Annotated in this window: 49 protein-coding genes and 1 tRNA gene (2 of these 50 only partly in view); 37 read left to right on the top strand and 13 right to left on the bottom strand. The window is 72.4% G+C overall.

What is annotated here, in order from left to right; translation table 11 throughout:
• Positions 1–2084, bottom strand: partial view of a glycosyltransferase family 39 protein gene (locus tag ACLZOT_RS24110; RefSeq protein WP_416971119.1) — the 5' portion only. 1216 nt of this gene lie to the left of the window's left edge; only the first 2084 of its 3300 coding nucleotides appear in the window; its start codon is at positions 2082–2084; the stop codon falls past the left edge of the window.
• A 303-nt stretch (positions 2085–2387) separates the two neighbouring features.
• On the opposite strand from ACLZOT_RS24110, the gene ACLZOT_RS24105 reads away from it, so the two are divergent.
• The 12 genes from ACLZOT_RS24105 to ACLZOT_RS24050 all read left to right on the top strand — a co-directional run bounded on the left by ACLZOT_RS24105 (position 2388) and on the right by ACLZOT_RS24050 (position 13922).
• Positions 2388–3632, top strand: a complete 1245-nt coding sequence (locus ACLZOT_RS24105; RefSeq protein WP_416971118.1) for a sensor histidine kinase — start codon at positions 2388–2390, stop codon at positions 3630–3632.
• A 130-nt stretch (positions 3633–3762) separates the two neighbouring features.
• Complete coding sequence (locus ACLZOT_RS24100) at positions 3763–5028, top strand: beta-ketoacyl-[acyl-carrier-protein] synthase family protein (protein WP_416971117.1); 1266 nt, start codon at positions 3763–3765, stop codon at positions 5026–5028.
• Positions 5025–6230 carry a ketosynthase chain-length factor gene (locus ACLZOT_RS24095; protein ID WP_416971116.1) on the top strand — a complete coding sequence of 402 codons (1206 nt, stop codon included), beginning with the start codon at positions 5025–5027 and terminating at the stop codon, positions 6228–6230. Before ACLZOT_RS24100 ends, ACLZOT_RS24095 begins: the two co-directional genes overlap by 4 nt.
• Positions 6231–6279: 49 nt before the next feature.
• Positions 6280–7335 (top strand): methyltransferase, encoded by a 1056-nt coding sequence (locus tag ACLZOT_RS24090; protein ID WP_416971115.1) that lies wholly within the window; start codon positions 6280–6282, stop codon positions 7333–7335.
• A gap of 29 nt (positions 7336–7364) precedes the next feature.
• Positions 7365–8411, top strand: a complete 1047-nt coding sequence (locus ACLZOT_RS24085) for a methyltransferase (protein WP_416971114.1) — start codon at positions 7365–7367, stop codon at positions 8409–8411.
• Entirely contained in the window at positions 8408–8671 is a 264-nt protein-coding gene (locus tag ACLZOT_RS24080) for an acyl carrier protein (protein WP_416971113.1), read from the top strand. Before ACLZOT_RS24085 ends, ACLZOT_RS24080 begins: the two co-directional genes overlap by 4 nt.
• Positions 8672–8708: 37 nt before the next feature.
• A complete protein-coding gene (locus tag ACLZOT_RS24075) occupies positions 8709–9659 on the top strand; it encodes an aromatase/cyclase (protein WP_416971112.1) in 951 nt (316 codons plus the stop codon).
• Positions 9656–10585: an MBL fold metallo-hydrolase gene (locus ACLZOT_RS24070; RefSeq protein ID WP_416971111.1), complete on the top strand. Its 930-nt coding sequence runs from the start codon at positions 9656–9658 to the stop codon at positions 10583–10585. Before ACLZOT_RS24075 ends, ACLZOT_RS24070 begins: the two co-directional genes overlap by 4 nt.
• A gap of 8 nt (positions 10586–10593) precedes the next feature.
• Positions 10594–11079, top strand: a complete 486-nt coding sequence (locus ACLZOT_RS24065; RefSeq protein WP_416971110.1) for a nuclear transport factor 2 family protein — start codon at positions 10594–10596, stop codon at positions 11077–11079.
• A gap of 11 nt (positions 11080–11090) precedes the next feature.
• Positions 11091–11561: a nuclear transport factor 2 family protein gene (locus ACLZOT_RS24060; RefSeq protein WP_416971109.1), complete on the top strand. Its 471-nt coding sequence runs from the start codon at positions 11091–11093 to the stop codon at positions 11559–11561.
• Positions 11558–12934: an FAD-binding oxidoreductase gene (locus ACLZOT_RS24055; RefSeq protein WP_416971108.1), complete on the top strand. Its 1377-nt coding sequence runs from the start codon at positions 11558–11560 to the stop codon at positions 12932–12934. The genes ACLZOT_RS24060 and ACLZOT_RS24055 overlap by 4 nt, the downstream gene beginning before the upstream one ends.
• A gap of 166 nt (positions 12935–13100) precedes the next feature.
• A complete protein-coding gene (locus tag ACLZOT_RS24050; RefSeq protein WP_416971107.1) occupies positions 13101–13922 on the top strand; it encodes an AfsR/SARP family transcriptional regulator in 822 nt (273 codons plus the stop codon).
• A 73-nt stretch (positions 13923–13995) separates the two neighbouring features.
• On the opposite strand, the gene fabG is transcribed toward ACLZOT_RS24050, so the two are convergent.
• A complete protein-coding gene (fabG, locus tag ACLZOT_RS24045; RefSeq protein ID WP_416971106.1) occupies positions 13996–14781 on the bottom strand; it encodes a 3-oxoacyl-ACP reductase FabG in 786 nt (261 codons plus the stop codon).
• 211 nt (positions 14782–14992) lie between these two features.
• On the opposite strand from fabG, the gene ACLZOT_RS24040 reads away from it, so the two are divergent.
• From ACLZOT_RS24040 to ACLZOT_RS24025, 4 genes are read left to right on the top strand one after another with little or no spacing between them, the layout of a single operon-like run.
• The gene (locus ACLZOT_RS24040; protein WP_416971105.1) at positions 14993–16027 is read left to right on the top strand and encodes a methyltransferase; all 1035 of its coding nucleotides are present in this window, start codon (positions 14993–14995) and stop codon (positions 16025–16027) included.
• Entirely contained in the window at positions 16024–17790 is a 1767-nt protein-coding gene (gene accA, locus ACLZOT_RS24035) for an acetyl-CoA carboxylase carboxyl transferase subunit alpha (protein WP_416971104.1), read from the top strand. Before ACLZOT_RS24040 ends, accA begins: the two co-directional genes overlap by 4 nt.
• Positions 17787–18278, top strand: a complete 492-nt coding sequence (locus tag ACLZOT_RS24030; RefSeq protein WP_416971103.1) for an acetyl-CoA carboxylase biotin carboxyl carrier protein — start codon at positions 17787–17789, stop codon at positions 18276–18278. Before accA ends, ACLZOT_RS24030 begins: the two co-directional genes overlap by 4 nt.
• Positions 18279–18280: 2 nt before the next feature.
• Positions 18281–19645, top strand: coding sequence for an acetyl-CoA carboxylase biotin carboxylase subunit (locus ACLZOT_RS24025; protein ID WP_416971102.1), 1365 nt, complete (start codon positions 18281–18283; stop codon positions 19643–19645).
• Here the strand turns inward: ACLZOT_RS24025 and ACLZOT_RS24020 are convergent.
• The gene (locus ACLZOT_RS24020) at positions 19623–20504 is read right to left on the bottom strand and encodes a hypothetical protein (protein WP_416971101.1); all 882 of its coding nucleotides are present in this window, start codon (positions 20502–20504) and stop codon (positions 19623–19625) included. The two genes, ACLZOT_RS24025 and ACLZOT_RS24020, sit on opposite strands and share 23 nt — an antisense overlap.
• Before the next feature lie 5 nt (positions 20505–20509).
• Entirely contained in the window at positions 20510–22744 is a 2235-nt protein-coding gene (locus ACLZOT_RS24015; protein ID WP_416971100.1) for an MMPL family transporter, read from the bottom strand.
• A 333-nt stretch (positions 22745–23077) separates the two neighbouring features.
• On the opposite strand from ACLZOT_RS24015, the gene ACLZOT_RS24010 reads away from it, so the two are divergent.
• The 6 genes from ACLZOT_RS24010 (at position 23078) to ACLZOT_RS23985 (ending at position 30762) form a co-directional block, all read left to right on the top strand.
• Positions 23078–23782 carry a response regulator gene (locus tag ACLZOT_RS24010; RefSeq protein WP_416971099.1) on the top strand — a complete coding sequence of 235 codons (705 nt, stop codon included), beginning with the start codon at positions 23078–23080 and terminating at the stop codon, positions 23780–23782.
• Between the two features lie 92 nt (positions 23783–23874).
• Positions 23875–24573, top strand: coding sequence for an endonuclease/exonuclease/phosphatase family protein (locus ACLZOT_RS24005; RefSeq protein ID WP_416971098.1), 699 nt, complete (start codon positions 23875–23877; stop codon positions 24571–24573).
• Complete coding sequence (locus ACLZOT_RS24000; protein ID WP_416971097.1) at positions 24570–25034, top strand: phosphotransferase family protein; 465 nt, start codon at positions 24570–24572, stop codon at positions 25032–25034. Before ACLZOT_RS24005 ends, ACLZOT_RS24000 begins: the two co-directional genes overlap by 4 nt.
• Positions 24988–25899 carry an FkbM family methyltransferase gene (locus ACLZOT_RS23995; protein ID WP_416971096.1) on the top strand — a complete coding sequence of 304 codons (912 nt, stop codon included), beginning with the start codon at positions 24988–24990 and terminating at the stop codon, positions 25897–25899. The genes ACLZOT_RS24000 and ACLZOT_RS23995 overlap by 47 nt, the downstream gene beginning before the upstream one ends.
• Before the next feature lie 77 nt (positions 25900–25976).
• Complete coding sequence (locus ACLZOT_RS23990; protein ID WP_416971095.1) at positions 25977–29516, top strand: BTAD domain-containing putative transcriptional regulator; 3540 nt, start codon at positions 25977–25979, stop codon at positions 29514–29516.
• Positions 29517–29988: 472 nt separating this feature from the next.
• Positions 29989–30762, top strand: a complete 774-nt coding sequence (locus ACLZOT_RS23985) for an AfsR/SARP family transcriptional regulator (protein WP_416971094.1) — start codon at positions 29989–29991, stop codon at positions 30760–30762.
• Positions 30763–30866: 104 nt separating this feature from the next.
• Here the strand turns inward: ACLZOT_RS23985 and ACLZOT_RS23980 are convergent, their stop codons facing one another.
• Positions 30867–31865 carry a bifunctional lysylphosphatidylglycerol flippase/synthetase MprF gene (locus tag ACLZOT_RS23980; RefSeq protein WP_416971093.1) on the bottom strand — a complete coding sequence of 333 codons (999 nt, stop codon included), beginning with the start codon at positions 31863–31865 and terminating at the stop codon, positions 30867–30869.
• Positions 31866–32068: 203 nt separating this feature from the next.
• Here ACLZOT_RS23980 and ACLZOT_RS23975 point away from each other — a divergent pair, with 203 nt between their 5' ends.
• Genes ACLZOT_RS23975 through ACLZOT_RS23920 form a run of 12 tightly spaced genes read left to right on the top strand, consistent with a single transcriptional unit; the run spans position 32069 to position 42728 of the window.
• Complete coding sequence (locus tag ACLZOT_RS23975; protein WP_416971092.1) at positions 32069–33736, top strand: aldehyde dehydrogenase family protein; 1668 nt, start codon at positions 32069–32071, stop codon at positions 33734–33736.
• Between the two features lie 8 nt (positions 33737–33744).
• Entirely contained in the window at positions 33745–34881 is a 1137-nt protein-coding gene (locus tag ACLZOT_RS23970; protein WP_416971091.1) for an acyl-CoA dehydrogenase family protein, read from the top strand.
• A 12-nt stretch (positions 34882–34893) separates the two neighbouring features.
• Positions 34894–36180 carry an aspartate aminotransferase family protein gene (locus ACLZOT_RS23965; RefSeq protein ID WP_416971090.1) on the top strand — a complete coding sequence of 429 codons (1287 nt, stop codon included), beginning with the start codon at positions 34894–34896 and terminating at the stop codon, positions 36178–36180.
• A 2-nt stretch (positions 36181–36182) separates the two neighbouring features.
• Entirely contained in the window at positions 36183–36683 is a 501-nt protein-coding gene (locus ACLZOT_RS23960; protein ID WP_416971089.1) for a type II toxin-antitoxin system RatA family toxin, read from the top strand.
• Positions 36683–37177 (top strand): hypothetical protein, encoded by a 495-nt coding sequence (locus tag ACLZOT_RS23955; RefSeq protein ID WP_416971088.1) that lies wholly within the window; start codon positions 36683–36685, stop codon positions 37175–37177. Before ACLZOT_RS23960 ends, ACLZOT_RS23955 begins: the two co-directional genes overlap by 1 nt.
• Positions 37174–37737 (top strand): flavin reductase family protein, encoded by a 564-nt coding sequence (locus tag ACLZOT_RS23950; protein ID WP_416971087.1) that lies wholly within the window; start codon positions 37174–37176, stop codon positions 37735–37737. The genes ACLZOT_RS23955 and ACLZOT_RS23950 overlap by 4 nt, the downstream gene beginning before the upstream one ends.
• Before the next feature lie 2 nt (positions 37738–37739).
• A complete protein-coding gene (locus ACLZOT_RS23945) occupies positions 37740–38699 on the top strand; it encodes a VlmB-like protein (protein ID WP_416971086.1) in 960 nt (319 codons plus the stop codon).
• Positions 38696–39742, top strand: a complete 1047-nt coding sequence (locus ACLZOT_RS23940; RefSeq protein WP_416971085.1) for a fatty acid desaturase family protein — start codon at positions 38696–38698, stop codon at positions 39740–39742. The genes ACLZOT_RS23945 and ACLZOT_RS23940 overlap by 4 nt, the downstream gene beginning before the upstream one ends.
• Complete coding sequence (locus tag ACLZOT_RS23935) at positions 39739–40731, top strand: beta-ketoacyl-ACP synthase III (protein ID WP_416971084.1); 993 nt, start codon at positions 39739–39741, stop codon at positions 40729–40731. Before ACLZOT_RS23940 ends, ACLZOT_RS23935 begins: the two co-directional genes overlap by 4 nt.
• A 30-nt stretch (positions 40732–40761) precedes the next feature.
• A complete protein-coding gene (locus ACLZOT_RS23930; RefSeq protein WP_416971083.1) occupies positions 40762–41001 on the top strand; it encodes an acyl carrier protein in 240 nt (79 codons plus the stop codon).
• Positions 41001–42227, top strand: a complete 1227-nt coding sequence (locus ACLZOT_RS23925; RefSeq protein WP_416971082.1) for a beta-ketoacyl-[acyl-carrier-protein] synthase family protein — start codon at positions 41001–41003, stop codon at positions 42225–42227. Before ACLZOT_RS23930 ends, ACLZOT_RS23925 begins: the two co-directional genes overlap by 1 nt.
• A gap of 9 nt (positions 42228–42236) precedes the next feature.
• Positions 42237–42728, top strand: a complete 492-nt coding sequence (locus ACLZOT_RS23920; protein ID WP_416971081.1) for an SRPBCC family protein — start codon at positions 42237–42239, stop codon at positions 42726–42728.
• On the opposite strand, the gene ACLZOT_RS23915 is transcribed toward ACLZOT_RS23920, so the two are convergent.
• The 3 genes from ACLZOT_RS23915 to ACLZOT_RS23905 all read right to left on the bottom strand — a co-directional run bounded on the left by ACLZOT_RS23915 (position 42714) and on the right by ACLZOT_RS23905 (position 47422).
• Positions 42714–43304 carry a GDSL-type esterase/lipase family protein gene (locus ACLZOT_RS23915; protein ID WP_416971080.1) on the bottom strand — a complete coding sequence of 197 codons (591 nt, stop codon included), beginning with the start codon at positions 43302–43304 and terminating at the stop codon, positions 42714–42716. The genes ACLZOT_RS23920 and ACLZOT_RS23915 overlap by 15 nt on opposite strands.
• Before the next feature lie 447 nt (positions 43305–43751).
• A complete protein-coding gene (locus ACLZOT_RS23910) occupies positions 43752–45851 on the bottom strand; it encodes an MmgE/PrpD family protein (protein ID WP_416971079.1) in 2100 nt (699 codons plus the stop codon).
• On the bottom strand, positions 45851–47422 hold the full coding sequence (locus ACLZOT_RS23905; protein ID WP_416971078.1) for an MFS transporter: 1572 nt from the start codon (positions 47420–47422) through the stop codon (positions 45851–45853). The genes ACLZOT_RS23910 and ACLZOT_RS23905 overlap by 1 nt, the downstream gene beginning before the upstream one ends.
• Before the next feature lie 181 nt (positions 47423–47603).
• Here ACLZOT_RS23905 and ACLZOT_RS23900 point away from each other — a divergent pair, with 181 nt between their 5' ends.
• The 3 genes from ACLZOT_RS23900 (at position 47604) to ACLZOT_RS23890 (ending at position 49419) form a co-directional block, all read left to right on the top strand.
• Entirely contained in the window at positions 47604–48260 is a 657-nt protein-coding gene (locus ACLZOT_RS23900; RefSeq protein ID WP_416971077.1) for a TetR/AcrR family transcriptional regulator, read from the top strand.
• Between the two features lie 109 nt (positions 48261–48369).
• Positions 48370–48456, top strand: a tRNA-OTHER gene (locus ACLZOT_RS23895).
• 39 nt (positions 48457–48495) lie between these two features.
• A complete protein-coding gene (locus tag ACLZOT_RS23890) occupies positions 48496–49419 on the top strand; it encodes a diacylglycerol/lipid kinase family protein (RefSeq protein ID WP_416971076.1) in 924 nt (307 codons plus the stop codon).
• Between the two features lie 36 nt (positions 49420–49455).
• On the opposite strand, the gene ACLZOT_RS23885 is transcribed toward ACLZOT_RS23890, so the two are convergent.
• From ACLZOT_RS23885 to ACLZOT_RS23865, 5 genes are all read right to left on the bottom strand, one after another.
• Positions 49456–50325, bottom strand: a complete 870-nt coding sequence (locus ACLZOT_RS23885) for a hypothetical protein (RefSeq protein ID WP_416971075.1) — start codon at positions 50323–50325, stop codon at positions 49456–49458.
• Positions 50326–50403: 78 nt separating this feature from the next.
• Positions 50404–51480: a threonine synthase gene (locus ACLZOT_RS23880; protein ID WP_416971074.1), complete on the bottom strand. Its 1077-nt coding sequence runs from the start codon at positions 51478–51480 to the stop codon at positions 50404–50406.
• Positions 51480–53780, bottom strand: a complete 2301-nt coding sequence (locus ACLZOT_RS23875; protein ID WP_416971073.1) for a penicillin acylase family protein — start codon at positions 53778–53780, stop codon at positions 51480–51482. The genes ACLZOT_RS23880 and ACLZOT_RS23875 overlap by 1 nt, the downstream gene beginning before the upstream one ends.
• Complete coding sequence (locus tag ACLZOT_RS23870; protein WP_416971072.1) at positions 53767–55011, bottom strand: MFS transporter; 1245 nt, start codon at positions 55009–55011, stop codon at positions 53767–53769. The genes ACLZOT_RS23875 and ACLZOT_RS23870 overlap by 14 nt, the downstream gene beginning before the upstream one ends.
• Positions 55008–57347: the 3' portion of an amino acid adenylation domain-containing protein gene (locus tag ACLZOT_RS23865; protein ID WP_416971071.1), read on the bottom strand. Its footprint extends 1779 nt past the window's final position; 2340 of the gene's 4119 nt are visible here — the last part of the coding sequence; its start codon lies off the right edge, out of view — the gene reads right to left on this strand; it ends in the stop codon at positions 55008–55010. Before ACLZOT_RS23865 ends, ACLZOT_RS23870 begins: the two co-directional genes overlap by 4 nt.

The raw sequence follows: 57347 nt of genomic DNA, 5'->3' as shown, positions 1-57347 counted from the left end.
CCCGGATCGCTCCCGAAGAGCCCGCCGAGGTTGTTCCCGCCACCGCCTCCCGCGCTGCCTCCGAGGAGCCGGCCGAGCCCGTTGTGCCCGATGACGAGGTCCCAGGCGCCGCCGTCCGCGCTGCCCCCGATGGCCGGCCGTTCGCCGGGCCACCGGGCGACCAGCGCGACCCACCACAGCGAGGAGACGGCGCACACCGCGCCGGCGGCGAGGAGTGGCCGCAGCCGGGAGAGCCAGGGGCCGCCCGCGCCGGTCAGCCAGGCGGCGGCGAACGCCGGCAGCACCATCCAGGCCGCCGTCATCTTGGTGAGGAACCCGCAGCCGACCAGGAATCCGCTCGCGCACAGCCACCCTGTAGCGCGCCGGCCCGGCTCGGCCTGGAGGGCGCGGGTCAGCGCGTACGCGGCGGTGACCAGGAGGAGGACGAGCAGGGTGTCGGGGTTGTTGTTGCGGTTGATCGCCACGGTGACGGGCGTCAGGGTCAGCACGAGGGCGGCGAGCAGGGCCGTGCCCTCGCCCGCCCAGCGCCGTACGGTGCGGTGCAGGACGAACACGGCGGCGACGCCTTCGAGCACCTGGGGCAGGATCAGCGCCCAGCCGTGCAGGCCGAAGACCTTGCTGCTGAGGACCTGCGGCCACAGGGCGGCCGGGGGTTTGTCGACGGTGACGACGCCGGCCGGGTCGAAGGAGCCGAAGAGGAAGTTCGTCCAGTCGAGGCCCATCGACTTCACGGCGGCCGAGTAGTAGCTGTTGCCCCAGCCGAGGGAGCCGAGCGCCCAGCCGTACAGGAGGGCGGCGGTCAGCAGGATCGCGGCGAGCGCGGCCCGGTACGGCAGGGGAGCCGCTTCCGGGCGCGGCGGGCGCGGGCGGAACACGGCCAGCCGCAGCACCAGGAAGCGGATGCCGGTCACCAGGACGGAGGCGACGGCGAGGACGAGGGCCTCCTCGCCCCTCGACGCGTCCGGTACGGCGTCGCGGTAGAGCAGGACGGCCGCCGAGGTGATGAGGTAGCCGACGATCAGGAGGCCGCCGGCGCCGAGGTGGGCGCGTCCGGGCCCGGCCGGGGAGCGGCGGAAGGTGAGGCGGCGGTTGGCCTCGGTGTTGAGGAGCGTGAGCACCAGCAGGGAGGCGAGGTTGGCGGCGGCCGGGGACCACCAGGTGCGCAGCGTCCAGTAGAGGAGGGCCTGTCCGGCGGTCGAGGCGATGCCGATGGCGGCGAAGCAGGCGATCTGCCAGGTGAGTTCGGAGCGGCCGGGGGCGAGGACGGCGTCCGGGTGTTCGGCGGCCGGTTCCGGGCGGGTCGGTACGGGCACGTCGGCCTCGCCGGACGCCTTGAGCCGGGCCATGCGCCACAGCCCCTTGAGGTCGTCGGCGGCGGTGGAGACGACGTCCACCCGGGTGTCGACGTCCTCCACCCAGTCGACGGGCACCTCGTGGATGCGCAGCCCGTTGTGCTCGGCCAGCAGCAGGAGTTCGGTGTCGAAGAACCAGGCGTCGTCGTGGGTCTTCGCCAGCAGCGGGCGCACGGCCTCGGTGCGGGCGGCCTTGAATCCGCACTGTGCGTCGGTGAAGCGGGCGCCGTGGGTGAGCCGGATCAGGGCGTTGTAGCAGCGGGAGATCAGCTCCCGGCGCGGGCCGCGCACGGTCCGGGCGCCGGGGGCGAGCCGGCTGCCGATCGCGAGGTCGGAATGGCCGCTGAGGAGGGGTGCGACGAGGGGGAGGAGTCCGTCGAGGCCGGTGGACAGGTCGACGTCCATGTAGACGACGATCTCGGCGTCGCTCGCTCCCCACACGGTCCGCAGCGCGAGGCCGCGTCCCTTGCGGTCGAGGTGGACGACCCCGACGCCGGGGAGTTCCCCGGCGAGCGCGCGGGCCACGGAGAGGGTCGCGTCGGTGCTGGCGTTGTCCGCGACGGTGATCCGCCAGGTGCAGGGCAGTTCGTCGCGCAGCCGGGCGTGCAGGGTGCGGATGCAGCCGGGAAGGGCCCGTTCCTCGTTGTATACGGGAATGACGACCTCGACGGTCGTCGCGTCGGCGGGGGGTACGGCCCGTAATTCCTGGGCCGCACTGGATGTCTGCGTCATGGATTCCTCGGGTGTGGGGGAAAACGCAGGGAAGAAACAGGGAAGTGGGCCTTTTTCGGCGGCACCCCTTGTGAAGGAAATGTGAACGCGTGATGACCGAAGTCGTTTGCGTAGACGCTTCCCTGCTTAGCAATTGCTAAAGGAATCATCAAGTTGTTGCGCACGATTCGCGCCATGTAATTCGAGTACACCCCGCGTGTACGACCAGGGATGTACGACCCGCCCGCGTACAGCCGACGATGCACGCCCCGGGCGCGACCGTGACCTGACGACCGGCGGCCTTCCCCTGAGTAGCCTGACCGTGTGTCCGGCATCGTTCCCGTACGTCAGGTCAAGCGTTTCCTCACCAGACGACCCCACCCCCTGATCCCCCTCGACGTCGCGCTCGCCGTCCTGCTGTGCGTCTTCCTGCTCTGGTCCGACGCCCGCAGCGGCAGCCACCACGCCGTCGACGGTGAGCACGTGCTGCGGACCGCGGGCATCTCCTTCGCCTCCCTCTGCGTCGCCACCCGCCGGCGCCTGCCCCGCCTGTCGTTCGCCGTGGCGTCGGCCTGCGCCTTCGTGGTCGCCGCCCTCGGCGGCGCACCCCAGGTCTCGATCTGCGTCGCCCTCGCCGCCTACACCGCCGCGGGGACGGCGGAGTACGCCCTCTGGTGGCTGCGCCCCGGCGCCTCCGTCCTCCTGATGGGTGCCGGGATCGCCATCGGGCGCGTCGTCGACGGCTGGGTGGCCGTGCTGGTCGCCAACGTCGCGATCATCTGCGTCGGCTGGTTCGCCGGCCTCGCCGCCCGCGAACACCGCAACCGGCTCGTCGCCACCGCCGAACAGGAGGCCGAGCGAGAACGGCAGCACGCCGCCCGGATCCGCCAGGCCGCCATCGACGAACGCCTGGTCATCGCCCGTGAACTGCACGACATCGTCGCCCACTCGATGAGCCTCATCGCCGTGCGCGCCGGGGTCGCCCGCGTCGTCATGGACAGCGACCCGGCCCAGGTCGCCGAGACCCTCGGCATCGTCGAGACCACCACCCGCCAGGCCCTCCACGAGATGCGGCTGCTCGTCGAGGTCCTGCGCCACGAGCACGCCGTCGACCCCGCCCTCACCCCCACCCCCGGCCTTGCCGACACGGCCGCGCTCGCCGACCAGATCCGCAGCGCCGGCATCGACCTGCGCCTCGACGTCCGCGGCACGGCCCGCCCGCTGCCCGCCGCCGTCGACCTGTCCGCGTACCGCATCGCCCAGGAGGCCCTCACCAACATCGTGCGCCACGCCGGACCCACCCAGGCCGACCTGCGGATCGAGTACCGCGCCGAGGACGTCGTCATCGAGGTCACCGACCACGGCCCGGCCGGACCGCACCGCCGCAAGCCCGCCGCCCCGCGCACGTCCGGCCACGGACTGGTCGGCATGCGCGAACGGGCCGCCCTCTTCGACGGCTACCTGCGCGCCGGCCCCCACGGCAACGGTTTCCGCGTCCAGGCACTGCTGCGCACCGGCGAATCAACCCCCGTGACAGCCGCCGGCACACCTCCGGACGCGCCCCCGTGACCTGCGCCGACCATCCGGCCACCGGCGTTGGACCAGACCGGTCGAGGTTTGTTTGAGGTCTGCTCAAGCCCGCTGTTGAAGGATCTCCAGCAGAAAGGGTGGCTGGCTGGCGGACTCCGAAGGAGTGCTTGTGGACCGGGCCGTAGTAATCACCGGTATCGACGTGATAGCGCCAGGAGGGCTCGGCAGGAAAGAGTTCTGGAATCTCCTCACCGCGGGACGCACCGCGACCAGAGAAATATCCTTCTTCGACGCCGGACCATTTCGCTCACGGATAGCCGGAGAATGTGATTTCAACCCCGCCGCGATGGGTTTGCTGCCGCGCGAGATCCGCCGTATGGACCGCGCGACACAGCTCGCCGTGACCTGCGCCAGGGAGGCCCTCGCCGACAGCGGCCTCGACGTCGACACCGTCGACCCGGCCCGCGTCGGCGTGAGCCTCGGCAGCGCGGTCGGGGCGACCACGAGCATCGAGCGCGAGTACCTCGTGCTCTCGGACAGCGGCCGTGAGTGGTTCATGGACGAGGGACACCTCTCCCCGCACATGTACGACTACATGGTGCCCAGCGCGGCCGCCGCCGAGGTGGCCTGGCGCACCGGCGCCGAAGGGCCCGTCGCGATGGTGGCGACCGGCTGCACCGCCGGTCTGGACGCGGTGGGCCGGGCCCACGAGGCGATCATGGACGGCACCGCCGACGTGATGTTCGCCGGCGCCACCGACGCCCCGGTCTCCCCGATCGTCGTCGCCTGCTTCGACGCGATCAAGGCGACCACCCCCCGCAACGACGACCCCGCCCACGCCTCGCGCCCCTTCGACGCGACCCGCAACGGGTTCGTCCTCGCCGAGGGCGCCGCGGTGATGGTCCTGGAGGAACGCGGACACGCCCTGGCCCGCGGCGCGCACATCTACGCCGAGGTCGCCAGCCACGCCACCCGCTGCAACGCGTACCACATGACGGGCCTCAGGCCCGACGGACGCGAGATGGCGGAGGCGATCCGGCACGCCCTCGCGGACGCCCGGTGCGCGCCCGAGACCATCGACTACGTCAACGCCCACGGCTCCGGGACCCGGCAGAACGACCGCCACGAGACCGCCGCCTTCAAGGACGCGCTCGGAGCGCACGCCTACCGGGTGCCGGTCAGCTCCATCAAGTCCATGATCGGCCACTCGCTCGGCGCGATCGGCTCGATCGAACTGGCCGCCTGCGCGCTGGCCATCGAGAACAACGTGGTCCCGCCGACGGCCAACCTGCACGAGCGCGACCCCGAGTGCGACCTCGACTACGTACCGAACGAGGCGCGCGAACTCCCGGTCGACACCGTCCTGTCGGTCGGCAGCGGCTTCGGCGGCTTCCAGAGCGCCGTGCTGCTGCGCGCTCCGGAGCGTGCGGCATGACCATGCCCCCGGTCGTGACCGGAATCGGCACCATGGTCGGCGACGGGGCGGGTGTCGAAGGGCACTGGAGGGACGTCCTCGACGGCCGCTCCTGGATCCGGCCGATCCAGCGCTACGACGCCTCGCGCTACAGCTCCCGGCTGGCCGGCCAGATCACCGGCTTCGACGTCGAACGGCATCTGCCCAGCCGGCTGATCCCGCAGACCGACCGGGTGACCCAACTGGCCCTCGTGGCCGGCGACGAGGCCCTCGCCGACGCCGGGATCGCCGACCGCGGCTACGACGCCTTCGACATGGGCGTCGTCACCTCCAACGCCTCGGCCGGCTGGGAGTTCACCCACCGCGAGTTCCGGAAACTGTGGACCCAGGGGCCCGAGAAGGTCAGCGTCTACGAGTCGTTCGCCTGGTTCTACGCGGCCAACACCGGCCAGCTGTCCATCCGCAACGGCATGCGCGCCGCCAGCGGAGTGCTGGTCGCCGACCAGGCGGGCGGACTCGACGCGATCGGACAGGCCCGGCGCAACCTGCGCCGCGGCGCCAAGCTCATGGTGACGGGCGGCCTCGACTCCGCCTTCGACCCCTGGGGCTGGCTCTCCCACCTCGCGAGCGGCGAGGTCAGCACCGCCGAGGACGCCGCCCGCGCCTACCTGCCCTTCGACGCCGCCGCCGGCGGCTACGTGCCCGGCGAGGGCGGCGCGATGCTGGTCCTCGAACACGGCGACGCCGCCCGGCCGCCCGCCCGCCGCTACGGGGTGGTCGCCGGATACGCCGCGACGTTCGACCCGCCCCCGGGCAGCGGACGCCCCTCCAACCTGGCCCGCGCAGTGCGGCTCGCCCTCGACGACGCCGGGCTCGTACCCGCCGAGGTCGACGTCGTCTTCGCCGACGGCGCCGGGGTCCCCGAACGCGACCGGAGCGAGGCGGCGGGCATCGCGGAGGTCTTCGGGCCGAAGGGCGTCCCGGTCACCGTGCCCAAGGCCGGGGTCGGCCGGCTCCTCGCGGGCGCGGGCCCGCTGGACGTGGTCACCGCGCTGCTCAGCCTCCGGGACGGGGTGATCCCGCCGACCCCGCACTCCCGGGAGATCCCCGACGAGTACGCCATCGACATGGTGACGCAGCCACGGCAGACGGACGTCGACGTCGCCCTGGTGATCGCCCGCGGGCGCGGCGGCTTCAACTCGGTGGTGGTGATCAGGCGGTGAGCGGTTCACAACATCCGCAGACATGCGACTGCCCGGAAAGGGGCCCGGCATGAGCCGAGGAACAGACGTCAGCTACATGAAGGAACTGCACAGCGAGTCACCGCTGAGCACCATGATCGAACTGCACAGCGGCGTCCGCGTCACCTACATGCTCCAGGCGGTGGCCGAACTCGGCATCGCCGACCAGCTCGCCGACGGCCCCCTCGGCGTCGACGAACTCGCCGAACGCACCGACAGCCACGCGGACTCCCTGTACCGGGTCCTGCGGGCCCTGGCCGGCAAGGGCGTCTTCACCGAGGTGTCCCGCCGCGTCTTCGCCCTGACCTCGCTGGCGGAGGTGCTGCGCTCCGACCACCCGAACTCCCTGCGCGACGCCTTCCACATGCACGGCCAGAGCTTCATGCACGACGCCTACGTCGGGATCGGGCACACCATCCGCACCGGCGAACCCGCCTTCGAGCACGTCAACGGCATGGGCCTGTTCGAGTACGTGGGACGCAGGCCCGAACTCCAGGAACTGTTCGGGAAGTCCATGGGCAAGGCCAACCGGCAGATCCAGCTGGCGGCCGTCGAGACCTACGACCTGACCGGCGTCAAGACGCTGGTGGCCGTGGGCGGCGCCCAGGGACACGTCCTCGCGGAGATCCTCACCCGGTACCCCGGCATGCGCGGCGTGTACGTCGACGGCCCCCGGATGGCGCCGGCCGCGGAAGGCGTGCTGCGCGCGGCCGGAGTCCTCGACGCCGTCGAGATGGTCGTCGGCGACCCCCGGGAGTCGGTGCCCGCGGGCGGCGACGTCTACCTGGTCTCCCACGTGTTCCAGCAGCTCGACGACACCGACGCAGTCAAGGTGCTCACGAACATCCGCCAGGTGATGGCGGACGACAGCCGGGTCCTGGTCGTCAACGCCGTGATCCCGGAGGGCGACGTACCGCACCCGACGAAGATCCTGGACAGCACCATGCTCGTGCTGGGCCGCAACAGGGACCGTACGGAGGCGGAGTTCGACGGGGTGCTGCGGAGCGCGGGGCTGCGGCTCGTCGAGACGGTCGGGCGGGCCCTGCCGTCCAGCGTGGTCGTCGCGGAGCGCGAGGCACGGCAATGACTTCATCAGCGGGAGTGGAGGGATCGACCATGCCTGAGCAGGCAGCGGGTGCCCTGGCCGACAGCGGTCGCAAGGAAGCTCTGTTGAGCAGGATGTGGGACTTCCACAGCGGTCTGCGCATGGGCTTCATGCTCTCCGCCATCGCGGAGATCGGCATCGCCGACCAGCTCGTGGAAGGGCCCCTGTCCGTCGACGAACTGGCGAAACGCACCGGGAACAACGCGGACGGCCTGTACCGGGTGCTGCGGGCCATGGCCAGCAAGGGGGTCTTCACCGAGACCTCGCACCGGGTCTTCGGCCTCACCCCGCTGGCGGAGATCCTGCGCTCCGACACCGCGCACTCCCTGCGCGACGTGTTCCGCCTCCAGGGCAAGCACTTCATGCGCAACGCCTACGCCGAGATCGGCTACTCCATCCGCACCGGCCGGCCCGCGTTCGACTACGTCAACGGCGAGGAGCTGTTCACGTACCTCGCCCAGCACCCGGACATGAACGAACTGTTCAGCGGCGCCATGGGCAACGCGGCCGGGCAGACCCAGCAGGCCGCCGTCGAGGCGTACGACTTCACCGGCGTCCGCAGGCTGGTGGACGTCGGCGGGGCGCACGGCCACCTTCTCGCGTCGATCCTGGCCCGTTACCCCGACCTCGGCGGAGTCGTGTTCGATCAGCCGCACGTCGTGCCCGGTGCCGAACGGGTGCTGGACGAGGCCGGAGTCCTCGACCGCGCCGAACTCGTCGGCGGCAGCTACCTCGAAGCGGTCCCGCAGGACGGTGACGTCTACGTCATCTCCCACGTCCTGCACCAGCTGTCCGACAGCGACACGATCACCGTCCTGACGAACGTCCGCCGCGCCATGGACCCGGCCGGCCGGGTCCTCGTGATCGACCCCGTCATCCCCGAGGGCGACGTCACGCACCCCGGGAAGTTCATGGACATCACCATGATGGCGCTGAGCGAGGGCCGCGACCGCACCGAGGCGGAGTTCGCCGAGGTCTTCGCGAAGGCCGGCCTGCGCCTGGCCGACACGATCGGCCTGGACTCCGCGTCGAGCGTCGTCGTGGCGGTGCCCGCATGAGCGCCCGCATGAGCTACGACGACCTGCGGACGATCCTCGTCGAGGCCGCCGGCACCGCGGAGGGGGTGGACCTGGCCAGCCTGGAGGTCATCGACACCGACCTCTACGGACTCGGCTACGACTCGCTCGCCCTGATGGAGCTGGGCGCGCGCATCCAGCAGCGCTTCGGGGTCGACATCCCCGACGAGGAGGTGACCGAGTTGCGCACCTTCCGCACCATCCTCGACCGGGTGAATTCCTCGATCTCTGCGACGCCCTGACCCAGGGCGCCCCGCACGACGCGGACTGGAGGCAGACATGACCACGCCGGAGATTCACGCGCGCCACGAGATCGAGACCGAGACCTCGCCGTCGGCCGTGTACGAGCTGATCACGGACGTCTCGCTGTGGCCGGTGATCTTCCGACCCACCGTCCACACTCAGGTGCTGGAACGCACCGAGCACGGCGACCGGTTCGAGATCTGGGCGACCGTGTCCAGCGGCGAGGTGAACGGCTGGCGCTCGCGCCGCACGTTCGACGCCGCCGGCCGGCGGGTCACGTTCCGGCAGGACCACGACAACCCGCTGTTCGGCCTCATGGGAGGCGGCTGGAGCTGCCTCCCGCTGCCCGGCGGCCGGGCCAAGGTGGTCCTCGAACACCGCTTCGTCCCGCCACCGGACCAGGCCGACGCCCGCGAACGGATCGCCCGCACACTCGACGCCAACGGCGCCGCCGAACTGGAAGCCCTGCGGACGGTCTCGGCCCTGCCCGGCGGCATCGACCGGTGGCGGGTGACCTTCACCGAGTCCATCGGGCTGAGCGGCCCGGCCCAGGCGGCCCGGGAGTTCATCTGGGACGCCGGCCGCTGGCCCGAGCGGCTGCCCCACGTCGACGGCCTCGACCTGGTCGAACAGGCGGGCGGCGCCCAGGACATGACGATGCACACCCGCGCCCCCGACGGCACCGTCCACACCACCCGCTCGATCCGGCTGCCGCTGTCCGACGGCTCGATCGTCTACAAGCAGACCCGGCCGCCCCGCGCCCTCCTCGGGCACAGCGGACGCTGGGACTTCCACACCGGCCCGTCGGGCGGCACGATCACCTCCACGCACACCTTCCTCCTCGACCCCGCCGGGGTCGCCGAGGTGTACGGCCCCGACGTCCCGGCCGAGGAGGCGGCGCACCGCGTCCGCGTCGCCCTGATGGCCAACAGCCGCGTCACCATGGAACACGCGGACCGCTACAGCGCCTCGGTCGGTGCCCCGTGAGCACCGAGGTCCGCGCCCCGCTCGGCCGCCTGCGCGAACTGGCGGACGGCGTCCACGCGTTCCTCCAGCCCCCCGGCGGCTGGTGCCTCAGCAACGCCGGGGTGATCGCCGGACCCGACGGGCTGGTCCTGATCGACACGGCCGCCACCAGGTCGCGCGCCGAAGCGCTGCGGGCGGCGGCCGAGGGGCTGGGCCGGGGCCCCGTACGCACCGTGGTCAACACCCACAGTCACGGCGACCACGTCTTCGGGAACTGTGTCTTCGCGCCACCCGCCGCCGTCATCGCCCACGAGCTCACCGGGCCGGAGATGGAAGCGACGGGAATGGCCCTCACGGGGCTGTGGCCGGACGTCGACTGGGGCGAACTCACCCTCACTCCGCCCACCATCACGTTCGGCCGCAGCCTCACCCTCATGACCGGCGACCGGCCGGTCGAGCTGCACCACGTCGGCCCCGCGCACAGCACCAACGACGTCGTCGTCTGGATCCCGGACGCGGGCGTGCTCTTCACCGGTGACGTGGCGCTGCCCGGCTGCACCCCGTTCTGCCTGATGGGCTCGGTCCGCGGCTGTCTCGCGGCCCTCGACCGGCTGCGCGCCTTCGGGGCGCGGACCGTGGTCGGCGGGCACGGGCAGATCAGCGGCCCCGAGGTCTTCGACGAGACGGAGCGCTACCTGCGCCGGATCCTCGACCTGGCCGGCGAGGGGGTCGCCGCCGGCATCACCCCGCTGGAGACCGCCCGCCAGTACGGCACCGGCGACTTCGCCGGGCTGATCGACCCCGAGCGGCTGGTCGGCAACCTGCACCGGGCCTTCCTGGAGATCCGGCGACCGGACCTGGCGCTCGGCACCGAGATCGACGTACCGGGGGTCTTCGGCGAAATGGTCCAGTTCAACGACGGGCGCCTGCCGACGTGCCTCGCCTAGGAGAGCGGATGACGAAGCCCAGCGAATCCCCCCGGGGGAACACGGTCTCCCCGGAGATCTACTACGAGCTGAGAAGGTTCTACCTGGACCAACTGGACGCCCGCGACCGGGGTCTGACCGAGGAATGGCTGGCGGTCTTCGACGACGACGCGACGATCACGACCAAGGTGGTCGGCGACGGCTCGCCGGTCCCGAAGTCCGTGTTCGAGCCCGCCGTGTGGAAGCTGGACGCCTCCTTCCACGAGAAGGGCATCCAGCGCCGCCACTGCGTGCAGGGCTTCACCTTCACCCCCCACGGCGACCTGGTCGTCTCCCGCTTCTACGGACTGTTCCTGGTCGTCGACGCCGAGCGCGGCGCCTGCCTCCAGTCGGCCGCCTTCATCTCCGACGTCCTGCGCAGGCACGGCGACACCTGGCGGGTCATCTCCCGCGAGATAGAACGCGACGACCTCGGCCGCCTCGACAGCGCATCGCACAGCGTGCCCATCGGATGAGAGAAGGAGCCATGGATCAGACAGTGACCTCCGGCAAGGGGACCGTGTCGGCCGAGGTCTGTTCTCGCATCGACCAGTTCTACGCGATGCAGATGCAGGCCCTCGACGACGGCGACATCGCCGCCTGGGTGGACACCTTCACCGACGACGGCGTCTTCGTCTCCAACGGCCTGCCCGACCCGGTCGAGGGCCGCGGCGCCCTGACCGAACTGGGCGGCGCGGCCGTGGCCCGGCTCGACGAGAAGGGCGCCATCCGCCGGCACTTCGTCTTCAACGTCATCGTCGAACCGGCCGCCGGGGGAGTGCTGCGCACGACCTGCTACGTCCCCGTCTTCGACACCGTCGACGGCGTCACCACCCTCACCACGAGCACCGTCATGCGCGACGAACTCGTCGGCTCCGAGGCCGGACTCCTCGTACGCCACCGCACCGTCACCCGCGACGACCTCCTCGCGAAGACGGGCCCGGGGAGCGCCGCATGACCTCCCCGGGCACGGCCGCGCTGGGCCCCGGGGACCCCGGTTACGACGAGGCCCGCAGCGGCGTCCAGCGCAGCTACCTGCACCGGCCGTCGGCACTCGTCCGCGCCGAGGGCGTCGCCGATGTGCGGCGCGCGGTCCGGTACGCCGCACGGCACGGCCTGGAGGTCGCGGTGCAGGCCACCGGACACGGCCTGAACGTCCCCACCGAGGGCGGCGTGCTGATCGAGACCTCGCGGATGGCCCACGTCCGCGTCGACCCGGTGACACGGACCGCCTGGGCGGCGGCGGGCACCCGCTGGGAACAGGTCATCGAGGCCGCCTGGGAACACGGGCTGGCGCCGCTGAGCGGCTCCTCGCCGGACGTCGGCGTCGTCGGCTACACCCTCAGCGGCGGCGTCGGGCTGCTGAGCCGCGCCTTCGGCTGCGCGGCCGACCACGTGCTGCGGGTGGACCTGGTCACCGCCGACGGCGAACCCCGGTCCCTGACCCCCGGCGACGACCTGTTCTGGGCGGTGCGGGGCGGTGGCGGGAACTTCGGCGTGGTGACCGGCCTGGAGTTCGCCCTGTTCCCCGTCGACCGGCTGTACGCCGGGGGCCTGTACTTCGACACCCCGCACCTGCCGGCGGTCCTGCGGGCCTACCGGGAGTGGACCGCGACGGTGCCGGACACGATGTCCTCCAGCATCGGGCTGATCCCCATGCCGGACGTCCCCGGCGTGCCCCCGCCCCTGCGCGGCCGGCACCTCGCCCACGTCCGGATCGCCTACCTCGGCACCGCCGAGAGCGGCGAGCGGCTGGTCGCACCGCTGCGGGCGCTCGGCCCGCGGCTGGTGGACACGCTCGGCGAGATGCCGTTCACCGCCTCCGGCACCATCCACAACGAGCCGAAGCAGCCGCGGAACTTCTACTGCGCCAACGCGATGCTGGGCGAGTTCGGCGAGGCGCTCCCGGACGCCGTCCTCGACCTCGTCGGACCCGGGCGGGGGGTCTTCGCGGTGGTGCAGTTCAACCACCTGGGCGCGGCGCTGGCGAAGCGGCCCGAGGTGGAGAACGCGGTGAGCCATCGCGGGGCCTCGCACGCCCTGCGCGTGGTGACCCTCCCGCAGGGGCCCGGCCGGGACCCGGCCCACGAGGTGGCCCAGGGGGTGACCCGGGCCGCGGCGCCCTGGACGCTCGGGCGCTCGCCCAACTTCGTGCAGGGCGACGAGCGGGCGTACGAACAGGCCCGGGAATGCTACGAGCCGGCCGTTTTCGAGCGGCTGGCGGCGCTCAAAGCCGTTCACGATCCTGGGAACATGTTCCGCTGCAACGTGAATATCCCGCCCGCCGGCCGGCAGGCGTATAAGTTATCCATGAGTACGAAGTGTGAGTGATGTCCAGTGCGGGGATGAAGGCTTGACCGTCCCCTAAGAGTGGCGCCAGGAGCAAAATGATCTTCCTGCAAAGTTGACTGAAAACAGGGGGCGGTCGCGGTGGAATCCGGCCACGTCCGCCCCTTGCCGGAATGGTTCACTTTCCGCACAAGATCAGGAGCTACGGATGGATGTCCGACTGCTGGGGCCGTTGTCGTTATCGGCACACAACCGTGACGCGACGCCTTCGGCACGTAAACCGAAACAGCTCATCTCGCTTTTACTGCTGAACGAGGGCGGGGTCGTCTCGACCGGATCACTCATCAGCGAGATATGGGACACCCAGCCACCCAGGAGTGTACAGACAACATTACAGACCTACGTGGTACAGGTGCGCAAGCTTCTGTCGGAGGCTCTTCAGATTCCTGTCGGCAAAGTCGCCGGAAATGTCCTCCTCACGCGAAACGGCGGATACACGCTGGTCCTGCCGGACGCGAATTTCGATCTCTACCGGTTCAGGTCCCTCGAACAGGCCGGGATGGGCGCCTTCGAGGACGGGGACGACGAGAGCGCCTCGCGGATCTTCGCCCAGGCCCTCGCCCTGTGGCGGGGCAACGCGCTCGCCGACGTCGAGGTCGGCCGGATGCTGGAACCCGAGGTCGCCCGGCTCGAACAGTCCCGCCTGACGGTCGTGGAATGCCGGCTGGAGATCGAACTGCGGCGCGGACGCCACCGCCAGTCGCTCAGCGAACTCGCCTCCCTCACCGCGCGGTACGACGACAACGAGAACCTGCACGTCCTGTACATGCTGGCGCTGTACCGCTCCGGCTACCGGGGCAAGGCGCTGGAGAAATACCGGAGTTTCCACAAGTGGATGAGAGACGAACTGGGCCTGGACCCCTCCCCCCGCCTCCAGCGGCTCCACCACGCGGTGCTGGACGCGGACCCCGCCCTCGACGAGGCCGCGGACCGCGACGACCTCACCGCCGTCCTCTCGGGCCGCGGTTGAAACGCTTCACCGCCCCGGGCGGGCGGAGTCGCGCCGCCCTGGTCCCCCTCAGGACCAGGGCGGCCGTCGGCGGTCAGTAGTTGCCGAGCCCTCCGCACACGTTCATCGCCTGGGCCGTCACCACGGACGCCTCGTCGCTGACCAGGTAGCCGACCATCGCGGCGACCTCCTCCGGGTCGACGTAACGCCCCATGGGGATCTTCGTGTTGAACCTGGTGAGCACCTCGTCCTCGGAGATGTCCCAGATCCCCGCGTAGATCTCCCGCACCCGCTGCGCCATCGCGGTCTCCACATAGCCGGGGCACACGGCGTTGACGGTGATGCCCGTCTTCGCGAGCTCCAGGCCGAGCGCCTTGGTGAAGCCGACGACGCCGTGCTTCGACGCGGAATAGGGGGCGCCCAGCACGACCCCCTGCTTTCCGCCGGTCGACGCGATGTTCACGATGCGCCCGCTGGCCAGACCGAGCATTCCACCGTCCGTCAGGACGCGTTTCGTCACCAGGAACACACTGTTCAGGTTGACGTTGACGACATCGAGCCACAGCTCGTCCGGAATATGGGCCGTCGGGCCGCCGCCGCTGCGGCCGGCATTGTTCACCAGAACCGATATCGGACCGAAGCGTTCCGCCGCCGCCACCACCAACTGTTCGACCTGTGCGACGTCGGACACATCGCACACCGTGCCGTCGGCCTCGTAGCCGTTCAGCCGCATTCCTTCCACTGTTTCCTTGACCGCCGCTTCGTTCCGGCTGCAGATGAACACTCTGTGTCCGCTGCGGGCCAGACGATTCGCGGTGGCCAGTCCGATCCCACTGGTAGCACCCGTGACAAGAGCCGCACGGGCGAGTTCTTCTGCCATCTGCTCTCCAAGGCGATCGTGAGGCGTTGTGACGAGCTTGTTAAAACCATCCTCGGGCGCGTTCCTTGAATTGATGTCGAGGAGACCTTGAGTCGGTCTCCCGTCCACTCCCGTCCGCCATTCAAAGATTTCTCGACCGGTTCTTGAGCCGCGGCCCCCAATCATGGTCCTTGCGCAGGCCGACAATCGAAGGTTGCGAACGGAGCAGGCGATGACGATCCAGGAAAAGGACATCACCGACCACGGTGCGATCATCGGGGTGCGGGAACTCGCGCTCAGCGCCGCCGGAGCCGCGGCGCTGCGAGCCGCCGTACGCATCGGAGTCGCCGAGAAACTCGGGGACCAGCCCAGGACGCCGGCCGAGCTGGCCGCGGCGCTCGGGGTCGACACCGAGATGCTGGGGCGGCTGCTGCGGGCGCTCGCCCAGCACGGCGTCTTCACCCAGACCGGCGACGGATACGCGCACACCGCGACGTCCAGGCTGCTCAGGGAGAACGACCCCAACAGTCTCAAGTACTACGTCCTGTGGGTCACCGAACCCTGGACCTGGGAACTGTGGCCGCACCTTGAGGAGGCCGTGCGCAACGGCCGAGGCGGATTCGAGGAGAAGTACGGCACCGACTTCTTCTCCTACCTGCACAAGAACTGGCCGGCCTCCGCGGAGGTCTTCAACAAGGCGCAGACCGAACTGAGCAGGCTCGCCACCCACGCCGTCGCCGCCGCCCTCGACCTGAGCGGGGTCGGCACCCTCGTCGACGTCGCCGGCGGACACGGCTACACCCTCGCCACCCTGCTGGAGAAGAACCCGCACCTCGACGGGGTGCTGTTCGACCTGCCGCCCGTCGTCGCCGAGGCCGACAGCCGCCTGCGTGACGGCGGGGACCTGGCCGCCCGCGCCCGGATCGTCGGCGGGAGCTGCCTGGACGCGATACCGGTGGAAGCCGACGCCTACCTGTTCAAGAACATCCTCGAATGGGCCGACGAGAACTCGGTGACCGCGCTGCGCAACGCCGCCCGCGCGGGCCGCCCCGACAGCAGGTTCTTCATCATCACGAACATGATCGACGGCAGCCCCGAGATCAAGTTCACCACCGGCACGGACCTCCTCTTCCTGCTCAACTCCGACGGCAGGAAACACACCACCGAGACCATCACGGCGGTGGTCCGCAAGGCCGACATGCGCGTGGTGAGCATGCGGCCCGTCAACTCGTACCTGCACCTGCTGGAGGCGGCACCCTCGACATGAGCGGCATCCTCGAAACGAGCCCGGCCGTGGCCCACCCCGCCACCCCGCCGGAGGAAACGGTCCCGGACTGGGTGAAGTGCGACGGCTGCGGGACACCGGTCTACGGCAAGCGCTGGCTGCGCCACCTGCGCTGCTGCCCCGAGTGCGGTCACCACGGCCCGCTCACCGCGTGGGAACGCCTGCGCCTCCTGCTGGACGAGGGCACCCTCGAACTCCTGCCCTTCTCCGTCACGCAGGCCGACCCGCTGGAGTTCACCGACAGCAAGCCCTACCCGCGCCGCCTCACCGAGGCCCGCGCCAGGACCGGGCTGCCCGAGGCCGTGCTCGGCGCCGTCGGCGAGATCGACGGCAGCCCCGTGGTGGTCGCCTGCATGGACTTCCGGTTCCTCGGCGGCAGCCTCGGCTCGGTCGTCGGCGAGATCATCACCAGGACCGGGGACGTCGCCCTCGCCCGCCGCACCCCGCTCCTGCTGGTCACCGCCTCCGGCGGGGCCCGCATGCAGGAGGGCGCCCTGTCGCTGATGCAGATGGCGAAGACCAGCGCGATGCTCGCCCGGCTCGACGAGGCCGGGCTCCTCACCGTCTCGCTCGTCACCGATCCGACGTTCGGCGGGGTGGCCGCCTCCTTCGCCACCCTGTGCGACGTCACCGTCGCCGAACCGCGCGCCCGCCTCGGGTTCGCCGGACGCCGGGTCATCGAACAGACCATCGGGGAAACCCTGCCGCCGAACTTCCAGACGGCGGAATTCCTCCTGGAACGCGGGTTCATCGACTTCATCGCCCCGCGCGAGAGCCACCGCGCCGAACTGGGCAAGCTGCTGCGCGCGGCGCTGCCCCGGCACCCCGAACCCCCGCCCACCCCCGCGGCCGACCGCGACCGGGCCGACGAGATCGTCGTCCGCGACCCGGCACGGCTGCCCCACGACGACCCGCACGGCGTCGTCCGGCGGGCCCGGCGGATCAGCAGGCCCACCACCCTCGACTACGCCGCCCTGCTCCTGGAGGAGTTCCGCGAGCTGGCCGGGGACCGGGTGTCCGGGGAGTGCCCCGCGATCGTCGGCGGCCTGGGGCGCCTGCACGGCCGCCCGGTCGTGCTGATCGGCCACCAGAAAGGACACGACCCCGCCGAACTGGCCCGCCGCAACTTCGGCATGCCCACTCCGGCCGGCTACCGCAAGGCGGCCCGCCTGATGCGGCTGGCCGCGAAACTGGGCCTCCCGGTGATCACGCTCATCGACACGCCCGGCGCGTTCCCCGGCCGGCTGGCCGAGGAACAGGGACAGGCCGTCGCCATCGCCGAGAACCTCAAACTCATGGCGGAACTGCCGGTCCCGGTGGTCGCCGTCGTCACCGGGGAGGGCGGCAGCGGAGGCGCGCTCGCCCTGGGCGTCGCCAACCGGGTCCTCATGTGGCAGGACGCCATCTACTCGGTGATCAGCCCCGAAGGCTGCTCGGCGATCCTGTGGCAGGACCCCGCCCAGGCCGGCCGCGCCGCCGCGGCCCTGCGGCTGCGCTCGCCGGACCTGCTGGAACTCGGCGTCGTGGACGGCGTCCTGCTGGAACCGGACGGCGGCGTCGACGCCGACCCGGCGACGGCCGCACACCGCCTCGGCCTCGCGATCAGGTCCAGCCTGGACGACCTCGCGGGACTGCGGGGCGACAAACTGCGCACCGACCGCCACGCCCGCTTCGCCCGCTACGGCGCCGAGTACGTGATCTCGGCACCGGCCGCGGACCTCGCGGCGGAACGGACGGTCTCATGACCACCCTCAGGTCCGCCTCCGACGGTGAGACCGCCGTCGGAGGCGAGGAGACCGAACTCCTGGAACGGGTACGGGACGCCGTCGTCGGACTGCTCGCCGAACTCCCCGGCGCCCCGGCCCGGCTGCGGGTCCGGGTCCACGGCGTCGAGATGGAGCTCGACTGGGCCGCGCCCGCATCGCCGGCATCGGCACCGGCTCCCCTCCCGGTGCCGGTCCCGGACGACCTCACCACCGCGACCGGCGGCGGGCCGTCCGTCACGGCTTCCAGCGTCGGCACGTTCTACCGCCGCCCCGAACCGGGCGCCGAACCGTTCGTGCAGGTGGGCGACCAGGTGAAGGCCGGACAACAGGTCGCGATCATCGAGGTGATGAAGCTGATGCTCCCGGTCGAGGCCGACCACGAGGCGGTCATCACCGACGTGCTCGCCGAGGACGGACAGTCCGTCGAGTACGGCCAGCCCCTGTTCGCCCTCGGCGCGGTGAGCTGAGCATGTTCGACACGATCCTCATCGCCAACCGGGGCGAGATCGCGCTGCGGGAGATCCGCGCCTGCAAGGAACTCGGCATCCGCAGCGTCCTCGCCCACTCCTCCCGCGACACGGACAGCCTGCCCGCGCGGCTCGCCGACGAGACGGTCTGCATCGGACCGCCCCCGGCGAAACAGAGCTACCTCAACGCCGCGATGATCCTCCAGGCCGCCCTGAACACCGGCGCGCAGGCCGTCCACCCCGGCTACGGCTTCCTCTCCGAGGACGCCGACTTCGCCGACGCCTGCCGGGCGGCCGGCCTCACCCTCATCGGCCCGCCCCCCGAGGTCATGGCCGAACTGGGCAGCAAGGTCAGCGCCCGCCGGCTCATGTCCCGCAGCGGGCTGCCGCTGCTGCCGGGCGCCACCGAACCCCTCGACCTGCCCGCCGCCCGCGACCTCGCCGACCGCATCGGCTACCCCCTGCTGATCAAGGCGGCGGCCGGAGGCGGCGGGCGCGGCATGGGAGTGGCCCGGGACGCCGGCACGCTGGCGGACGTCTTCCGCACCACCCAGGCCACCGCCGCGACCCTGTTCGGCGACGCCCGGGTCTACGCGGAGCGCTACCTGAGCCGCGCCCGCCACGTCGAGGTCCAGATCCTCGCTGACCGGCACGGCAACGTCGTCCACCTCGGGGAACGCGACTGCTCCTTGCAGCGCCGCCACCAGAAACTCGTCGAGGAGTCCCCGGCGCCGGCGCTGCCCGAGGACCTCGTCGCCCGGATCCGCGCGGCGGCGGTCACGGGCGCGCGGGCCGCCGGCTACCAGGGGGCGGGCACCTTCGAGTTCCTCGTCGAGTGCGGTGACCGCCCGGCCGCCTTCTACTTCATGGAGGTCAACTGCCGTATCCAGGTGGAACATCCGGTGACGGAGATGGTCACCGGCATCGACCTCGTCGCCGAACAGATCCGGGTCGCGGCGGGCGAACCCCTGCGCGTGCGCCAGCGGGACATCGTCCTGAGCGGCACGGCGATCGAGTGCCGGATCAACGCCGAGAACCCCGCCCGCGGCTTCGCCCCCGCGCCCGGCACCATCACCGAACTGAGCCTGCCCGCGGGCCCGTTCGTCCGCGTCGACACCCACGTCCACCCCGGCTGCCGGATCGCGCCGGAGTACGACTCGATGATCGCGAAGATCATCGCCTGGGCCCCCGACCGGGACACCGCGATCGCCCGGATGCGCCGCGCGCTGAGCGAGACGTCCGTCCACGGCGCCGGCCTGCACACCACCGCCGGCTTCCTCGACGGGCTGATCGACTCGGCCGAGTTCCGTACGGCGACGCACACCACGAGCCACGTCGACACGCTCACCGGGCGCCGAGCCGCCTGACAGCGCCCCCACCGTGACGGGACCAGGCGACGCCGGCCGCGACGACCACGCCGGACGCGACCGCGCTGACAGCCAGGACCGTCACGAGGCCGCCCGCCAGCGGCCGCGTCAGCCCGTCCACCGCCACGTCCGCGACAGCCGGACGTGGCGGTGCCGTTGACAGGGCCAGCGCGATGACCAGCCGCACCGCACCGACGGCGACGGCGACCGCCCCGAGCTCCACGGCCAGCGCCCGCACCCGCCGCCGGGCCAGGAGCAGACCCGCGACCCCGAGCCCCGCAGCGGCGGGGAACAGCACGCCCGACAGGGTGTCGGTCACGCCCACCACCTGCTCGGCACGGTGCAGTGCCGGCTTGCGGAGCAGCGTGAACGACAGGTCCAGCTCGGCGGGCAGCGCCGACACCAGCGCGCCCGGCAGCCCCGCTTCCTCCCCCAGCCGCTCGACGGCGACATGGACGGTGATGTCCAGCCCGCCGGGCTTCAGGTCCACGAAGGAGGCGTCGTCGCGCAGGATCCCCACCAGTTCGGCGTGAGTCGTACGCAGTGCCGCCTTCCACGCCCACCGGAAGGCGGCACTGTCCACGACGGCCGGGGCGGCCTCGGCCACCCTGCGCCGCACGGCCCCGGGCAGCCGGTCGGCCGCGTCCGCCAACTGGCGCTCCACCTGGTCCTCGATCTGCTCCTTCGCCGCCGGGTCGGCGGGCAGCGGCTCCAGCGCCGCCACGAAACCCGGCGTGGACAGCAGCGTGTCGTGCGCCCACACCGTCGTCTCACCGGCCACGACGAGCGCCGCCGCGCCCACGACGCAGAGCCCGGCGGCGCAGGCTCGCAGTCGTGGACGCGGCGGACGGAGGGGCATCGCGGTCAGTCACCGTGTTTCTTGTCGGTGACCACCGTGAGGACCGGACCGTCGTCGTCGGCCGGGGCGGGGGCCCGCTTGCCGACGACGGGGGCGTCCGGGGGGCCCTCCACGGAGACGTGCGGCAGGATCCGGTCCAGCCACGCGGGCAGGTACCAGTTCCACTTCCCGAACAGCTGCATCGCCGCCGGCACCAGGACCGTCCGCACCACCAGGGCGTCCAGCAGGATCGCCACCGCGACCCCCAGCCCGAACTCGGCGATGATCCGCATCCCCATGAACACGAAGGCCGTGAACACGCAGATCATGATGATCGCGACCGCCGTGATGATCTGCCCGGTGACGGCCTGACCGCGCCGGACGGCGAAGTTGTTGTCGCCGGTGTGCAGCCACTCCTCATGGATCCGGCTGACGAGGAACACCTCGTAGTCCATCGACAGCCCGAACAGCACGGCCAGCATCATCGGCGGCAGGAACGACTCCACCGGCCCCCCTGGCCCCGCGCCCAGCGCCGACGAACCCCAGCCCCACTGGAAGACCGCGACCACGATGCCGAACCCGGCACCCGCCGAGAGCAGGTTCATCACCGCCGCGGTCAGCGGGATGAGCAGACTGCGGAACGCGAGCATCAGCAGCAGACAGCCCAGGACCACGACGATCGTCACGAACAGTGGCATCTTGCCGCTCAGCGCGGACGCGAAGTCCTTGTACACGGCGGTCTGCCCGCCGACATGGACGTCGAGTCCGTCCTTCTCATGCGTGGGGATCACCCGGTCCCGCAGCGTGTCGATGAGCTTCGACGTCTCCTCCGACTGCGGCGACCCCGTCGGGATGACCTGCATGACCCGCACCGTCGCGCCCGGCTCGGCCGGCGGGATCCGTACGGACGCCACCCCCGCGACGGACTCGATCTCCTGCCCCAGCCGGTCGAAGTCGGTCGCGGCCCGCGTGGACGGCACCTCCGCCACGAGCTGGAGCGGCCCGTTGTGCCCGGGGCCGAAGCCCTCGGCGAGCAGGTCGTACGCCTGGCGTGTGGTCGTGTCGGTCGGGTTGTTGCCGGCGTCGGAGGACCCCAGCCGCATCGAGAAGAACGGGATCACCAGCACCAGCATCGCCACGGTCGCGATGATCGTCAGCGGCACCGGCCGCTTCTGCACGTACCCGGCCCACCGCTCCCACCCGTGGGAGATCTGGGCCTCGGCCGGCCCCTGGTTCTTCAGCTCGGCGCGCTGCTTGCGGCTGAGCACCCGCAACCCGAACAGCGCGAACAGCGCCGGCAGCAGGGTCACCGAGACCGCGACCGCGAACGCCACCATGATCGCCGCCGACAGGCCGATCCCGGACAGGATGCTGAACCCGAGCATCAGCAGGCCCAGCATCGCGACCGCGACCGTCCCGCCGGCGAAGATGACCGCCCGGCCGGACGTGTTCATCGCCGTCACCGTCGCCTCCTCCGGACCGAGTCCGGCCCGGATGCCGCCCCGGTAGCGGGCGACGACGAACAGCGCGTAGTCGATCCCGACGCCGAGGCCGATGAACGCGGCGATGATCGGCGCGGTGCTCGGGACGCTCATCGCGTGCGTGAGCAGGTCGATCGAGAAGATCGCGCTGCCCAGCGCGAGGACCGCGGCGATCAGCGGGATCGCCATCGCGACGAACGACCCGAACGCGAACAGCATGACGATCGCCGCCGCCAGCAGCCCGATCAGTTCACTGCTCGACGTCGAGGTCTTGTCCAGCTCCCCCATGGCCCCGCCGCCGAACTCCACCCGCAGGGAGTCGCTGCGCAGCTCCGAGCCCAGGTCCACGACCTTCTGGATGTTGTCGGTGTCCAGGCTCTGGCGCTGCTTGGTGAAGGTGACCGTCGCATACGCGGTCTCCTCGTCGGGGCTGATCTGCGCCGCCCCCGACGGGGCGAACGGGCCGGCCACCGCGCCGACCTCGGGCACCTCGGCGACCTCGGCGAGCATCCGGTCCACCTCGGCCTTGACGCCCGGGTCGGTCACCTTGCCGCTCGTCGCGTGCAGCACGATGGTGCTCGAATCCCCGGAGGTCCGCTTGAACTGCGTCTCCAGCAGTTCGAGGGCCTTGGTCGACTCGGTACCGCGCAGGGTGTACTCCTCCGAGAAGGAGGCACCGCCCGCGGCGCGCATGCCGCCCGCCAGGATCGCGACGAGCAGCAGCCAGCCGCCGATGACGATGAACCGGTGGCGGAAGCACCACCGTGCGATCGCGCTCATCGGCTGCCGCCCGGGAGCCCGGTCCGATGGTTGTCGAAAAGGAGCACAACTCTGCCTTCGTGACGTAGGTCGGGATCGGCGTCTCGCCGCGCTGCACGGTCCGTTCGTCCTTGTCCACGGACCTTCCCGCAGCTCAGACTGCCTCTCGGGACACCCCGGCGTCGTCAGGCCACGACCCGATCCGGGGGTCCGGCCAGGGGGGTACGGACCGGCGGCGTACAGCCCTGGATGTACGCGCGGATGCGACTGTGACGTGACGGTCACCCACCGCCGCGCGAGCTTGTACGGTGGGTGCCCTCACCCCTGACCGACGTCCGCCCCCGGAGGCCGGAGATGACGATTCGGGTGGTCGCGGCCGACGACCACATCCTCGTACGGGCCGGTTTCAGCGTGCTCGTGAACGCCGCGTCGGACATGGAGGTCGTCGCCGAGACCAGTACCGGCCGCGACACCGTGGCCGCCGGGCGCCGGCACCTGCCCGACATCATCCTCATGGACGTACGGATGCCCGACATGGACGGCATCGAGGCCACCCGGCAACTGCTCGGGGACCCGGCCACCGACGGCATCCGCGTCATCATCCTCACCACCTTCGACCTCGACGAGTACGTGTTCGCCGCGCTCAAGGCCGGTGCCAGCGGCTTCCTCCTCAAGGACACCCCGCCCGAGCAGCTGCTCGCCGGGATCCGCACGGTGGCCGCCGGGGACGCCCTCCTCGCGCCGAGCGTCACCCGGCGCCTCATCCGGGACTTCGTCAACCGCCCCGCCCTCGACTCCGGAGTCTCGCCCGCCCTCCTCGACCCGCTCACCGAACGCGAGCGGGAGGTTCTCGTCCACGTCGCCGCGGGGCACTCGAACGCCGACATCAGCGGACGGCTCAACATCAGCGTCGCCACCGTCAAGACCCACGTCAGCCGCCTGTTCAGCAAGCTCGACGCGCACGACCGCGCCCAGCTCGTCGTCATCGCCTACGAGACCGGCCTCGTCGACCAGGCCAGGCGCCAGCAGGCCGGCCAGGGCGGTCCCGGGACGCGGTGAACGGGCGCGTGCAGCGGCATTGAAGCGGTCTGTTCCCTACGCCTGAACTCGTCCGGCCCACAGAGGCGGGCTGATGCGGGGGCGGTCCAGTCATGCGGATCATCAGCTGGAATCTTCGCGACGGCGGCCGGAGCGGCGACGGTCACCAGCGGCTGGCCCGGGCGGTCGATATCGTCCGCGCCCACGGACCCGACCTCGACTCCTTCCAGGAAGCGCGCGGCTTCGACGGCCGCCTCCTTGACGACATGGTGGGCCGACCGCGGCTGTCCGGGTTCCTCGCCACGGCGGACAGCGGATACCACGTCGCCGCCTTCACCCGGACCGAACTCGCCGCGACCTGCACCCGGTTCGGCCGCCCGGACTTCTTCCACGCGCTGATCGCTTTGCGCCTCCTGCTTTCGGACGGCGGCACCCTGTACGCCCTCGGCGCGCACTGGTGCCCGGACTTCCCGGACACCCGCCTCACCGAAGCCGCCAACCTGATCGAACTCGTCCGCGCCGACGAACCCACCCTGCTCGTCGGCGACCTCAACTCCCCGGATCCGCACGGCGATCACCCGCCCGACCTGCGGCCCGAGGACCGCGCCCGCTACTGCGCCTCCGACAGCACGACCGCGGACACCCGCGCCCTGCGGCGGCTGGAGTCCGCCGGACTGGTCGACGTGGGACGGCTGCGGGGCGAGACCGGACCCACCCTGCCCACCTGCTGCACGGACTCGGCCGGGAGCCCTGGACCGTCGTCACGGCCGGGCACGTTCTCGGGAGCGTTCACGCGGCCCTGCACGAGGTGACCGCGCCCGCGTCGCTGCCCACCATGCGCGAGGTGCTGCGGGCGCGGGGCATGCCATGCCACCGGCTGGCGCGGGCCCTGCCCACCGGGAACCGGCTCCTGCACGGGGACTTCAACCCGGCCAACCTGCTGCGGCGGCCCGCCACCGGCGTCTGGCTGACCGTCGACTGGTCCGGCGCGGCACGCGGCTGCCCCGCCGCCGACGCCGCCCTCACCCTCGTCACCATCGCCCGGGGCGCGGCACCGACGGCCACCCCCCGCTGGGCCCGCGCCGCCGCCCCGCGCCTACCTCGACGCCTACCGGGCCCACCGCGCGCTCGACCTGGACGCGGTGCGGCGCTGGGCGGCGGTGTGGCGGGTGGTGCGGTGAGGGTCCGTCGAGCCCACGGGGCGGCGGTCGGTGGGGAGGAGGCACATGTACTCCGGGCAGGATGCCGGGCAGGTTCTTCGTGGGTCCGGTGAAGGCGGTGGGGCGCTGGTGCGCCTCGCGGAACGGGTGGTGCTGGGGCTCGCCGGGCCGCGGTTCGGGGACACGCGCCGGGCCGCCCTCGTACGGCGGCTGCCGGGGCCGCTGCGCCGTCGTGACCTGGTCATCCCGTTCGGGGTGTGCGCGGGGACCCCGTTCAACGCCGGGGGCTCCGCGCCGAGTTTCGCCCTCGGGATCAGCGAGCCCCGCGTCCAGGCGGCGCTGCGGGATCTGCTGCGGCCGGGGGACGTGTTCTACGACATCGGCGCCAACGTCGGCTTCTGCACGGTGCTCGGGGCGCGTCGCGTCGGCCCGCACGGGCGCGTCTACTCCTTCGAGCCGCTGCCGGACAACGTGACGGCACTGCGCCACAACATCGCCCTCTCCGGCCTGCCGAACGTGACGGTGCTCGCCTGCGCCCTCGCCGACCGCCGTGGACCCGCCCTGCTCACACCGGCGGGGGAGCCCTTCTGGGCGCGGCTCAGCATCCTGCCCCCGCCGCCCGGGGCGCGCGCCGCGATCCCCGTCGCCTGCCGGTCCGTCGACGAACTCGTCCGCGGCGGGCGGATCGCGGCCCCGCACGTCGTGAAGATCGACGTCGAGGGCGCGGAACCCGGGGTGCTGCGGGGGATGGCCGCCACCCTGCGGACGGCCCGGCCCGTCGTCGTGTGCGAGATCCACGGCACCGGGGAGGAGATCCGCGCCCTCCTCACGGCGGCGGGCTACACCGTACGGCCCCTGCGGCACGGGGCCCGGCGTACGGCGTCCCGCCATGTCCTCGCGGTCCCGGCGCCGGATCGGGGGCGCGGATCGGGGACTCCCCACGTGGTCACCGATCCGCCGCCCCAGGGTGTGGCCTGAATGTGGGCAGGAACCTTGCCGAAAGCTTGCTTCACTGGTCGGCGCGGGTGGGTGAGCCGCGAGGTCGGGGAGAGCGCGTGACGGAATTCCTGCTGTTGGGCACGGTCGAGGTACGGGGCGCGGACGGCACGGCGGTGGACCCCGGCCCGGCCAAGCGGCGCGCGGTGCTGGCGGCGCTCCTGGTGGACACGGGGCGCTGGGTGACCGTCGAGACGCTGGTCGACCGCGTCTGGGGGGAGGCGGTGCCCGCCCGGGTACGGCCCTCCCTGTACGCCCACATCGCGCGGATCCGCCTGTCGCTGGCCGACGCGGCCCCGGCGGCCGAGGGGCTGCGGCTGCGGCGCGGACCGGGCGGGTACCTGCTCGACGTACCGCCCGAGCAGGTCGACCTCCACCGCTTCCGGTACGTCGTCGAGCGGGCCCGTACGGCCGGGTGCACGGACGCCGAGCGGGCGGAGACCCTGCGCCAGGCGCTCGGGTGGTGGCGCGGGGAACCCCTCGCGGGGCTGACCGGCACGTGGGCCGAACACACCCGGGAGAGCTGGCGGCAGGAACGCGTCGAGGCGGTCCTCGGCTGGGCCGACGCCGAGCACCGCACCGGCCGGCCCACCGGAGTGATCGGCGCGCTGACCGCCCTCGCCGCCGAACACCCGCTCGTCGAACCGCTCACCGTCGCCCTGATGCGCGCGCTCGCCGCAGCGGGCCGCAGCCCCGAGGCCCTCACCCGCTACGCCGCCCTCCGCAACCACCTGGCCGAAGAACTCGGCACGGACCCGGGCACAGAGGCACGCCAGATCCACCAGGCACTCCTACGGGGCGAGCCCCTGCCCCCGCCACCACACGGCACACGGCCGTCCGACCCCGGCACGCCACTGCCCGGCCCGGGCACGTGGCTGCCGGGTTCCGGTGCCGTGCCGCCTGGCCCTGGCGTTCCGCCGCCAGGCTCCGGCACTTTGCCGTCCGGCCCTGGCACGCCGCTGCCCGGCCCGGGTACGCCGCTGCCGGGTTCAGGTGTCCTGCCGCCTGGTCCTGGTGTGCTGCCTTCCGGCTCCGGCAGCACGCTTCCCGGTCCTGGCGTGCCGGAGCCCGGTTCCGGCACGTCGCTGCCGGGTTCAGGTGTCCTGCCGCCTGGCCCTGGCGTGCCGTCCGGCTCCGGCTCGCCACCACCCATCCCCGGCACGCCGCTGCCCGGCTCCGACTGCGCGCTGCCCGGCTCTGGCACGCCGCAGCCCGGTTCTGGTGCCGTGCCGTCCGGCTCCGGCTCGCCGCCACCCATCCCCGGCATGCCGCCGCCCGGCTCCGACACATTGCCGTCCGGCCCCGGCACGCCGCAGTCCGGCTCCGGTGCCGTGTCGCCCGGTCCGGGCATGTTGCCGCCGGGTTCCGGTGCCCCGCTGCCCGGCTTGAGCACCCCGCCATCCATCCCCGGCGCCCCGCCGTCTGACTCCGGGGCCCTGCCGTCCGGCTCCGGCTCGTCGCTGCCCGGTCCTGGCGCCCAGCTCCCCGGCTCCGACGCCCAGCTCCCCGGCTCCGGCGCTCTGCCGTCCGGCCCGGCCACTTCGCTGGCCGTCCCCGCCACCCCGCCGGCCGTCCCCACCCTTCTCCCCCCGGCCCAACTTCCCCTGGCCGCCCGGGGTTTCACCGGGCGGGAGCGGGAGTTGGCTCGGCTTGACGGGATTCTGGCTGCTGCTGACCGGCGGCCTACCGCGGTGGTTGTGTCGGCGGTGTCGGGTACCGCGGGGATCGGTAAGACGGCGCTGGCGGTGCACTGGGCTCATCGGGTCGCGGATCGGTTTCCGGACGGTCAGTTGTATGTGAATCTGCGGGGGTTCGATCCGTCGGGCGTGGCGCTGGCGCCCGAGCAGGCGGTGCGGGACTTCGTCGGCGCGCTCGGGGGACCGGCGCAGCATGTTCCGGCGGGGCTTCAGGCGAGGGCGGGGCTGTACCGGAGCCTGCTCGCGGGGCGGCGGGTGCTGGTGGTGCTGGACAATGCCCGTGATGCCGACCAGGTACGTCCCCTGCTGCCCGGCTCGCCCGGCTGTCTGGCCGTCGTCACCAGCCGCAACCGGCTCACCGGCCTCGTCGCGGCGGAGGGCGCCCACCCGATCGCCCTGGACCTGCTCTCGCCCGTCGAGGCCCGTGCCCTGCTGGGCCGGCGGCTCGGTGAGGAGCGGGTCGCGGCCGAACCCGACGCCGTGCGGGAGATCATCACCCGGTGCGCCCGGCTCCCGCTGGCCCTCGCCATCGCGACCGCCCGCGCCGCGGCCCACCCGGGCTTCCCCCTCGGGGCGGTCGCCGAGGAACTGCGCGACAACCGGGGCAGCCTCGACGCCTTCGACGGCGGCGACCTCGCCACCGACGTACGGGCCGTCTTCTCCTGGTCCCACGACGCGCTGACCCCCGTACAGGCCCGGCTGTTCGCGCTGCTCGGGCTGGCTCCGGGGCCCGACATCGAGCTGTTCGCGCTGGCCTCCCTGGCCGGGCTGCCGGGGAGCGTGACCCGCGCGGCGGTGCGGGCGCTGGAGAACCTGCATCTCGTGGAGGAGGCGGAGCCGGGGCGGTGGCGCATGCACGACCTGGTCCGCCTGTACGCCGCCGACCGGGGCCGCCAGGACCTCGCCACCGAGGAGCGGGAGGCGGCGCTGCGCCGGCTGACGGGGTTCTATCTGCACACCGTGTCCGGGAGCCTGCGGGTGATGCCCCTCGACGACGTGCCCCCCGACCTCGGCGAGCCCGAACCCGGCTGCCGGCCCCGGCCGTTGACCAGCCAGGCGCAGGCGCTGCGGTGGCTGACCCGCGAACTGCCCAACCTGCTGGCCGCGCAGCGCCTGGCGACCGAGCGGGGCTGGCGCCGGTCCGTGTGGCAGTTCGCGTGGAGCCTGGACCAGTTCTACGGCCTCCTCGGCCAGGTCCACGACCGGGTGGCGATGTGGCGGGCGGCCCTGGACGCGCTCGGCCCCGACGACCCGCCGGACGTCCACCTGCGCGTCCACCGCCGCCTCGGGCACGCCAGCACCCACGTCGGGGCGTACGACGAGGCCCGCGAGCACCTCGCGCACGCGCTGGCCCTCGCCGAACAGGCCGGCGACCGCGGGGCGCAGGCCCGGATCCACATTGCGCTCGCCCAGGCGTACGGGCAGCAGGACCGCCTCCGGCCGGCGCTGGCGCACTCCCACCGCGCGCTGCGGGCCCTCCCGGAGTCCGAGCTGCCCGCGCTGAAGGCCGCCGCGTTCAACGCGGCGGGCTGGTACAAGGCCCGCCTCGGCCGCTACGCGCCGGCCCGCGCGCACTGCGAGGCCGCGCTGCCGCTGGCCCGCCGCGCCGGGCACGAGAGCATCGAGGCCGACATCCTCGACAGCCTCGGCTACATCGCCCACCACACCGGCCGCCACCGGGAGGCCGTGGACCACTACCGGCTCGCCGTGGCCCGCTACCGGGGCTCCGGTTCGGACCGCTGGGTCGCCGACACCCTCGACCGCCTGGGCCACACGTACGAGGCCCTCGGCCTCCCCGCCGAGGCGCGCGCCGTCTGGGAGGAGGCCGCCGCGATGTACGCGGACCAGCACCGGCCCGTACCGGAGGAACGCGTCCGGGAGCAGCTCGCCCGCCTCGGGTAGCCGCGCGGGATCCGGTCAGGAAAGGCCGGGGGAGCGGTGACCGCGGCGACGGCCCTCGTACGGACCGGCGTTATGTGACGTGCGTCACGGCCTCCGTTTGGGGTGGGTGACTCTCGGTGAGCGGATGGGGATCGGCCGCTTCGGTCTTTGCCAGCGGCCTTTGCTGCTTATTTACCCGTTGTGGAATGGAGTGGTCCGTCGATTCAGTACTTCGTGAGGTGTGTCTCCGCGGGGCAAGTCTGTTGACCATCCGCAGGTGGGAGGGCTAGCGTTCGGGAGATGGCGGCCACGGGGGAAGTTGCTTCCATTTACAGTCGTACGGAAAGTGTGTCAATGAGGCAAGGCGTGAATCATTGATCGGGACGCCCCTGCGGGCTGTTCGTCGTGATGGTTGCCGTCCCGTCTTCTCATGTGCTCTTCCTCCGTAGTCTTGTGGCGCTCTCGCGCCGAGCACTCGGATGTTGGGGTGAGAATGGAGATTCACCTGCTGGGCTCGTTGGAGATGACCGACGAGCATGTTTCGCTGGACATTCCCGGGGAAAAGTTACGTGCCATTGTCGCTACTTTGGCGCTGACTCCCAATCGTCCTGTCTCCCGTAACGACCTCATCGACGAACTGTGGGGCGAGAACCCGCCCCGTCGCGCCGAGAACTCGCTGCACGGCCATATCGCGCGATTACGCCGCATCATCGCGGCCCGTACCGGAACAGGCGGCCTCCGGGACCTGATCGTGACCTCGAACTTCGGCTACGCCCTCTCCCTGCCCGACCGCCATGTCGACGCCCTGTTCTTCTGCGACCTGGTCCGCAGGGCGGCGCTCCTCCAGGACTCCGCTCCCGAGGACGCCGTCCGGCTGCTCACCGAGGGGCTCGCCCTGTGGCGCGGGCCCGCGCTGCTCGACACCGGCCACGGCATGCTGTGCCGGATGGCCGCCACCCGCTTCACGGAGACCCGGCTGACGGCGTACGAGCAGCTCTTCGACGCCCAGTTCGCGCTGGGCATGCACCGCTGGGCGGTCACCGAACTGGAGCAGCTGCACGCCCAGTACCCGCTGAGGGAACGCTTCTGCGAGCAGTTGATCACCGCCCTGTACCGTTCGGGCCGCCAGGCCGAGGCCCTCGACGCCTACCACCGCACCCGCCAGCGCCTCTCCCAGGGGCTCGGCCTGGAGCCGGGGCACGCCCTGCGCGCCCGCTTCCAGCAGATCCTCCGGCAGGAACCCCTGCCCGGAATGGTCGGCCGCTGACACCGCCCGGCCACTGACACCTGCCACCACCGACACCTAGCCACCACCGACAAGCGCCCCCCGGCCCCGCACAGGGCCAGGGGGCGCCGCTACCGCGCGGCCCCTCAGATCGACCGCGTCACCCGCAGGATCTGCCAGATCGCCCCGAACCGGGCCCGCCCGTGAAAGGCCAGATACTCGGGAAGCACCAGCTGGGGCGCCCACTTCTCCTTGTACGCGAGCTGACTGGACGCCGGATACACCTTCTCCCCGTGCTCGGCGAGGAACCGCATGAACCGCCCCGTCACCGCGCTCGCGGCAGGCACCTCGACGTCCTGGTCGAGCCGCGTGAACGGCGTGAACCCGAAGTGCAGCCACTCGGCCCCCTCCTCCCGGAACACGCCCACGGCATGCGCGTTGACCGCCTCCATCACCCCCGGCCCCGCCCCGCTGTCCCGCCGGCTCAGGTCGTGCAGCCAGCCCGGACGCGAACCGTAGGCGGGGGAGTAGGAGATGTACGCGACGACGGCCCCCTCCACCCGCCCCACGAACAGCCGCCGCTCGCCCTGCGCGGGCCCGCCGCACTGCCCGACGAGGAACTCGATCTCCTTGACGTGCCGCCCCTTGCCGCGCAGCCACCGCCGGTCCAGGGCCGCGAGCTCCTCGGCGACGTCCTCGTGGGCGACCTCGTCGACGCGCAGGCCGCTGCGCCCGGCCCGGGAGATCTTGTTGCGCAGCTTCACGAACCGGGACCCCTTGAGCGTGAAATCGGGCAGATGCAGGGAGAACGACGACCCCACCTGGTTCACGGTGAATCCACAGCGGGCGTACAGGTCGGCGTCCGGGCGCTGGAGCTGGATCGCGCAGACCCTTTTCCGCGCGGCCCGCGCGAATTCCACAAAGGCGTCCAGGAGCTTTTCCCGCTCCTCCTCCGGGCCGAACACCCCGCCGAACTGCACCAGATAACGGCCCGCCGTCCGATAGGCGACGAACCCTTCCGTACCCGGCACCGAGAAATACTCGGTGCCCGTGTTCAGCGCCAGGAAAGCGCTCGGATTGTCGGCGTACTTCCGCAACGCCTGCGCGGCGGTGTCGAAGGCCACCGAACCCTCGGTCGTTGACATTCCGTCCCCCTGTCGCCCGGCCGGACCTGGACTCGTATACGCATACCTTTCCCGCGGATTCTCGGACCACCGGCTTCGATACCCCTGAAACGGCCGTCTCAGCCCCGTCTCAGGGCCTTCTCAGTCCCCGCTGCGAGATTACTGAGCGCAGCCGGAAGCGCATATGCAGACGGCCCGGAGCACCTGACGAAAGCGGGGGACGTGTGAACGGCACGCAGGAGGTCCGCCTCGCCCCGGGGACCCCGACGTATCTCTCCTACGTCGACGGCAAGAACATCCCGGGCACGGAGTGGATCTACGTCCTGGACGCGGCGGCACTGCTCGACGACGCGTTCACCAGCCTCACCCTCAAACGGAAACTGGAGCGCGGGCAGCACACGGGCGGGAGCCAACTGCCGCCCACCATCGTCGGCCGGGTCGCCAAGGCGGGCCGCGAGACCGTCGTCCACGCCCTGGAGGCCGCCGCCCGCGCCACCCGCGTCTGGTCGGCGGTGCCCCTCGACGTCCGCCTCGACCAGCTCGGCACCCTGCTGCGCGAGCGGCTCGCCGAACGCGCCGGGGAGATCACCGACATCCTGGTCAAGGAGGGCCACCCGCTGGCGCTCGCCCGCTGGCAGGTCTCCGGCATGCTGGAGTGCTTCGGCCCCGAGTCGCTCGGCTTCTACCGCGCCCAGATGCTCCAGGAGTTCCGGCACGGGGTCCGCGAGATCTCCGTACGCCGCCAGCCCGACGGCGTCGTCTGCCTCAACCCGCCGCAGAACGCGCCCCTGTCCAGCGCGCTCCTCGGTGTGACCTCGCTCTTCGCGGGCAACGCCCTCGTCGTGCGGGCCCCGCGCAGCGCCCCGCTCGGCGTGATGTACGTCCTGCACGAGGTGGTCGTGCCCGCGCTGGAGGAGGTCGGGGCGCCGCCCGGCACCCTCGGCGTGGTGTGCGGCGACCCGGCACCCATGCTGAACACCTGGCTGCACAGCCCGCACGTCGACGACATCATGTACTTCGGCAGCAGCGAGAACGGCCTGCGCTTCCAGGAGCGCTGCGTCGCCGCCGGGAAGAAACCCATCCTCGAACTCGCCGGCAACGACGTGGTGGTGGTCTGGAAGGACGCCGACGTCGAACTCGCCGCCGAGGCCCTCACCGAGAGCTTCTACGGCTCCGGCCAGCTCTGCATGATCCCCAACCAGGTCCTCGCCCACCCCGACGTCGCGGCGGCCCTGACCGCCGAACTCGCCCGCCAGAGCGCCCTGGTGAAACCGGGCCGGGCCGGCGACGAAGGCGTCCTGCTCACCCCGGTGCTGCGCAACGAGAAGTTCTTCTCCTGCCTCGCCGACGCCCTCGACGCGGGCGCCGAACTGGTGTGCGGCGGCCACGCCATGCAGCTCGACGGAGCCCGCGACCCCAACGGCATCTTCCTCGAACCCACCGTCGTCGTGGTCCGCGGCCTCGACGGGGCCCGCGACGTGCGCGCGGTGGCCCACGAGACCTTCTTCCCGCTGCTCCCCGTCGTCGTCCCCGAGCCCCCCGACGGCGACGACGCGGAACTCCTGGAGAAGTTCATCGACTGGGTCAACACCAACGACTACGGGCTGCGCAACTCCCTGTGGACGGGCGACCGGGCGGTCATCGACCGGTTCACCGCGCGCGTCACCCAGGGCGGCCTGCTGAAGGTGAACGACTCGCACATCGGCTTCCTGCCCTACCTGCCCACCCACGGCGGCACCGGCCTGACCGGCGGCGTGTTCGGCGAGGCCAACTACCCCGCCCTGCGCACCTCCCACGTCCAGGGCGTCAGCGTCAGCGGGCGGGCCCTGCGCCCCCGCGAGGCCGTGTTCGGCGCCGCCCACCCCGTGTCCCGCATCCACCACCGACCCTGAGGAAGCCCATGCGTGCCCTGGACGCGGCCCGGGAGACCTGCGAGAGCTGTCTGCCCGGCCTGCTCGAAAGCCTCGACGACATTCCGCTCACCGACCTGGAGAAACCCGGCAGCCCCGGCCTCGCGCACTTCCGCGCCGCCGGGGGACCGGCGCTGGTGATCCCGAAGGAGTACCAGGGCATCGGCGCCGACCCCCTCCAGGCGCTCGCCGTCGTCCGGGCCATCGGCGCCGCCTCGCCCTCCCTGGCCGTCGCCACGACCATGCACCACTTCTCCGTCGCGACCCTCTTCACGCTCGCCGACTCCATCAAGAGCAGCGGCATGGAGTGGGCGCTCCTCGAAGGGATCGCCGAACAGAACCTCCTGGTCGCCTCCGGGTTCGCCGAGGGCCGCCCGGCCCAGGGCATCCTGGCGCCGACCATGCGGGCGACGGCCGCCGAGGGCGGCTACCTCGTCAACGGCTCCAAGAAGCCGTGCAGCCTCTCGCGGTCCATGGACCTGCTGACGGCGAGCGTCGCCCTGCCCACACCCGAGGGGGGCGAGGAGATGGCGGTGCTGCTGGTGCCGCGTACCACCGACGGCATCAGCAGCCACCCCTTCTGGCGCAGCCGGGCGCTGGCCGGCGCGGAGAGCGACGAGGTACGCCTCACGGACGTCTTCGTCGACGAACAGCTCATCATGCGCACCGAACTCGGGGAGTCCGGCGAACTCGACCAGCTCCAGACCACCGGGTTCATCTGGTTCGAACTCCTCATCTCCGCCTCCTACGTCGGCATGGTGTCCGCGCTGGTCGAGCGCGTGTACCGGGCGGGCCGGGGCAGCGAGGCGGACCGGGCCGACCTGATCGCCCGGCTGGAGAGCGCCCACCTCCTCCTCGAAGGCGTCGCCCGCATGGTCATGGACGGCGAACGCGGCAACGAGGCCCTCGCCAAGACCCTGGTGGCCCGGTACGCGGTACAGGACGCCCTCGGCGCGTGCGTGAACGCGGCCGTCGAGACCCTCGGCGGCATGGCGTTCATCAGCTCCTCCGACGTCGCCTACCTCGCGGCCGTCGCCCACGGCCTGACCTTCCACCCGCCGTCCCGCGCGAGCTTCCGCGCCCCCTTCCTCGCGCACGTCGCGGGCGAACCGCTGCGGCTGGCCTGAGATGGAGACACCGTGACGATCACCCCGCCCGCACCGGACGTCCTGCCCGACCGGCACGCCCTCGGGCGCCTGTACCGCACCCGGCTCAGCAAGGGCCGCGCCACCCTCGGCGAGCTGTTCGGCGGCCATGTCGAGGTCGCCTCCGAGGGCGCCCACGTCACCACCGCCGACGGCCGCCGGTTCCTCAACTGCGGCGGCTACGGCGTCTTCCTCACCGGCGCCCGCCACCCGGCCGTCGTCCGCCGGGTCGCCGCCCAGCTGCACACCCACCCGATCGCCACCCGGCTCTTCCTGGAGCCCCAGGCCGCGCTCGCCGCCGACGCCCTGGTGTCCGTCGCCCCCCAGGGCCTGACCCGCACGCACTTCGCGGGCTCCGGCGCCGAAGCCGTGGAGACGGCGATCAAACTCGCCCGCACCCGGGGCCGTACCCGCCTCGTCGCCACAGACGGCGGCTACCACGGCAAGACGATGGGCGCCCTCACCCTCACCGGCAAGAGCCTCTTCCAGGACCCCTTCCGCCCCCTGCTCCCGGACACCACGCACGTCCCCTACGGCGACGCCGAAGCCCTCCGGGACGTCCTCGCGCGCATCCCCGGCGAGGGCTGCGTCTTCGTGGAACCCGTCCAGGGCGAGGCCGGCGTCGTCATCCCGCCCAGCGGCTACCTCACCCAAGTCGCCGCGCTGTGCCGCGAGTTCGGCGCCCTCCTGGTCCTCGACGAGATCCAGACCGGCCTGGGACGCCTCGGCACCTGGTGGGGCGCGGACGCCGAGGGCGTCGTACCCGACATGCTGCTCGTCGGGAAAGGGCTCAGCGGGGGTGTCGTGCCCGTCTCGGCGGTCCTCGCCACCCCGGAGACCTTCGCCGCCTTCGACCGCGACCCCTACCTGCACACCTCCACCTTCTCCGGGGCGCCCCTCGCGATGGCCGCCGCCCGCGGGGCCATCGAGGCGATCCGGGGTGACGACCTCGTCACCCGCGCCCGGGACCTCGGCGCGCGGCTCCTCACCGACCTGCGCGCCATCGTGACCGGCCACTTCGGGGCGGCGGTCCGCGAGGTGCGCGGGCGCGGGCTGATGCTCGGCATCGAGTTCGCCGAACCCGGGCCCGCCGGGGACCTCCTCATCGAGCTGATCCAGCACGGCGTCATCGCCAACCACTCCCTCAACTCCCACCTCGTCCTGCGCCTCACCCCGCCCGCCGTCCTCGACGGCGCGGACCTCGACCTCCTGCGCGAGGCGATGGACCGCGCCTGCCGGATCCAGGCCGCCCGCTACACACCGACCCCAGGAGGTGCCTGACCATGCGCAGCGCACAGGTCACGATCCGCGCGGTCGCCGTCGCACCCGCCGACGCGTTCGACCGGGTGAAGGACTTCGCCGCCTACCCCCGCCTCTCGCCCGTCGTCCGGTCCGTGACGGTGACCCGCGCGGACGCCGGCACCGAACACAGCGACTGGGAGGTGTACTTCCGCAACGGCATCCTGCGCTGGAGCGAGACCGACACCTTCGACCGCGCCGCCCTCACCATCGCCTTCGCCCAGGACGACGGCGACTTCGCCGAGTTCACCGGCACCTGGCGGATCCGCCCCGACGGCGAGGACAGCCTCATCGACTTCGCCACCGAGTTCGACTTCGGCATCCCGAGCCTCGCCGGGATCCTCGACCCCGTCGCCGAACGCGTCTTCCGCGAGACCATCGGCCTCGTCGTCACCGGCCTGTTCGCCAAGGCCGAGATCGTCGGCGACGACGCCCTCGTCCGGGCCGTCGAACTGGCCCGCGAACGCACGGCGGGGGCCCACTGATGGACGCCAAGAACACTTTTGACACGCCCGTCACCTACCGGCTGATCCGCGCCGAGTACGCGGTCGGCCTCGCCGTCGCCGTCGGCTTCTTCTTCGCCCACCTCGGCGAGGTGCGCTGGCTGCCCGCCACAGCCCTCTTCCTCTACATCGACCTCATCGGCTACATCCCGGGCGCCATCGCCTACCACCGCAGCAAGGACAAGCAGCTCCCGAAGATCTACTACGTCCTCTACAACACGATGCACAGCCTGGCCACGCAGACCGTCGTCGCCCTCCTGTGGATCTGGCTCGCGGGCGCGGAGTGGGCGCTGCTCGCCCTGCCCATCCACCTCTTCGGCGACCGGGCCCTGTTCGGGAACTTCCTCAAACCCTTCGCCCTGCACTTCGAGCCGGTGACCGACCCCGCCTTCCAGCGCTTCCGGTCCGAGTACGCCGCCCACGCGGCCGACCGCACCCGCCTCGTCGAGCACCTCGACGCGAGGCCCACCCCATGACCTCCCCGAGCACCACCCGCACCGCCCACTGGCCGGCCGGCAGCGCCGCCGCCACCGCCCGCGCCACCACCCACCGCCTCGCCACCGGCGTCACCGTCCTGACCTGCAACCGCGACGAGAACGCCCACGGCGTCACCGTCTCCACCCTGACCCTCGCCTCCATGAAACCGCCGATGGTGTCGGTCGCCCTGCGCCACGGCAGCCGGGGCCTGGCCGCCCTCCTCGCCGCCGGCACCTTCGCCGTGAACGTCCTCGGCAGCCGCCAGGACCCCCTGGCCAGGCACTTCGCCCGCTCCGACCGCGGCGAGGGGCTCACCCGCCCCGGCCCCGAGGTCTGGGCCGGCCACACCGCCGACGGGGTCCCGCTGCTCGGCGGCGCCGTCGGCTGGCTCCAGTGCCGGGTCACCCGCACCGTCCCGGCCGGCGACCACGAACTGGTCCTCGGCCTCGTCACCGACGCCCGCCTCGGCACCGCCGACACCCCGCTGCTCACCTTCGCCGGAAACCTGCACCGGCTCCCCGCCCCCGCCTCACCGGCCGACGACACGACCCGGAGCTGACCATGACCGACGCCTCCATCCCGCCCGAAGCCGACTGGGACCGCGCGCCGTCCCTCGTCGACGGCGCCGGCTCCCTCGAACTGACCGCCGCCGACTGCGACCTGCGGTACTGGCTGCGCGCCGTCCCCCAGGGCACCCTGCGCGGCAAGGTCCTCGGCCACGACGAGGACGTACGCCCCCACGAGGTGACCCGGAACCCCGGGCCCCTCAACGAGGCCCTCACCCAGGAACTCGCGTTCCGCTCCATCGCCGAGGATAAGGCGACCCGCGCCCTCGGCCACATGGTGGCGCTCGCCCCCGACACCGCGACGCTGGAGTTCTACACGACCCAGCTCATGGACGAGGCCCGGCACGCGATGGTGTTCCGCCGCCACCTGCTGAGCCTCGGCGTCCCCGAACACGACCTGTTCGCGACCGTCGACCGGCTCGCCGCCGCCGACCGCGACGCCGTCCTCGTACCGCTGGAGAACCTCGGACTCCAAGTACTGCGCGACGAACGGGACTTCATCGGCGGGGTCGTCGTCCTGACGATCCTCGTCGAAGGGGTCCTCGCGCCCGCCGCCCAGCTCTCCGAGCTGAAGTGGCGGGTCTTCGACCCGGCCGCCGCCGACGTCGAACGCGGCGCCGGCATCGACGAGATCCGCCACCTCACCGTCGGCAGCTCCGTCGCCCGCGAGCACCTCCTCGCCCACCCCGAGGACAAGGAACGCCTCCTCGACCTGATCACCCGGGGCCGCGCCCTGTGGGAGAAACTGCCCGCCACGGAGATGACACTGCGCCGCGAGACCCTCTTCCAGAAGGGCCTGGACGCGCACCGCGACCTCGCGGGCGACTACGAGATCTGGCCCGGCCGCCGCCTCGCCGACACCACCGTCGAGGAACGCGTGGAGACCGCCCACGCCTGGTCCGAGGCGATGCAGCGCAAGCGGCTCATCTACATGGGCCTGGAGGAGGCGATATGACCACCGCCGACGCCCGGGACGTCCACGGCACCGGCACCCTGGAGGAGATCACCCGGCTCGTGCGGGACGCCGGACTGATGGACACCCGGCCCCGCTGGTACGTCTACAAGATCGCCGCCAACCTCCTGCTCCTCGCGGCCGGCTGGACCGCCTTCGCACTCCTCGGCGACACCTGGTGGCAGCTCGCCGTCGCCGTGTACCTCGGCCTGATGTTCGGCCAGAGCGACCTCATCGGCCACGACGCCGGCCACCGGCAGATCGTCCGCACCCGCAAGGCCGCCGACACCATCGGCTACCTCCACGGCAACCTCCTGACCGGCGTCAGCTACGGCTGGTGGGTCAAGCACCACACCGCCCACCACAACTACCCCAACCACCTCTCCATGGACCCCGACATCCTGCGCCGCCAGGTCATCTTCGACGCCGGCGACCGGGTCAAACGCACCACGCCCTTCCAGCGGTTCGTGGTCCGCCACCAGTCCTGGATGTTCTTCGTCCTCATCACCATGGAAGGCGTACGCCTCCACCTGTCGGGGTACGTCGCCGCCCGCAAAGGGGCGCTCACCAAGTACCGCAAGTCCGAACTCACCGTCATCACCCTGCACTTGGTGCTCTACATCGCCGCCCTGTTCTATGTCCTCCCGCCCGGCAAGGCCGTCGCCTTCCTCGCCCTGCACCAGGCCGTCTTCGGCTTCTACATGGGCCTGATGTTCGCCCCCAACCACAAGGGCATGCCCGTCCGCGACGGCGACAAGGAAGACCTCGACTGGCTCACCCGGCAGGTCGTCACCTCCCGCAACCTCAAACCCAGCAGGCTCAGCGACTTCTTCTACGGCGGCCTCAACTACCAGATCGAACACCACCTGTTCCCGTCGATGCCGCGCACCAACCTGCGCCGCGCCCAGCCCATCGTCAAGGACTTCTGCCTGCGCAACGGACTGCCCTACGTGGAGGTCTCCGTCCTCGCCTCCTACCGGGCGGTCGCCGACCACCTCGACGACGTCAGCGGACAGGTGGCCCGGCTGGAGAGCGGGGCCTCATGAACAAGGCGGCCGTCGTGTGCGGGCTCGGCACCTGGGTGCCGCCGTACGCGCTGACCAACGACGAACTGGCGACGCTCGTCGACACCTCCGACGCGTGGATCCGCAGCCGCACCGGCATCGGACGCCGCCACATCGCGGACGCCTCGACGGCCACCAGCGACCTGGCGGTCGAGGCGGGCGGGCGGGCCCTCAAGTCCGCGTCCGGACCCGGCGGCCGGGACGTCGACGCTGTCATCGTCGCCACCACCACCCCCGACCACCCCTGCCCGGCCACCGCCCCCCTGGTGGCCGCCCGGCTCGGCCTCGGCACCGTCGCCGCGTTCGACGTCGCGGCCGTCTGCACCGGCTTCCTCTACGGCCTCGCCACCGGCGCCGGACTCATCGCCGCCGGCACCGCCGCACGCGTCCTCGTCATCGGCGCCGAGACGTTCTCCCGCATCCTCGACCCCGCCGACCGGGCCGCCCGCGCCATCTTCGGCGACGGCGCCGGAGCCGTCGTCCTGCGCGCCGGGGACCCGGCCGAACCCGGCGCCCTCGGCACCTTCGACCTCGGCAGCGACGGCAACGGCAGCGACCTCATCACCGTCCGCACCGGCGGCTCCCGCCACCCCCACCCCACCGCGGGGGACACGGCCGACCCGTACTTCCGGATGAACGGCAAAGCGGTCTTCCGGGGCGCCGTCGAGCGGATGACCGAGTCCTCCCGCCGGGTCCTGGCCGGACGGCGGCCCGACCTCGTCGTCGCCCACCAGGCCAACCTGCGCATCCTGCACGCCGTCGCCGACCGGCTCGGCGTCGACCGCGCGGACTGCTACGTCAACCTCGACCGCGTCGGCAACACCGCCGCCGCGTCCATCCCCCTCGCCCTCGGCGACGCCGGCCGCGACGGAGCCCTCGTACCCGGCCGGCAGGTCCTGCTCACCGCCTTCGGCGGCGGACTCACCTGGGGCGCGACCACCCTGACCTGGCCGGACATCGAACCGGCCTGACCGCACCGACGACCTGACAGGAGAACCGCCATGAGCGACATCTACCACCGCATGGTCACGCTGCTCCAGACCAGCTTCGGACTCGAAGCCGACGAGATCAGCCCCGAACAGACCTTCAACGACCTCGAACTCGACTCCCTCGCCATGGTCGAACTCTCCCTCGCCGCCCAGGAGGAGTTCGGCGTCCAGGTCGGCGACGAGGACATCAGCGCCCAGGACACCGTCTCCCGCGCCGCCGAGGTCATCGAGGCGAAGGGCGTGACCGTCTGATGCCGACCGCCCGCTTCGACGCCGCCGTCACCGGCGTCGGCATGGTCACCTGCGCGGGGATCGGCGTCCCGGCGTCCTGGGCGCGCATCCGCGACGCCCGGGGCACCGCCGCCGGGCCGGTCCCCGCGCTCGACGGCACCCCCGCCGACTTCGGCTGCGCCGTCCCCGGCTTCGACCCGGCCGCCGCCGTCGGGCGGCGCCGGGCCTGGCGCCTCGACCGGTGCAACCAGTTCGCCATCGCCGCCGCCGCGGAAGCCGTCGCCGACGCCGGGCTCGACCCGGCCGCCTGGGACGGCGCCCGCGTCGGCGTCGTCCTCGGCAACGGCATCGGAGGCGCCGCCACCTGGGAGAAACAGCACGACACCCTCCGCGACGAAGGCCCCCACAAGGTCTCGCCGCTCCTCATCCCCATGCTGTCCATCAACATGTCCGCCGGCTACGTCGCCATGGAGTACCGGGCCCGCGGACCCAACTTCGTCACCGCCACCGCCTGCGCCTCCGGCACCACCGCCATCGGCATGGCCCGCGAACTCCTGCGCGCCGGCCACTGCGACATCGTCCTCACCGGCGGCACCGAAGCGCCTCTCGTGCCGTCCATCGTCTCCGGCTTCCACCAGATGGGCGCCCTCTCCAAAGGCCGTACGGCCACCGCGTCCCGGCCCTTCGACGCCGACCGCGACGGCTTCGTGCCCGCCGAGGGCGCCGCCGTCCTCGTCCTCGAACACCCCGACCACGCCGCAGCGCGGGGCGCCCGCGTCCGGGGCCTCGTCAGCGGATACGGCGCCTCCGCCGACGCCCACCACGCCACCGCCCCCGACCCGCAGGGCGCCGGCGCCGAACTCGCCGTCCGCGCGGCCCTGTCGGACGCGGGGATAACCGGCGCCGACGTCACCCACGTCAACGCGCACGGCACGTCCACACCGCTCAACGACGTCTCCGAAGCGCGGCTCATCCGCCGGGTCATCGGCGCGCATCCGGCGGTAACCTCCACCAAAGGCGTCGTCGGGCACGCGCTCGGCGCCGCCGGAGCCATCGAGGCCGTCGCCACGGTCCTCACCATCGAGCACGGACACGTCCCGCCCACCGCGAACCTGGAGAGCCTCGATCCCGAGATCGACCTCGACGTCGTCGCGAAAGCGGGCCGTGACCTGCCGGTCGAGGTCGCGGTGTCCAACTCCTTCGGCTTCGGCGGCCAGAACGCGGTACTGGTCTTCAGCAGGGCCTGAGGGGGGCATGTGAGCGAGGAACGCAGGTGGCGGGTCGAGGAGAGCGTGATGGTGCGGACGAGCCCCGGGCGGGCCTACCGCACCATCAGCGACGTACGGCGCATGGGCGCGTTCTCCCCCGAGTGCGTCGGCGTCTGGGTCCACTCGCGCGGCCCCGTCACCCTCGGCACCCGCTTCAACCGCAAACGGCTGTGGCTCTGGTTCACCCACTGCCGCGTCGTCCGCGCCGAGGAGGGCCACGACTTCGCCTTCCGCGTCACCACCTTCGGCCTGCCCGTCGCCCTGTGGGGCTACCGGTTCACCCCCGAGGAGGACGGCACGCGGATCACCGAGTACTGGGAGGACCTGCGCACCGGCCGCAAGGGCCGGTCGGCCGAACTGCTGGGGTTCTTCACGGGGACGAAGCCCGAGGTACGGCACCGGGCCAATGCGGAGGGGATGCGGGTGACGTTGGGGCGGTTGAAGGGGGTGCTGGAGGGGGGTGCCTCAGACGGGCGTTAGCCCGCCCAGCGTTCGTACGACCGCTGCCGCCGCCACCGCGTGGCCCCGGCTGCTCAGCCGCCACTGGCGGGTGCCCCAGAGGTCCGGGCCCGCGGCGTCCCCGTGCGCGGCCAGGTCGACCTGGACACAGCCGTGACGCAGGACCACCGCCCCGATCCGCTCCGCGAGCAGGCGTTGGCGTGCGCGCAACGCCGTGCGGCGGTCCGGGGGAAGCTGGGCGCCCCGTGCCAGGTCGAACGGCGTCACCACGACGACCGTCCGGCAGCCCGCCGCGCGCAACGCCGCCAGCACCCTGCTCAACTCCAGCTCCAGCGCGTCCGGATCGAAGGACCGTGCCCTCAACTCCGGCCCACCGCAGGCCAGGAGCGCGAGATCGGCACCGAAACCCAGCGCGTCCGCGAGCTGGGTCGACCGTATGTGGGACAGCGGCAACTCCCGCCTGGCCCGCAGCTGGAGACAGGCGGACCGCCGCTCGGCCTCCCGCAGCGCCGCGGCGACACGATCCGTCCACGGGGTACGCGCGTACCCCGGCACGAGGGCCGTCCCGGCGGAGTCGACGACACTGTCCCCCAGCACGACGGCACGCCGCGCCCCGACGGCCCCGAGCAGCCTGACGGCTTCACCGGGGGAGAGGCAGTGGGGGTCGGCGTCTTCGCCGGGGAGGTGAGGCGGTTGGTCTACGGCCGTGCCGGGGGCCTGTGCTCGTGGGCGGGCGGCTCGGCTGAGCGCCTGGAACCGCGCGCCGGGGGCTTTGCTCGGGGGGAGGGGCTGGGGGGCGGTGGCTGCGCGAGGTGCTGGGGGTTGTGGGTGGGCGGCTTGGTCGGGGGTTTCGTCGGGGGTTTCGGGCTGGGGGTCAGTTGCCTCGGTCGGTCGTAGGTGCCGTGAGGGCATGTTCGGGTTCGGCTGGGTCGTTGTTCGGGGGCGTCTCGGTGCCTCGTCGTTGTCCTGTTCCCGTTCGGGCATCGGCCGGGCTCCCTTCTCGGGCACGGTCCGCCCGAGCTGGCGTGGCCGCGTGTCTCCTTCTCATGAGTCCCGAGACAGCCGGCGAATACGGTTCGTGTGCCCGGGGATGTGTTCCTCCGCGCGCATCCGTACGATCTCGGCCCACGGCACGGGCCCGCTGAACACCTCCTCACCGTCGTCCCCGACGAGGCGTACGGCGACCTGTGCGGCCCCTCGGTCCTTCGGTGTCCGGGCGAGCAGGCCCACGAACTCGGCGGCGTTGCGGCGGACCAGGTCCACGAGGACGTCCGGGCCGGCCGAGGAGATCAGGTCGGCGACGGCCTTCGGCTCCATCGCGGGGCCGTTGTCCAGGCCGGCGGGGGTACCGGCCAGGACCTGACGCGCGGTGGACGCCAACAGGCGCTCGCTGAGGGCGACATGGGCGAGCGTCCACTCGATGCCGCGCTCGCCGGGGGCGGGTGCGGGCGGTGGGTCGCCGTGGGTGGCGGCGGTCGCGGCGGCGATCAGGGCCACGTAGGCGTCCTCCAGCGGCGAGGTCTCCATGGCGGGGCCTTTCCGGGGGTTGTGGGTGTCGCCCGCGCCCCGAGCGGCGACGCGCTGGACGCCGGCCTCGGCAGTGGGGCGTGGGGTGGGCACGGCGAGGGCGAGATCCACCAGGAGCCGGACCTCGCCGGGACGCAGATGTTCAAGCCGCTCCACCAGCTCGACGACGTACGGATCCCCGCCGCACGCGAGGAACTTGGTACGGGCGAGCGCCAGGGGACCGGCGCCGTCGGCAACGCCCGCGCGGCTCGGGGTACGCGCGGCACCGGCGTCGTCCGCACCCCCCGCCGCCCCCACAGCCCCCCGTCTCTCCGCGCTCAGCTCGCGGCCGTCCGTGAGGCGTACCGTCACCCTCGCGCCGAGGTTCTTCGTGGCCCAGCGGAAGTCCGTCTCGGGTTCCAGCCAGGCGGGGGGCAGGGTTTCGGCGGCGGTGGGGTCGATGGCTCGTAGCCAGGGTTCGGCCCGGGGGCCCGCGCGGCGTAGGGCCTGGCCCAAGGGGGCCGTGGAGAGGAGGGCTCGGCGTGTGAGGTCGGGGGCGTGTTCGGTGCGGACGCGGGTTGCCAGGGTCCAGCGGTCGGGGTGGGTGACCGCGGGGGGTGCGAGGTCGGTGGGGAGGAGGGTGCCGGTGAGGAGGGCGGTGGCGATGTTGTAGGGGAGGGAGAAGTTGAGGGCGGCGACGCTGGAGTCGGGGCCGATGGGGTGGCGGCGGGCGATGCGGTCGAGTCCGGCGGTGAAGACCGAGCCTTCGACCACGACCTCGGCGATGTCCTGGAGGGCGGTGTCCGCGAGCGCGTGGTGGAGTTCGATCGCGCAGTCGACGGCGGCGCTGATGTAGGCGCTGCCGGGGTGGATCTTGTAGGAGAACGTCTCCGTGTGCCAGAGGCTCCCGAGCCCGGCGAGCGCTTCCTCGGGCAGCGGCACGTCGGCGAACCGGCGCAGGAACCCTTCGGGGTGTTCGAGGATGTCCTCGGGCCCGGTGAGCCCGTGCCGGGCGCCGTCGCAGGCGCTCAGCCCGATCTGCACGGGCACGGCCGCGACCAGCAGTTTCGCGTCGGTGGTGAAGAACCCGCGCGACAGGGTCCAGGTCGGCACGGAGAACGCCATACCGAGCGCGTGCGCCCACGTCCCGGCGTCCGCGTCCTCCGCGCGCAGCCGTCCGGCGACCGCCCCGGCGAGGTGGGTGTGCCCCGCGGTCTGTCCCCGGAACGGCCCGAGTGTCGCGGCGGCGGTGATCCGCGCGGCGGTCTCCCCGGCCGCGAGAACGGCCGTGAGCAGACGCCGCCCGTCGAGCCCGAGGGGCCCCGCGTACACGAGCGGCACGTTGACGGTGGAGTGCGACAGGTGACCGGCGTACGCGGTGTCGTCGAAGTCCAGGCAGACGGTCGCCATGCACAGCGACCGTACGGCGCGCTCCGGATCGTCCTGGAGCGGGCCGCCGTAGGCCCGGGTGATCCGCGCGCCGAGGGGGTGCGCGTATCCGGCGCGGGCGGCGGCGAGCTGGCTGAGGATCTGGGCCTTGAGGTGTTCGGCGACCCGCGCGGGCGCGTCGTCGAGGTTGAGCCGGGCGGCCCAGTCGGCGAGGCGCCGCAGGACGGCGGGCTCGGGGGCGCCCGGCATCAGGTGCGCTGCCCGGTGGTCTTCGCCGGGGTCTCGGCGACCGCCTCGGGCTGCTCCGGTGGTCCGCCCTTGAGGAAGAGCAGCGCGAACAGGCCGCCGGCGAGGGCGCCGGCCCCGGCGATCTGGAGGGCCAGGTCCATGCCCTGCACGTACACCGGGCCGACCGCGTCCAGGACCGTTCCGCGGATCTCCGGCGGGAGGGCGGCGGCGCGGGACAGGTCGCCGTCGCCGAGGAGGCCGACGGCCTTGGCCCGCGCCTCGGCGGGGAGGCCGGTCTCGGCGAGGGCGCCGGGCATGCCGTCGCGCAGGTGACGCAGGAGCAGCGCGCCGGCGAGGGCGACCCCGAAGACCGTACCGACCTGGCGGAACGTGTTGGAGACGCCGGACGCGGTGCCCGCCTGCTCCGCGGGGACGGAGCCGAGCAGCGCGACCGTGGCGGGTGCTCCGGTGAAGGAGACGCCGACGCCGAGGAGGATCAGCGACCACCAGTACGCGCCGAACCCGGAGCCGGCCTCCAGGACGGTGAGCCCGAAGAGGCCGCCCGCGGAGAACAGGGAGCCCACGAAGATCGGCAGCCGGGGCCCGGCCTTCGCGGCGACCACGCTCGCGGCGAACGAGGCGACCATGATCGGCACGGTGAGCGCGAGGAACCGGACGCCGGTCTCGACGGAACTGAGCCCGTTGACGCTCTGGAGGTACAGCGTCAGCAGGAAGATCACCGCGAACAGGCCGAACAGGCTGAGGAAGTTGACGAGGCCGGCGACGACCACGATCGGGCTGCGGAAGAAGCTCATCGGCAGCATCGGGTCGGGCCGGCGCAGCTCCCACAGCACGAACAGCAGCAGCGTCACGGCCGACACGGCGAACGCCCCGAGGATCACGCCGGACGTCCAGCCCTCGCCGTTCCCCTCGATCAGGCCGTACGCCAGGGACGCGATTGCCGTGATGAACAGGAGCTGCCCGAGCGGGTCGAGCTGCCGCTCGCGCGGGGCGCGGTTCTCGGTGAGGAGGCGGGCGAGCAGGACGGTGGCGAGGACGCCGACGGGGGCGTTGACCCAGAAGATGCTCTGCCAGCCGAAGTGGTCGACGAGGAACCCGCCGAGCACGGGCCCGGTCGACAGGGCGATGCCGCCGACGCCCGCCCAGATGCCGATCGCCTTGGCGCGGGCCGCGGGCTCGGTGTACGCGGCGGAGACCAGGGCGAGCGAGACCGGGATCATGACGGAGCCGCAGACGCCCTGGAGGGTCCGGCCGACGAGCAGCATCCCGATCGAGCCGGACAGCGCGCACAGCACGGAGCTGAGCGTGAAGCCGACCAGACCCGCGAGGAAGATCCGCTTGCGGCCGAGGATGTCGCCCAGGGTGCCGGCGGTCAGCAGCAGACACGCGAAGGTCAGCGTGTACGCGTCGATGATCCACTGGAGCTGGGTGATGTCCGTGGACAGGTCCGCCTGGATGTCGGGCAGCGCCACGTTCACGATCGTGGCGTCGAGATAGACCATGAACACGCCGAAGCACAGGAAGGCGAGCAGAAGCCCCTTCCGCTGGCCCGGGGCGGTGGTGTCGCTCATCGGGTTCCCTCGCGATCGAAGGTCGGGAAAGACGGGTCTCGGGGACGCCGAAGGGGAGCGGGTCCGCCTTTTCGAGGCTAATGACCGACGGTCAGTCAGTCAACTGACCGACCGTCGGTCAGGTAGATTGGGAGGGATCCCCGGCACGTCACGGAGGGTCCGAGGACAGGAGACGAGCCCCATGGCAACGGCAGCACCGGCAGACCCCGAGAAGCCCGCGCGCCGCAAGCGCCGCACCATGAGCCCCGACGACCGCCGCGCGGCCCTCATCAAGGGCGCCGCCGAGGTCTTCCGCGAGAAGGGCATCGCCGCGGCCACCGTCGCCGAACTCGCCGAGGCGGGCGAGGTCGCCAAAGGCACCTTCTACCTCTACTTCGACTCCAAGGACCACCTCCTCGGCGCGATGTGGGAGGAGTACGTCGACGGGTTCCTGCGAGACACCCGCGCCATGCTCGACGAGGGCGGCGCGTGGTGGCCCAGCCTCGACCGGCTGATCACCACGATGGTCGAACACGCCGTCGAGAACGCCACCCTCCACCGCATCGTCTACCGCTCCGCCAACGCCAAGGCCCTGGAGCTGTGCCACGCCTCCAACCAGCGCGTCGTGGACCTGATGTGCGACTTCGTCGCCCGCGGCACCCTCGTCGGAGCGTTCCGCGCCCGGGACACGCAGCTCGCCACGCGCATGATCTTCCACGCCGCGGACGGCCTCCTCGACGACCTGATCAGCCTGGAGGAGCCCATCGACCTCGACGAGGTCACCGCGACGATCCTGGAGCTGGCCCACCGTGGGCTCGGCGACCCGGACCTCGGCCTCGACCTTGGCTCCGGCCGCTGACAGTGACCTGAAACGGCCGTCTCAGCTCCGTCTCAGCGGGATGTCAGGGCACTGCGGAAGAGTCTGCGGTGCACCGGGGAACGGACGAACGGACCGTCGACCGGCGCGAGGAGAGGTACCCGAAGCGGCCCAACGGGGTACCGAGGCAACTCGGTTCGGGTCTCGGCCCACGCAGGTTCGAATCCTGCCCTCTCCGCCCCTGCCCGTGTCGTCCACCCCGGCTAGGAGTGCCGTCATGAGCGACCCGTTCACCTCGGCCCTGGTGATCGCCAACCCCGCCTCGGGCACCTACGAGCCCGGAACCGCCGAGACGGTACGCCGCCGGCTCACCGACGCGGGCCTCACCACCCGCCTCACCCTCACCGAACACCCCGGCCACGCCCGCGAGGCAGCCGCCGGCACCCGGACCCCCGGCGGCCCCGACCTGGTGGTGGCGATCGGGGGTGACGGAACGGCCCACGAGGTGGCGGCGGGCCTGGTCGACGGCACAGGCCCCGCCCCCGCCCTCCTGACCCTCCCCACCGGCACCGGCAACTCCTTCCACCGGGAGATCTGGGCCGACCTCCCCTGGCGTGAGGCCCTCGAACTCGCCCTGACGGCACCTCATGTGCGGGCGATCGACCTGGCCCGTGTCGCCGAGAACGGCGCGTCGGTGCTGCTCGGTGCCTCGACCGGCGTCGTCGCCCAGTCCCTGATCACCGCTCGCGGTATCGCCGACGCGGGCCGCGACCGGTACGAGAAGGCGGTCGCCGCGTCCCTGCGGACGTTCACCCCGTACCCGGGCCGGGTCCTGGTCGACGGCGAGGTCGTGCAGAAGGGGCCGACCGTCTTCGTCGACGTCGGCGGCGGGCGTCACCGGGGCGGCCGGTTCAAGCTGTTGCCCCACTCGGTCCTGGACGACGGCCTCCTCGACGTCTGCGTCGTCGGCACCGCCCTCCCCCTGCGCGAACTCCCCGCACTGTCCCGCGACGGCGGCCACGTCGGCCGCGAGGGCGTCGTCTACGCGCGCGGCCGGAGCGTCGTCGTGGAGCGCACCGACGGCCACCCGCTCGTCTTCGAGTGCGACGGCGACGTACTGGACCCGCCCCGCGAACGGTTCACGCTGGACGTCCGCCCGGGGGCCCTGCGGGTCGCGGCCCCGCCGCCGGACGGACGCTGACCCGGTGAGGGGCGCGGGCCCCTCACCGGGCGGGGCTCACAGGCCGTACCGGCTCTTCAGGTGGCGCCAGAAGTCACGGAACATCCACTTGTCGAACTCGGTGATCTGCGCGGCGGACCCGGCCTTCATGAGGAAGCAGCACTGCCCGGTCGGGGTCCAGTCGTAGAAGTCGTCCAGGCCGAAGGTGTGGCCGACCTCGTGCAGGTAGATGTGGATGTTCTCCTGGTCGAGGGTGTTGACGAAGTACTCCTGTCCGACCCGCTGGCCCCAGTCGCCGCCGGCGCCGCCGCCGAAGCCCTTGGTGAGCCAGAGGGACTGGTCGTAGTGGCGGGCGGCGCCGCCGGGACAGCGGGAGTAGTTGCCGTCCTGGTGGAAGAAGCGTCCGCAGTCGGGCGAGCACTGCGGGGCGTTCTCGTTGATGTTGTTGACGTAGATGTCGACGGAGTTGTCGGTCCACTGGAGGGTGGAGCGGTTGCGCACCGCCCAGCCGACGATGTTGACGGGGACGCTGGTGTACGGCCAGGCGTTCGTGCCGGTGCCGTTGTCCAGCATCGCCGCCATCCACTTGGCGAACTGCCGCTTCAGGTTGGCGTGGATACGGTCGCGCAGGGCGGCGCTGACGGGGGCGTCGGAGTCCCACCGTACGCAGTAGTTGATGCTTCCCCGGTTGGCCATGACCTGGTCCCAGCCGTAGTTGCGGAAGCCGTAGAGGTTCGGGTACGTCGACTCGACGTGGTTCCAGACCTCGTTGAGCGGCTGCACCAGGTTCGAGGGGGGAGTCCACTGGTCGGCCGCCGCCGTTTTCGCGGGGGCGGCCTGGGCCAGGGAGAGGTTCGTACCGGGGGCCGCCGCGAAGAGGGCCAGGGCGGCGAGGAAGGTGGCTAGCCGTGCAAGGAGCGTACGCATCGCGAACTCCCTTGGTGGGGGGTGGACTTCACTGTCCGGTTCGCTTGTCGCCGCTGCTCTGCCGAAGGTTGCCGCGTGTCACAGCCCTTTGAAGAAGTGCGAGGTCGCCACCAGCACCGTGTGCTCGCCCTCCCCGATGACCCCCTCCGCCCGCAGCCGCTCGTACGCCGCGAACACCGTCACACTGCTGGGCTCCCACACGTGCCCCCGCCCGCACAGCCGCGCGTACCACTCGCCGGCCGCGTCGGAGGAGACCACCACCGCCGAGCCGCCCGAGAGCGTCACGGCCCGGTGCGCCTGGACGGTCGTCGTGTGCCCGCCGATCGACGACAGCCGCCCGCTGTCCCCGGGGAAGTGCCCGCCGACGGGCGCCCCGCCGAGGACCGCCGCGAGCCGAGGGAAGGGCTCGACGAGGTGCAGCCGGGGCATGGGTACGCCGGACAGGTCGGCGAACCCCCGGTAGACGCCCCACGCGAGGTCGCCCCGGCTGGTGGGGACGACGACGTGCCGGACCTCCTCGGCCGCCTGCCCGGCGATCTCCCAGGCGATCCGCTTGTAGCCCTCGATGCCGACCGGGTGGCAGCCCACGAAGGGCTCGGCGGTGTTGGACACGGCCAGCGTGTCCGGCCGCGCGGCCAACTCCCGTACCAGGCGCACGCGTTCGGCGTCGGTGTCGAACAGCCGCAGCTCCGCCCCGAGGTCGGCGAGCCACGCACGCACCGGCTCCGGGAGCCGCGTGTACCCGGCGACCGTGCAGCGCAGGCCCGCCGCTGCGGCGTACGCGGCGAGGGCGAGCCCGGCGTTGCCGGAGGAACTGATGGCGACGCGCTCGTACCCGGACGCGGCGGCGTGGGCGACGACCGTCGCCGCGAAGCGGTCCTTGTGGGAGCCGGTGGGGTTCGCGGCCTCGTTCTTGACGGACACGCCCGGGAGCCAGGGCAGCCGCAGCAGCGGGGTGTTCCCCTCGCCCAGCGCGGGCGTGTCCAGGTACGGCTGGCGGTCGGCCGGGGGCGTCGTGTCGTCGTACACGCAGAACAGGTTGGCGTTGCGGCCGGCCGCGTCGCAGGCGGGGCAGCCCCGGGGGTGGTCCCCGACCGGGAAGCGGGCCGCGCACTGGACGCACTCCAGGCCGCGCAGCGCGGGGGACAGGGGCATCACGGCCTCCGAAGTGTCAGGACACGGGCCGCCCGGTCCGGCGGGCCCTCCAGCGGGACCGGGTACAGGCGGCCCGCCGCGTGCAGCGGGGTCTGGTCCTCGTAGTGGGGTGAGCGGGGATGGCCCGAACTGCCGTGCCGCAGCACGTCCCAGAGGCGGGGCCCGTCGGGCCGCAGCTCGGCGACGAACCGCCAGGGCGCCCCCTCCACCACGGTCCCCTCCCGGTCGGGGGTCATCAGCCCGACGGTGTGCCCGCTCCCGCCGGCCGGCGTGGTGACCCCGCCGAACAGGACCGGCACCGCCTTGGCCAGCGCGTGCCGGTCGCGGAGGCGGTGGACGTGGTCGTGGCGCCAGTGCGCGGGGTCGTCGCCGTGGTCCCCGGCGATCGACGCGGCGGCCTCGGCGAGCGCGCGGGCCACGGTCGCCGGGAGCGGTGTCTCGTCGCCCAGGCGCCGCCTCGCCCCGGGGGAGGTGAGGAGATGGTCGACCTGGAGGGTGACGTCCGGCATCGCGGCGGCGAGGTCCTTGCCGAGGCGGTCGTACACCCAGTGGTCGGTGAGTTTCTGGAGGAGCCGGAAGAAGATCAGGGGCGCCGCCTGTCCGGCGTGGGCGTGGCCGTCCCAGTCGGCGAGGAGGCGGTGGCAGGCCGCCGGGAGCGGCTCGGCGGGGGGTGCCTCGGCGAGGGCGGTGAGCAGGACGGGCAGGATCCGGCGGGCCCGGCCGTCGGCGGTGTCGTTCTGCCAGGCGGCGCAGGTCTCGGGGGTGATCCGGGGCGCGCTGGTGATCAGCTCCTCGATGCGCTCGGCCCGGTAGGGGGCGACCCAGTCGGCGCCGACGTCCCGGGGGTCGTCGTCGGGGAGCAGCTTGTGGTTCGCGGAGACGATGTGGCCCCGCTCGGGGTCGGTGTCCTCCGGGAGGTCGTCGAAGTCGAGGAAGTCCCGCCAGGAGGCGGCGACCTGGGCGTGCCCGTCGGGGGCGCGTCCGCTGCCGGGGAGCCGGGCGGGGACGCGGCCCGCCGTCTTCACGGAGATCGTGCCGTCCTGGCAGGCCCAGACGACGTTGAGGACGGGCACGCCGAAGCCCTTCAGGGCGTCGCGAAACGCGCCGGGGCCGCTCGCGCGCCACATCGACTGGCAGGCGGCGATCTCCACGGACGGTGCGAAGCCGCTCCAGTACAGGCCGTACCGGGTGTCCGTGCCGGGCGGGTCCAGTTCGACGTAGCCGTCGCCGCCCGCCGCCCGGACGGTGACCGGGGACTCGCCGCGAATCGTGATGGTGCTGTCCTCGTGCCACCGGGGCGGCCCGTCGGGCAGGGTGCACAGGTCCTGGGTGTCGACGGTGGCGTTGGTGATGCCCCAGGCGAGGCGGCGGTTGGCGCCCGCGATCAGGCCGGGGACGCCGGGGACGGTGACGCCGTAGCCGTATTCCTCGGGGAGGGCCAGGCCCGTCTGGTACCACAGGCTCGGCTGGGTGAAGGGGACGTGCGGGTCGTTCGCGAGGATCGGGTGGCCCGAGGCGGTGAGGGTGCCGGAGACGGCCCAGGCGTTCGAGCCGATGGGGTGCTCGCCGTCGAGGAGGCCGTCGAGCCAGCGCCGGGACTCGGCGGGGAGGGCGGCGGTGGCCGGGGGAGGGACATAGGCGCGGGGCGCCGCGCTCGCGCCGCTTCGGACGGTCACCGCCCCGTCCTCCGGGTAGCGGGGTTCGGCGAACGCGGCCAGATACTCGGGGTGTTCGGCCGCCAGGCGGGCGCGGAACGTCTCGTTCTTGACGTTGACCGCGAGGTCGAAACCCAGGTGCTTGACGATGAGCAGGGAGTCCAGCGGCGTCCACGGCTCGGGCCGGTAGCGCAGGAGGAGGAACTCGACGGGGAGGCCGCCGCGCCGCCGCATGCGGTGCACGGCCGCGTTCACCCCGGCGCTGAACGCGTCGAGCGCCGCCCGGTGTCGAGGTTCCAGCAGCCGTTCCGAGCTCCGGGCGACCCGGATCAGCGCGAGCTTGCGGGCCCGGACGTCCTCGTCCCGCGTCACCGCGCCGAACACCTCGGACAGCCGCCCCCGGGCCCGCCGGCGCAGCACGTCCATCTGCCACAGCCGGTCCTGGGCCTGCGCGAACCCGGCCGCGAAGTACAGGTCGCCCTCCTCGTCGGCCCGGATCCACGGCACCCCGCGCAGGTCGCGCCGGATCTCGGCGCCCCGCGTCAGCCCGGGCAGCCTCAGCGTGCCCCGGTCCGTGTGGGCCCAGCGGCCGGGCAGGGCCGCCACCGACAGGGCGCGGCCGACGACGCGCTCACGCCGGTTCACGGGTCTCCTCCTGCTCGGCCGGTGCCGCGATGCCGGGGAGACGGCGGCCGACGAGTACGTAGATGGCGACGGCGACCAGCGCCAGCGAGCCCACGCCGAGGAACATCGTCGTGCCGCCGAAGCCGGTCAGCAGCAGCCCGCCCGCCGCCGGTCCGACGAACCCGCCGAACTGGGCGAAGGTCTGGGCGCCGAAGTAGCTGCCCCGGCCGGTCTCGGGCGCGATGCGGTCGATGATGGCGAACTCGGCGGGCACGATGAACGTCTCCCCGACCGAGAACACCACCATGGCCACCACGAACTGCCAGGTCTCCTGGGAGACGGCGAAGCCCACCATCCCCGCGAACAGCAGCAGCCCCCCGAGGATGATCGACGTGACCGGTTCCCGCTTGCCCGAGAAGCGCGAGGCGATCATCTGGAAGCCCACGACGGTCACGGCGTTGGTGGTGAGCAGGTAGCCGAGGATCGCCGTCCCGTCGTGGAAGCCGATCGCGAGGTGCTGGGCGAGCAGCGCCGAGATCTTGCCGTGCACGGACTCCAGCAGCAGCCCGGCGACGATGAACCACAGCAGCCGCCGGTCGGTCGCCACCACCCGCGCGCTGTCCCGCAGCCCGCGCAGCACCGACCCGAAGTGCTCGCCCCCGGCCGCCTCGGCCTTCCGTACGCCCGTGCTGAACAGCAGGCTCAGCCCGAGCAGCACGAGGTAGCAGGTGTAGACGGCCGCCGAGATCAGGAACGCGGTCCGGCCCCCGGACACCCCCGCGAAACCGCCGGCCAGCGGCCCGACGGCGAAGCCGACGTTCAGCGACAGGTACTGGTACGAGAACCACTTGACGCGCTTCTCGTCCGGCAGCAGGTCGCTGAGCATCGCCTTGCCGACCGGCCCGAAGGACGCCGCGCTGATCGACAGCGCGGCGTTGCACGCGAACACGGCCAGGATCTGGTGGCTGACGTAGAACCCGAGGAACGAGGCGATCACGCCGAGCAGCGAGAGCAGCAGCAGCCGGGGCCGGCCCAGGATGTCCGAGAGCGAGCCGCCCACGAACCCGGCGAGCACCGAGAAGAACACGGACGAGCCGACGATCAGACCGACCGTCGACGGGTCGAGGTTCAGCTCGCGGCGGAGGAACACCGCGAGGAACGGGACCGTGAAGGAGTTCGCCAGGGCCATGATGCCCGAACCGACGATCAGCAGCCTCGCGATGAACGGGGGCGAGGCGGTGGTGCGCGTCATCGTGGACGGTGTCCCTTCACGGCGTCGTGGGGTGTGCAGAAGTCCCGCATCAGCCCGGACAGCGTCTCCGTCACCGGCATGCGCAACAACCCCTCGTGATCAGTTGCAATCTTCTCGCACCTGAGATCAGTGTTCAAAAGAGGCGTCCAGCCGCCCGTCAAGTCCGCCCGCCCGGTGTTCTCCGTCGCCTCCACCAGCAGGACGGGTACGTCGGTGAGCCCGCCGGCCGCCGGCCACTCCAGGGCCGCCAGCCGGACGTAGTCCGCGAACGCCTCCCGCAGCGAACCGCCGACCAGCTCGGCCGCCGGGCCCATCCGCCGCTCCACCCGGTCCAGGACCTCGGCCTCCGGCAGGGCGCCCAGCTCCGCCAGCACAGCGGCCGAGTACTCCCGGCCGACATCGGGGAAAGCCGCCGCGAGACTCCCCAGGAAGAACGCGAGCAGCCGCTCACGAGGCTCGGCCAGCTCCGCGCGCAGCGCCTCCGGGGCGAGCGCGTCCAGCAGCACGAGCGACAGCACCTGTCCGCCGCGCTCCACCAGACGCCGGGCGACCTCATGCGCGAGGGCCCCGCCGAAGGAGTGGCCCACCAGATGCACCGGGCGCCCCGCCGCCTGAGCCGCGACGATCCGCGCGCACTCCTCCGCGAGCACCGGCACGGTCAGGCCGTCGCCGTGCGCCCGGACCACCTCCCGGGTCGACAGGGCGTGGAAGGACCGCTCGGGGAAGTGGGCGGACAGCGGCCCGTAGGAGGCGCCGAGGCCCAGGATGCCGGGGAAGGCGAAGACCGGGGGAGCGCCGTCGGGGCGGGAACGCAAGGGGAGCAGGACGTGGGTGGTGGGGAGGGGGGTGGGTGCGGGGGTGCCGGACGCGGGCGAGGCGGGGATCTCGGGCGCGAGCAGGCCGGATGCGCTCGGCTTCGCCGAAGTACCGTCCGAGGTCCCGCCCGTGAGACTCCCGCCCGTGAGCAGCTCGCCCAGCCGGACGCCCGGATCGCCCGTCACCCGGCCCAGCAGTTCCGCGAACTCCTCCGCCATCCCCTCCACCGTCGCCCGGTCGAACAGGTCCGTGTTGTAACGCCAGTTCAGCCGGAACCCCGCGCCGTCCTCGGTGACGTCGAGGACCAGGTCCGTCTTCGCCTCCTGGCCGGGCATCCGCACAGGCGTCACCGTCAGCCCGTCGAGGCTCAGCGGCACGGTCTCGTTGTTCTGGACGACCAGCATCAGCTGGAACAGCGGGGAGTGCCGCGCGCTGCGCTCCGGGTTGAGCCGCCTGACCAGCTCCTCGAACGGCACGTGCTGCCGCTCCAGATCGCGCAGGGTCTGGTCACGGACCTGGGCCAGCAGATCGCCGACGGTCCCCGACGCGGCGACCCGCGTGCGCAGCACCACCGTGTTGACGAACATCCCGATGACGTCGTCGAAGTCGGTGCCCGGCCGGTTGGCGACCGGCGTGCCCACCACGACGTCCGGCTCCTGGCCCCGCCGGGCGACGAGCAGCGCGAACGCCGCCTGGAGCAGCATGAACAGGGTCAGGTCGGCCGAGCGCGCCGCCCGCGCGAGGTCACCGTCCACCCGGCGGGTCACGGTGTCCCCGTGGTACGTCATCCGCTCCGGCCGGGGCCGGTCCAGCGGCAGGGAGTGCTCGGCGGGCAGGTCCGCGAGCCGCCCCTCCCAGTAGTCGAGGTCGCCCTGCGCGGCGGACGTACCGAGCCACTCCCGCATGCTGTGGGCGTAGTCGGCGTACGTGGCCGCGAGCGGGGGCAGCGGGTCGCCGGAAGCCCGCTGGGCGAAGTGGGCGTACAGCACGCCGAGTTCGCGCCCGAGGACGGCGTTGGACCAGCCGTCGCCGGCCACGTGGTGCAACGTCACCAGCAGCCCGTGCACCCGCTCCCCGAACCGCACCACCCGCACCCGCACCGGCAGATCCCGCTCCAGATCGAACGGCCGGGCCGCCTCCTCGGCCGCCAACTCCTCGACGACCCGCCCCACTTCACCTCCGCGCGCCTCCTCCACCGGCACCCGCACCCGCTCGGCGGGCAGCGCCACGGCGACGACCTCACCGTCCTCCAGCCGCAGCAGACTCCGCAGCGGAGCATGCCGTTCGGCCAGCGCGACGAAGGCCCGTTCCAGCGCCGCCACGTCCAGCTCGCCCTCCAGGAGCAGGGACATGTGCAGGTTGTACGCCGAGCTGTCCGGCTGCATCCGCGACAGGAAGTACAGCCGCTGCTGAGCGGACGTGGCCGGCCGCCGCTCCTGGTCCGGTGCCTTGAGCAGCGGCACGACCGGGCCCCCGTCCGGCTCCCGGTCGCGTACGGCGGCGGCCAGGGCGCGCGCGGT

Origin of the sequence: Streptomyces sp. 4F14, from assembly GCF_048159485.1 — a bacterium.
Lineage (GTDB): Bacteria > Actinomycetota > Actinomycetes > Streptomycetales > Streptomycetaceae > Streptomyces.
Note: the sequence above shows the minus strand (reverse complement) of the source record. Positions and strands in the feature narration are given on the sequence as shown.

Excerpts from the sequence above, each read along its gene's own strand:
- ACLZOT_RS24095 (WP_416971116.1), top strand. The coding sequence starts at position 5,025 with ATGACCATGCCCCCGGTCGTGACCGGAATCGGCACCATGGTCGGCGAC.
- ACLZOT_RS24090 (WP_416971115.1), top strand. The coding sequence starts at position 6,280 with ATGAGCCGAGGAACAGACGTCAGCTACATGAAGGAACTGCACAGCGAG.
- ACLZOT_RS24085 (WP_416971114.1), top strand. The coding sequence starts at position 7,365 with ATGCCTGAGCAGGCAGCGGGTGCCCTGGCCGACAGCGGTCGCAAGGAA.
- ACLZOT_RS24080 (WP_416971113.1), top strand. The coding sequence starts at position 8,408 with ATGAGCGCCCGCATGAGCTACGACGACCTGCGGACGATCCTCGTCGAG.
- ACLZOT_RS24075 (WP_416971112.1), top strand. The coding sequence starts at position 8,709 with ATGACCACGCCGGAGATTCACGCGCGCCACGAGATCGAGACCGAGACC.
- ACLZOT_RS24065 (WP_416971110.1), top strand. The coding sequence starts at position 10,594 with ATGACGAAGCCCAGCGAATCCCCCCGGGGGAACACGGTCTCCCCGGAG.
- ACLZOT_RS24060 (WP_416971109.1), top strand. The coding sequence starts at position 11,091 with ATGGATCAGACAGTGACCTCCGGCAAGGGGACCGTGTCGGCCGAGGTC.
- ACLZOT_RS24055 (WP_416971108.1), top strand. The coding sequence starts at position 11,558 with ATGACCTCCCCGGGCACGGCCGCGCTGGGCCCCGGGGACCCCGGTTAC.
- ACLZOT_RS24050 (WP_416971107.1), top strand. The coding sequence starts at position 13,101 with ATGGATGTCCGACTGCTGGGGCCGTTGTCGTTATCGGCACACAACCGT.
- fabG (WP_416971106.1), bottom strand. The coding sequence starts at position 14,781 with ATGGCAGAAGAACTCGCCCGTGCGGCTCTTGTCACGGGTGCTACCAGT.
- ACLZOT_RS24040 (WP_416971105.1), top strand. The coding sequence starts at position 14,993 with ATGACGATCCAGGAAAAGGACATCACCGACCACGGTGCGATCATCGGG.
- accA (WP_416971104.1), top strand. The coding sequence starts at position 16,024 with ATGAGCGGCATCCTCGAAACGAGCCCGGCCGTGGCCCACCCCGCCACC.
- ACLZOT_RS24030 (WP_416971103.1), top strand. The coding sequence starts at position 17,787 with ATGACCACCCTCAGGTCCGCCTCCGACGGTGAGACCGCCGTCGGAGGC.
- ACLZOT_RS24025 (WP_416971102.1), top strand. The coding sequence starts at position 18,281 with ATGTTCGACACGATCCTCATCGCCAACCGGGGCGAGATCGCGCTGCGG.
- ACLZOT_RS24020 (WP_416971101.1), bottom strand. The coding sequence starts at position 20,504 with ATGCCCCTCCGTCCGCCGCGTCCACGACTGCGAGCCTGCGCCGCCGGG.
- ACLZOT_RS24015 (WP_416971100.1), bottom strand. The coding sequence starts at position 22,744 with ATGAGCGCGATCGCACGGTGGTGCTTCCGCCACCGGTTCATCGTCATC.
- ACLZOT_RS24010 (WP_416971099.1), top strand. The coding sequence starts at position 23,078 with ATGACGATTCGGGTGGTCGCGGCCGACGACCACATCCTCGTACGGGCC.
- ACLZOT_RS24005 (WP_416971098.1), top strand. The coding sequence starts at position 23,875 with ATGCGGATCATCAGCTGGAATCTTCGCGACGGCGGCCGGAGCGGCGAC.
- ACLZOT_RS23995 (WP_416971096.1), top strand. The coding sequence starts at position 24,988 with ATGTACTCCGGGCAGGATGCCGGGCAGGTTCTTCGTGGGTCCGGTGAA.
- ACLZOT_RS23985 (WP_416971094.1), top strand. The coding sequence starts at position 29,989 with ATGGAGATTCACCTGCTGGGCTCGTTGGAGATGACCGACGAGCATGTT.
- ACLZOT_RS23980 (WP_416971093.1), bottom strand. The coding sequence starts at position 31,865 with ATGTCAACGACCGAGGGTTCGGTGGCCTTCGACACCGCCGCGCAGGCG.
- ACLZOT_RS23970 (WP_416971091.1), top strand. The coding sequence starts at position 33,745 with ATGCGTGCCCTGGACGCGGCCCGGGAGACCTGCGAGAGCTGTCTGCCC.
- ACLZOT_RS23960 (WP_416971089.1), top strand. The coding sequence starts at position 36,183 with ATGCGCAGCGCACAGGTCACGATCCGCGCGGTCGCCGTCGCACCCGCC.
- ACLZOT_RS23955 (WP_416971088.1), top strand. The coding sequence starts at position 36,683 with ATGGACGCCAAGAACACTTTTGACACGCCCGTCACCTACCGGCTGATC.
- ACLZOT_RS23950 (WP_416971087.1), top strand. The coding sequence starts at position 37,174 with ATGACCTCCCCGAGCACCACCCGCACCGCCCACTGGCCGGCCGGCAGC.
- ACLZOT_RS23945 (WP_416971086.1), top strand. The coding sequence starts at position 37,740 with ATGACCGACGCCTCCATCCCGCCCGAAGCCGACTGGGACCGCGCGCCG.
- ACLZOT_RS23940 (WP_416971085.1), top strand. The coding sequence starts at position 38,696 with ATGACCACCGCCGACGCCCGGGACGTCCACGGCACCGGCACCCTGGAG.
- ACLZOT_RS23935 (WP_416971084.1), top strand. The coding sequence starts at position 39,739 with ATGAACAAGGCGGCCGTCGTGTGCGGGCTCGGCACCTGGGTGCCGCCG.
- ACLZOT_RS23930 (WP_416971083.1), top strand. The coding sequence starts at position 40,762 with ATGAGCGACATCTACCACCGCATGGTCACGCTGCTCCAGACCAGCTTC.
- ACLZOT_RS23925 (WP_416971082.1), top strand. The coding sequence starts at position 41,001 with ATGCCGACCGCCCGCTTCGACGCCGCCGTCACCGGCGTCGGCATGGTC.
- ACLZOT_RS23910 (WP_416971079.1), bottom strand. The coding sequence starts at position 45,851 with ATGCCGGGCGCCCCCGAGCCCGCCGTCCTGCGGCGCCTCGCCGACTGG.
- ACLZOT_RS23905 (WP_416971078.1), bottom strand. The coding sequence starts at position 47,422 with ATGAGCGACACCACCGCCCCGGGCCAGCGGAAGGGGCTTCTGCTCGCC.
- ACLZOT_RS23900 (WP_416971077.1), top strand. The coding sequence starts at position 47,604 with ATGGCAACGGCAGCACCGGCAGACCCCGAGAAGCCCGCGCGCCGCAAG.
- ACLZOT_RS23890 (WP_416971076.1), top strand. The coding sequence starts at position 48,496 with ATGAGCGACCCGTTCACCTCGGCCCTGGTGATCGCCAACCCCGCCTCG.
- ACLZOT_RS23885 (WP_416971075.1), bottom strand. The coding sequence starts at position 50,325 with ATGCGTACGCTCCTTGCACGGCTAGCCACCTTCCTCGCCGCCCTGGCC.
- ACLZOT_RS23880 (WP_416971074.1), bottom strand. The coding sequence starts at position 51,480 with ATGCCCCTGTCCCCCGCGCTGCGCGGCCTGGAGTGCGTCCAGTGCGCG.
- ACLZOT_RS23870 (WP_416971072.1), bottom strand. The coding sequence starts at position 55,011 with ATGACGCGCACCACCGCCTCGCCCCCGTTCATCGCGAGGCTGCTGATC.